Genomic DNA, 57,671 nt, shown 5'->3' on the forward strand with positions numbered 1-57,671 from the left:
AGCGGAATCGCGGCGTGGCCGATCCAGCCGATTTCGATGCGTTCGTCAACGTCGAGCGGGATGGCGACGATCTCCGGGTCGAGCTGCCCGCTGATGATGCCCGTCGAGATCGTGTAGCCGTGGAGCCCGATCATGAGGTTGAAGATCGTGGCACGGTCAGAGACCCGGATCTCCTGCTTACTGGACAAGGTGGAGAGAATCTCCTCGGCGAAGTAGAAAGAGTTGTTCGCACCTTGATCGAAGGTTAGCCGCGGCAAGCCTGCGAGATCATCCAGAGTCGCACGCTCTTTTGAAGCGAGCGGGTTTTTCCGCGAAATGAAGATGTGCGGATCGGCGAGGAAAAGCGGAGTGAACGCGAGCCCGGATTCCCGGAGCAGCTTGTCGATGACCTTCCGGTTGAAATCGTTCCGGTAGAGGATGCCTATCTCGCTGCGGAGCGTCCGGACATCCTCGATGATGTCCCAGGTACGGGACTCACGCAGCGAGAACTCGTATTCGGCCACATCAGTGGCCTTGACCATCCGGACGAAGGCGTCCACCGCGAACGAGTAGTGCTGCGTTGAGACCCCGAGCAGACGTCGCCGCGGTGGCCTACCAAGGTAGCGCTGCTCGAGGAGAGCGAACTGCTCGACGACCTGCCTTGCGTAGCCAAGGAACTCTACCCCGTCGGCGGTGAGGGTGACTCCGCGGGCGGAGCGAAGCAGGAGCTCCCGGCCAACCCGGGCCTCAAGATCCTTCATCGCGGCGGACATTGTCGGCTGCGCTACGTAGAGAAGATCGGCAGCCGCGGAGATCGACCCCTCAGCTGCAACTTCTATGAAGTAGCGCAGCTGCTGCAGGGTCAATCCGCTCGAAATCTGAGGCATAGGAAAATTCTATATGAACGCATAGTAAGCACTAGTTACTTGATACCCCACGGAAGGCTGCACCATGGATACATCACCTTCGGAAAGGCCGTCTCCGGCCCATCAACGGATTGGCAGCACATGGCAGACGACTTCACCTTCAGCATCACGACCACCCCCTTCGACGAGGACTACTCCCCATCGGAAGGCTCCCGGATCACGACCAATTTCGCCAACCTGGCACGGGGCGAGCACCGCCAGGAGAACCTCCGCAACGCCCTGACCATGATCCGGCGCCGCTTCAACGATCTCGCAAGCTGGGACAACCCGGACCGGGACCGTTATACGCTCGAGCTTGAGATCGTCTCCGTGCAGATAGAGTTCACTGCGGAAGGTACGGATCAGCAGTTCCCGCTGTTCGAGGTTCTCGACATCCAGATCGTCGACCAGCTGAACGGGGTCCGCCACCAAGGGATCGTGGGGAACAACTTCTCCTCCTACGTCCGTGACTTCGACTTCAGCGTCGTACTGCCAGCGGCAGCAGCGGAGTCAGGCAAGCCCACCGTACCCGAGGACTTCGGCGACCTTCACGGCAAACTGTTCCAGCAATTCCTCGATTCTCCGGCATGCCAGGAACGCTTCCCGCAGCCGCCAGTGGTGTGCATCAGCGTCTCCACGAGCAAGACGTACCGGCGAACGGAGAACCGTCACCCGGTCCTGGGCGTCGAGTACCAGCAGGACGAATTCTCGCTGACGGACGCGTACTTCGCAAAGATGGGGCTGCAGGTTCGTTACTTCATGCCACGCGGCAGCGTTGCGCCGCTCGCCTTCTATTTCCGCGGCGACCTGCTCAACGACTACTCCAACCTGCAGCTCATCGGCACGATCAGCACCATGGAGACGTTCCAGAAGATCTACCGCCCGGAGATCTACAACGCGAACTCCGCCGCCGCCCACGTCTACCAGCCGAGTCTGGGAGAGCAGGATTACTCGCGGACCCAGATCGCGTACGACCGCGTCGAGCGCAGTCAGCTCGCGATCACGCAGGCGAAGTACACGGAGGAGCACTTCATCACGCCCCACAAGGACCTGTTGGACCAGTGGACCGCCAAATACCCCGCTCTCGTCAACTGACCCACGGAGAATCGTCAATCATGAACACACTTTTGCCCACCACCGTTGTCGGAAGCCTGCCGAAACCATCGTGGCTCGCACAGCCGGAGACTCTTTGGTCCCCGTGGAAACTGGAGGGAGATGCGCTGCTCGAGGGTAAGCAGGATGCTCTGCGCATCGCCATCCACGAACAGAGCCGACGCGGCATCGACATCGTCAGCGACGGCGAGCAAACCCGCCAGCACTTCGTAACCACCTTCATCGAGCATCTCAGCGGGGTCGACTTTGAACAGCGCAAGACCGTGCGCATCCGCGATCGCTACGACGCCAGCGTGCCGACCGTCGTCGGAGCGGTGCGCCGTGAGCGGCCAGTCTTCGTCGAAGACGCAAAGTTCCTCCGCGCAACCACCGACCGGCCGATCAAATGGACTCTTCCCGGCCCCATGACCATGGTGGACACGCTCTACGATGACCACTACAAGAGCCGCGAGAAGCTGGCCTGGGAGTTCGCCACGATCCTGAACCAGGAAGCGAAAGAACTGGAAGCGGCCGGCGTGGACATCATCCAGTTCGACGAGCCCGCGTTCAACGTCTTCCTTGACGAGGTCAAGGACTGGGGCGTGGCTGCCCTGGAGAGAGCGGCAGAAGGCCTGCGCGCGGAGACCGCCGTGCATATCTGCTACGGCTACGGGATCAAAGCGAATACTGATTGGAAGGCGACCCTCGGCTCACAGTGGCGGCAGTACGAGGAAACCTTCCCGCTGCTTCAGAGTTCCAGCATCGACATCATCTCGCTGGAATCCCAGAACTCCCACGTGCCCATGGACCTCATCGAGCTCCTCCGCGGCAAGAAAGTCATGCTCGGTGCAATCGACGTCGCAAGCGAGACCATCGAGACCCCGGAGGAGGTCGCCGACACCCTCCGCAAGGCCCTGCAGTTCGTCGATGCGGACAAGCTCATCGCCAGCTCCAACTGCGGCATGGCACCATTCCCCCGGGACGTCGCACTGGCCAAGCTGAGTGCTCTCAGCGCAGGGACGAACATCGTTCGCGAGGAACTCGCCCGCTCCGCCCCCAGGGTGTCGTAACGATGTTTCATGCCTATCCCACAGACACGTGGCTCGGGGCTCCGAAGAAAACCTTCCCGCGTTCCCTCTCGGCCGACGAATTCAAAGCCCTGTTCCGTGGCCACCCAGGAGGTGTCGCCGTCATCACGGCTGATGCCGGCGAAGGACCAGTGGCACTGACGGTATCGTCGGTCGTGTCAGTGAGTGCGGAACCTCCGTTGCTGATTTTCTCGGTCTCGGCACTGTCCTCTGCGTCCAGGGTGCTTTCGCGCGCCGAAACCGTCGTCGTGCACCTGCTGGACGCGCACGACGTCGACTTGGCGAAGTTTGGAGCGACCCCCGGCGCCGACCGCTTTGACCAGACGCATCGCTGGTCGGCCCTTGCAACCGGCGAAGCGGTGTATGAAGATGTCCGCGCCTGGGTGCGGTGCGCCGTCATCAATCGCATGGAGGTGGGGACCTCCACAATCATCGCCGTTCACGCCCTGGAGTCGCGCGTGATGCGTGACGTCCAAGCGGGCGAACCCGGCGACGCTCTGGTCTACCACAACCGTTCATGGCACCGCCTGGGCGAGCATTCCAAGCTCGAAGGCTGAACGCCGCGCCAACAATGCGAGGTGGCAAGCCGAACGGCTCACGACGGCGGGAGGACAACTCCCGCCGTCGTCCTCGTTAACATCGGAGCGTCCATCGACTTCCTGAATGGCTCGGATGCAACCCTCGTCTGCACGCATGCGACGCTTCGGTTCGCCCCCGAGAAGCTCCCACCGAAAGCGTTCACCGCCCGATGCGCAGGGGAGGGTTCGCCAGCCATAGCGTAGCGCCCCAGAGACATTGATATGCCGGGGGTTCCCGTAGCTGACCCGATCCGAGACGGCCCCGTCATGTCGTTGTGAATGACGCGCTCCAATGCAGCTGTGTGAGCAAGAAATCCGGAACGGGCCCATCCCACCAAAAAGCAGAGTGGAGTGTGCACAGTGTCCACACCCTCTTGACCGGACAAATACGATGCGCCGGACGAGCAAGGAGCAACACTGAACCGGTTATGAAGAATCTTCAGGATAGTTTCGTTGAAAATCATGTCATCGGCACATCCAACAACCATGAAGAAGTGAGCGGCCACCAACAGCCGACGAAACACCAGGAAAGAACGCCCGGATGACCCAACGACCCTGCAAGCGGAGGGCCCACCAGCCACGACCCTGAACCCGCTCCCCCACAACCAAACAGGCGACCCGCGGCGCCAGGCACACCCGCGGCCAATGTCAGAGGGGCCTGACCAACCAGAATGTACACACGTTAAAGCAAAAACCCCCTCTGACGAGGGGGTATGCCGTGCCCGAGGTGGGACTCGAACGGGATTCCGGGTCATGGAAATACTGGGGAGTGGCGGAAACATGCGGAATCCGCCCGATCCGACCCCGGTACGAACCAGTCCGAAGCCCAAAGCGTGGACATTGTCCACACGCCAATTTCGCCGATTCAAGCTCTCCAACCGCCGACCGCACCCCATATGGAAGGGGCGCGGTTTCTTCATTGTGCTGGCAAACAATCCGAGGCTCCACCCGGCCTGAACCCACGGCCGAGGGCACGCCCGCAGGCAGTAGCTCCTGCGTCCAAAACCTTATTCGCATCCAATCTCTCCACGGCGGCTGCACCTCCCTTCGGCAATCTCATGATCCGCTCGGCCGAAACTCACCTGACCGATCAATAGCGTCCACTATGCTTGGCATCCCCATACGAGCCAGCTGACCGCCGGACGCCCGCCCTCAAATGCATATGTCACCATTCGGTGACATAATGGACGGTAGAAGGGATGCCATGACACTGGAAAGCACCATCGATACCCCCGCATCAGCGGGCGCCATCATCCGCGCCCGCCGCACAGCCCGCGGGCTGTCCCAGCAAACCCTTGCCGACATGGCCGGTGTGTCACGGAAGTTCCTCATCGATCTGGAAGCCGGCCATGACCGCGCCGAACTCGGCAAAACCCTAGCCGTCATGGCCGCCGTCGGCCTGACCTTGGCCGCCACAGATCCCATCCCCCGCGGCAGCGACTTCGACCCTTCGCGGCGAGACTACGCGGCAACCTTCACCCGACTCATCTCCGAACGGGACTTTGAGTTCGCCATCAAAATGCTCGCCGACTACGCCACCGCTTCCCTCACCGCCGGCAGACCGCTGCTCCAGCGCAGCCCCCGCCTCAAAGACCCCCACTGGTCAGCGGCCCTCGCCGGAATCACCAACTACACCGCACACCGCCTCGGCCAACCCACGCCATCCTGGACACGACGGATCAAACCCCTCGACAAGGCATGGATGCCGGCAGAGTCCTACCGCACCATCCGCACACCCATGAAGGAACTCACCCGCACCGAAACCCCGCCGGAACTCGCTGCTTTGAACGTCTTCATCCGCGAACGTAGCCTGGTCACGGCATGACCGGCGGAGAACTCACCGCCGCACAAATCCGGGCTCTCCTCCATGAACTCGGCACGCGCCTGCAGGCCGCCGGTGCTCACGGCGACGTCAAGTTAGTGGGCGGTGCCGCCCTCATCCTTCAGGGCATCGGCAACCGGCCCACCGCAGACATCGACGCCAGCTACGCCGACCCACACACCATCCACACCGTCGTCACGGAAATGGCAGCAGACTACGACCTCGCCCCCGACTGGCTCAACACCAACGCCTCAGCCTTCGTCCCCGAGAACGCCACCTGGGTCGACATCGAACAGCTCGACGGACTCACCATCCAGGCCGCAGACACAGAAACGCTCCTGGCCATGAAAATCGCGGCCGAACGCGACAAAGACACCCTCGACATCGCCCGGCTCCTGCGCCGACTCAACATCACCAACGCCGCCGACGCCGTCGACCTCGCATACGACAAATACGGCGAACACTCCATCCCACTCGCCGCCGGACGCGACAACTACCTCATCGTGGTCGACGACGCCCTCGACGCCGCCACCGCCCTCGAATCCCGGACCGGACCCGAATCAGGCACATACCCCACATAACCGTTGCCAAAGGCACAAATTAGCTTCTCCGGACGCCAGTCTGAATGGTATGGGACCCCACGGCGGGACCGGAGCTCACCAGACATACCGCTCACAAGGAGCGCCTGTCTTCGGAACTCGTTCCGGCCTCCGGGATGCCTGACTCATCGCCCAATCTCGCAGGTTGCATGGTCGCCCTGGATAGCGGCCGGTATGTCGTGTTGGCGCCGGAGGGGGCTGGCCAGCACCGCATCGGCATGCTCCTGGAAGAAGTCAGCAAGCGCTACGGCCGCGGCGCTATTGGACTGGGCCACGCCGGCATCAAGGGCGGCCCGGACTGGACCATGAACGCGACATGCTCTCCCCCACGTACACCACGCACTGGGATGAGCTCCCCGTCGTAAAGGCCGCCTGACCGGCGCCAAGTAAGAAAGGAAACCCGAGATGACTCTTGCACCTGAATCACCCACGACCGGCCATGACGTCGATGTCCGCTTCAGCCCCGACGGAACGCCCCTGGCCATCAGGTACGATGGCCGGATCTGGATGCTCGACCCGGACATCCACACAGCACACTGGTTCGCCAGGGATCCTGGTGGGAAACACGGCAGCGCGTAGCCGTCGGCACCGGGGACGTCGTCAGCGTCGAGTACTGGCAGGTCCAAGCCCGACCATCTGGAGCCAATGCACAGCTGCATACGTTGACACTGCGGCGGGAGCCTTTGGCTGAACACTGGCAACTCGAGTTCATCAGCTGGTGCGGTGTGACATTTACCGCCAGCCCCTCCCAGACCAGCTCTGGGAACGAATCCGGAATGAGTTCAAGCTACCCAGCCTTGAGCAGGTCCGCGAAAGACTCTCCATGGTGCACGAGGATCCTGAGCCAGCGATGCTGCAACTCGACGAAGGGACAAACTGCCCCAGGTTCCTGTTCGGGCGGACCTAACGCTGAACCCGGTCGACAGTGGACTCTTCGAACGCGCCATTAAGCTGCAGATCCCGCACAACTACTTCAAACATCCGCCCAGGAGTCTCCGACCGCTTTGGCGACCGCGGCGGTCTCATCCAGACGATGCCCGGCCTGACGGTTTTCACCGGCCGCCGACTCCACAGCCCACTGACGTCTGTGTTCTGCGTGCACCGGCATCCTGTTACCGGCTGTTTGCTGAGACGCACACCACTATGAGGTGGAGCATCAGCTTACGGGCGGTCACTTAGCTACCAACAAAGCGGTCGTCCGCGGGCTAGTCGTTTGGTGCTAGTTTCATGCCCACCAGCAACCGGACCAGTTGAATAGTGCTTCATTACCCCCGCCGCCAGCAATGGTTCCACGAATTGGTCACTAGCTCGACACAAACAGATAATTGATTTGACAGGATTGTCATACTAGCTAGAGTGTTCACAGGTTCAGGCGCAGGGGGAGTCGCTTGGAATCTTGATTAGGTCACGCCCAGTGCCAGCTCCCAAAGAAAAGAGTAGGGGAGTTTTTTGAAACATCTGCGCGTCTCTTTAACGGTCCTGATTGCCGCCGCCTTCGTTCTTCTCGGCATGTCAGCCCCTGCCCAGGCTTCTTCGCCAACAACCCAGTCGTCCTCCGATCAGCAGGACATCCTCGACTTCTTCCGTCAGTACGACGTTCCGCAGCACCAGTGGGGACCTCTGATGAAGGATTTGAACGAGGGAAGGCCGTGGGATTCCCTTACGGGAGTCGCGCCAACAAGTGTCGAGGATAGGGATACGCCCACATCAAGCGTCCGGATCAGCCGATTCCCTGATGGGTCGGTGATGGTAAGCACGCTCGAACGTCCCACTCAAGTCCTCAGCAGTAACGCTCCGGAATTGGCTGGAGATAACGCGATTACGCCAATGGCGAACCTCTCTGGATGTACGGTCTACACCGGAAGTGGATATGCCGTTTACCGCGGCTGCGGCGTATCGAATCAGTGGGGAAACGTGTACGTTGGATTCAACGCCAACTTCTCGATTATCAATGGAACCTACGACACTATCGACAGTGTCTACAACCAGACCGCAACATGTTGGGGCATCGGTTGGAGCTGCACCGCCGCAAATTTTGATCCGATCAAAACAAGCGAAGACGGCTGGGGCGCCGCTAAAGCTAGGGCACACTCGTGGGTATCTGCGCAGTGGGGATCATGGGATGTATGGGTGGAACTGAACGTTGGAGGGAACTCAGGATGGGCCACGAACTCATAGTTACTTTGCAAATCCAAGAAGCCAGCACACAGCCGAACTATTGGCTTTTGGCGCTAACCGCAATACCGACCATTATTCTGGCCATCGTTATGATCGTCACCTTGGTACTTGCCCTAACGGACCCCGGGCTGACCATCATGCCGCGTTTGGCATGGGGGATTCTAATAGTCGCCGTACCTTTGCTCGGTGCCGTCATCTATCTCGCCATGCGCGGCCGACAACGCACGCCCTGGCCCAAGAATGGGGCAGCCAACAAAGGTTGACATAGCCGCCATTCGGGGAGCACCCGTCAACTGAGGGGCCAGCTTATGCTGGTCCCTCACGCGTTGCTCTGCAAGCCCGCGGTCGCTTTCGAATTGTTTCGACCACGAAGAATAAGTCCAAGCCCAACTGGATCTTATCTGATCCACCCCAAGTGGATCCCAATTGATCGTCGTCCTGCTTGAGGCCTTACTCCCCCTGAGATTGTTGCCCGTATGAACGGCCGAGCCCCGGCTCCTGCAGTTGTAGGACCATCCAAGGACTGAACGCCCACGGGGCTGCCTCTACGGCAGCCATGAGCCCCTCGAGCTTGACCCACCGGAAATCTATGGCCTCGCTGGGACGCAGATCCGGGACGTCGCCGCTATGGGCAAAGTAGACGGGGCAAATCTCATTTTCTACGATGCCGGAGGCATCCAACGCCCGATACCGGAACTCCGGTACGACAAGGCGAGGAGCTCGGATTGTCATCCCGAGTTCCCACAGTGAGCGTCGCCGCAGCGCATCCTCCATCGCTTCGCCCGGAAGTGGATGACCGCAAAATGAATTGGTCCAAACACCGGGCCAGGCAACCTTTCCCAAAGATCGGCGCGTGACGAGGACTTCGTCATTTTCGTTGAAGACGTAGCACGAGAACGCAAGATGAAGCGGGGTTTCTGTCGTGTGAACGTCAGCCTTGGCGCACACACCTACGGACTGCCCCCGGTCATCCACCAGCACAACCTGCTCGATAAAACTCACGCAATCCCCGCCCCTCAACTTTTCATCGGTGCAGACTGGAATTCACTCCTAAATGACTTGATGCCTGTACAAAGTGCTAGTGTCCGGGAATTTTGTCAGCGTGCTGAAACTTTCAAGCAAAAACGCTTCTGGACCCTATCCGCCCATTTGTCACTTCGCAATCCTACCTATTCAGCATTCGCATTGGAAACTTTCGCCCGCCAACGGAATCCACACACTCTGCTCTGAACTGTGACTAACAACAACCATTACGACATATCAACGATCGTGTCAAGTCAAAAGACGGTAAACGGCGGTGTGTTAGTGTCGTTCCGGTTGAGAAGAAGGGCGGGAAGTCCCAAGCGGATCACCACGACTTTCCTGTGGGGGACAGTGAATTATGAAAACATTGCAAGCTGATCCGATTATGGACGTGGGACACGTTCAACAACATGTTGATTCTATACTTCGCACTTTTCTAGACCGTCAAGATGAGTCCGCTTGTGGTCCAGAGATCTCAGTATTCACAGATCTGCTTCGCAAGATGCTCGCAGCTGGTGGAAAACGAATTAGACCGTTTCTGTGTATTGCTGGCTGGTCCAGTATCAGCGATCAAGTCCCACCACAGCTGGTCTACCGGATCGCAGCATCCCTGGAACTCTTCCATGCATTTGCGCTCATCCATGACGACATCATGGATAAATCAGCTACGCGTCGCGGGTTGCCGACAGCTCAGCATGCTTTGGCCTCGCATCTCCAATACCTGCCAAATGCAGACATCCTGGGAACCAACGCGGCCATCTTGTTAGGTGATCTGGCCTTGGGCTGGTCTTATGACCTCATTCAGCCCGAACTCCCCCAGGAGGATCATCTGGCCGTGCCGTACACAGTTTTGAGTTTGATGCGAACTGAAACGGCTGTAGGACAATACATGGACCTCCTGGCCAGCGCTCCAACCACACCCAGCCTGGCCTCCGCGTGGAAAGTCATCCTATACAAGACAGCGAAATACACCTTTGAACGACCGATTCAGATAGGCGCCCTGCTGGCCGGAGCCAGCGAGAAGCAAACTCGTTCCCTTTCTGAGTTCGCGCTTCCACTAGGTGAGGCCTTTCAGCTTCGGGACGATCTCCTAGGGATCTTTGGTGACCCCAAGACAACTGGTAAGCCTGCGCTCGACGACCTCCGGGAAGGAAAACACACCGTTCTGGTCTGTTCCGCATATGAGCGGGCGACGAAATCACAGGCGCGGATACTCCGAAAAAACCTTGGCAACGCTCAGCTTACCGACGATGACGCACAGGAAACCCGCGAGATTCTGTTGACCACGGGAGCCAAAGAGGTGGTTGAGGAATTGATCACCCGCCGATATCGTACGGCCGTCGAAAATCTAGATGCCGCCCCTATAAGACCCGAAGCGACAACCGCTCTTCGCCATCTCGCATCGAACACGATCGCTCGAACCGTCTAGAACGGCGGCTGCGCCAGACTGACCAACGGCTTCCCATCCCAAGGATTCTCTATGACTACTTCTGCACTCAACGCCCTGGATATACGGCCTGTACCGGGGAGATTGCCGTTTTTCGGACACGCGCTCAGCTTCGCGCTTCGTCCCCAAAAGTTCCTGGAAACGCAGCGCAGTCTGGGAGCTGTGACTTCCATCAAGTTGGGCAGCAAGAACGGCCAAATTGTCAACGACCCGACTCTCGTCCGTGAACTGCTGGTTGCCCGCACTAGAGATTTCATCAAGTCGGGCCCCCTCTATGAGACGAGCAGTCGCTTTGTAGGGAACGGTCTCGCTGTTAGCGAGGGTCCATATCACCGAAGGCAGCGCCGCTTGATGCAGCCAGCCTTCCGGAAGGCCCGCATACCGGAATATCACTCTGCCATGCGTGAAGCAACTGACCTGATGATCGGGGCATGGCAGACAGGTCAAACGATAGACATGTGGGATGACCTGTCGAAACTAACAGTGACCGTAATAGGTAAAAGTCTCTATCAGGGCGGCTTCACAGACGAAATGACCGAGCAGATCATGCACTCGGTCGCTACAGCCTCCCGGGGCATCGGCTGGCGAAGTCTCATGCCCAAATGGATGCATCACGTGCCAACACCTGAATCAAGAGAGTTTTCACGGGCGCAACAAACTCTTCATGCCGTTGCAGACCACGTAATAGCTGACCATAGAGCACACAACGACGACTCACAGCACTTCCTCACTGAATTGTTGTCTGCCCGCGATGAGCAAGGAAACCCTTTGACTCATCAACAACTACGGGATGAGGTCGTAACACTCTTCTCAGCCGGAAGCGCTACCGTAGCCACCACGCTGGCCTGGGCGCTCCATTTGGTTAGCGAACATCCGGAGGTCGGGCAGCGTATTCACGACGAAACCGTCGCAGTACTTGCCGAGCGTCCAGTGACAGCCGATGACATCTCCCGCCTTCCTTACACTGCGAGAGTTGTGAGCGAAGTACTACGGATCTATCCACCGGCATGGCTTCTCCCCCGCGTAACGATCGAAGACACAGCTCTCGGGGACCACTTCATCCCGAAGGACACAATTGTGTTCTTCAGCCCTTACGCAATCCACCACGATCCCCGCTGGTACCCGAACCCCAAGCACTTCGATCCGGATCGGTGGCTTCCCGATGAGATCGCCAAACGCCCACGTGGCTCATATGTTCCATTCGGTGCCGGAGTCCACCAATGCATAGGCAACGACTTTGCGCTGTTTGAAATAATCACGGCGCTGGCGACCATATCGAGGGGGTGGATTCTGACCAAGCCGGTCGGAGCCGTGGTGCAACCTCGAGGCGGCCGAGCGGTTCTGGAACCCAAGGAGCTACAACTGAAAGTCCACAAGCGGACATTAGGTCGACCGCAGCATGTGAGTGCTGCACCAAATGAAAGCCAACCCGGCTGCCCCTACGGCCGGGACTCCGCCTAGCCGCCACAGCCGCGCGATCAAGTCCTCGTCCCCCCTGCCCCAAGGAGTCCATCATGCTCAAAACCCTGCCAGACTGCCCAGGTTTGGAACCAAACACACTCGTGCAGTTTCCTCGGATTGCACAGCGTTTCAGCTGCGGCCTGCATCCGGACTACTACCAAATTCTTAGGAGCCACGAAGAGTGGGTGCGACGGCAACTGCTGCCAAACGACGAGAACTTGGCAAACAAGGTACTCAAAGACAATTTGAGTGCGCTGTTCGTATGTATGTCGTACTACGATCTCGACGCGGAAAAAGTTCTGGACATCTGCGACCTCACCGACTGGCTCTTCATACACGACAACGACGTTGCCGTACTCAGGACCGACCCCAACAGTTCCGATGGCACACGCCAAGCGTCAGTCAAAAAGTACCTTCAGGATCTTCAAACGATGCTCGCCGGCGGAGTACCCCCCGAAATGCCTTGGGCCATGGAGAGTATCTACGACCTGATTTCGCGGTTCCGCGCGAAATCGACCCCTGCGATGTTCAAACGGTTGGTTGAAGCATTCCGTTACTACAGCACCGTCACCATCGGCACCGAGGCCTCGGAGCTACTGGAACAAAAGGTGACGGATCTGGAAAGCTACATGGAGTTGCGGTCCGTGGGAGGCAGCTCGGCAACACTCTTCTTCCACGTCGTCACTGAGTACGTTCTGGGCGTTGATCTGCCGCCAGAAGTCCTCAGCAACGAACTGGTAGATCGATACTGGCGAAGTGTCATGGACCATTGGTACCTGCCAAACGACCTTCTCTCCTTCCGGGCTGAATGCGCTCGTGGGGACCACAACAATGCCATCTGTGTGTTGCGTCGAGCCGAAGGCCTCTCTCTGCAAGAAGCATTGGACAAGGTCGCAGAAATGATCGACCTATGTCAGGACGATGCCGTTCGTCTCTTCGCCGAGATTCAGAATTCTGCGCTGGCGGAAGTACCGGGCCTCCTCAGGACTCTTGAGACCTTCCAGCACATAGGCGCAGCAAACCAGCGTTGGTCGTACATGGCCCCTCGTTATCATGGTGATGGATTTGTTTGGAACGGCGTACTAACTGGCGACGTGCGCCTGACACCTTCGCATACCTTCTTCCCGGATGTCCCGTTGTCAGCCGAATCGGTCACGAGCACCAGGTCGCTGCAAGCATGAGTATGGCTGCCAAAGTTCTCGGCAATCCCGATCTGAGGTCTCGTGGGAAGAAACGGACAGCGGTGATTGGGGCCGGAATATCCGGTCTGACGGCTGCTTACGTTCTGTCGAGGGAGCACGATGTCACAGTCTTCGAAGCGAGGTCCCGTCTAGGTGGCAACGCAGACACGCGAACCGAAGTCAGCCCGTTTCACATTGATCTTGGATTCGTCGGATTCAATCAAGTGACGTATCCGAATCTTATAAGACTCTTTGATGAGCTTGGGATCCAAAGTCGGCCCGCTGTGCAAGCCACTGATGCCGTCTGTGGCGACTGCCAATTCAGACACATGGACGGGGACACTTTGGGTGCTGGCGGGCTTCCGCCAAAACCGCTGGACATTGCCGATGATGATTGGCGCAATTTTGCCGCGGACATGGCCCGCTTCGGTCCTCAGCTGAGCGAACTGGTCGATGGCAGGGATGTCGCTCAAACCACCGGACAATTCCTGAAGGAACACGGGTACTCCCGATACTTCACACATCATTTCCTTTATCCACGGATTGGCCCGTGGTTTCTTCTCAGCTCGCGAGACCTTGACCGAATGCCCATACAGTTCTTGAGGGAATCCATGGCACCGCTGTCGAGTCCCGAGGTTCAGAACTCGTGGAGAACCGTCGAGGGCGGGAGTCAAAACTATGTGAGCCGAATAGCCCAAACACTGACCGATGTTCGATTGGCCACTCCGGTACGCTCTATCTGTCGAAAGACGGATGGCGTCGAAGTCCTTGATGCAACTGGACTGAAGCATGTCTTCGACCAAGCCGTAGTCGCGGTGCATCCGCTCCAGGCCCTTCGAATGCTGGAAAATCCAAGCCAGGTTGAACGAGAGGTTCTTGGTGCCTTTGAGTTCGCAAAGGTCGCAGTTGTACTGCATACCGACGAAAGCGTGCTTCCTGCTGACGACTGTCAGGGAGGACTGATGATGCGCCTGACGTGCGCCACAGATACCTCGCCCTTTGGCAATTGTCATGTGGACGTCACTAAGGCACTCCACCTGGAGACAGGGGTCCGCTATCTGAAGACGTACAACCCCATCGACGCAATAGATCCCACGAAGGTGCTTGTTCGCGAACTTTACGAAGTCCCGCTGTTCACGAGCGCCAGCGTGGAAGCACAACATAAGCTCCGCAATATGTCAGACGATGTTCTGGCCTGGGCTGGCGCCTATCACGGCAACGGCTTCCATGAAGCTGGATGTGCTTCCGGCGTCAAAGCAGCGGAACAGCTCGGCGTCAGCTGGGTTTAGGAAACAGCTCTTAATGACGGTATCCGTCTCCATACGGTGCCCTCTTCAGCAAACAACCCATAGGAGAACCTCGTGACTGTGTATGTACCCGAAAAAAAGGCCGTTGCTGATTTCTACGACAACGCCATTCCTATGTTCAGCCGCATCGACACCAACGTCCATGTCGGGTATTGGGACTCCCCTGCGGACGAGAGCACTCTGCAGGAAGCTACCGTTCGCATGACTGACGTTGTGGCGGAGCTCCTGAAAGCACAGCCAGGCGACCGAATTCTTGATGTGGGTTGCGGCCTCGGTGCACCAGCAATTCGCATCGCTCAATCTGTCGATGTAGAGATTGTCGGAATTGCAACCAGTCCAAAACTGATCGCGGAAGCGAACAAAGCCGCCGTTGTCGCTGGCGTCTCTGATCGTGTGATGTTCGAGACCGTCGATGCCGAAGATATGCCCTACCCGGCCTCGTCTTTCGACTCAGTGATCGCCATAGAGTCCTTGGTTCATATGTCTGACCGACCCCGAGTGTTCAAGAACATAAGCCACGTTTTGCGCCCAGGTGGGAAACTGGTCCTGACCGACCGGATCGAGATAGCCGAACCAACGTCGCACGAGCGAACAGTCGTCGATAACTACAGGAAGCTTGCATTCCAGAGCCCCTTCATGCGGCTCGATGACTATGTGGCGGCATTGATCAATGCAGGACTCCTGCCATTGGAGTTCCGCGACATCACAGCCGAAACGAGTCGACACCAGATTCACACGATCGAGTCACTCAACCGCCAGGCTGAAGAACTCAATGAAGTCTATGACGCTGCCGTAATGGAACAGTGCAAATTGGTCTTCCAGGCCTGCTTCAACGCCGGTCTGCCAACAAACATGCTTATGGTGGCTCGTCACGGAAAGCACACTCGCTGAGTCTAAACCAAGACATCGTTGCCAGAGTGGCGCTTTCAGAAGACCAGCAAGATTACCTATAGTAAACTGAGCCGCTATAATTTCACCGGGCAATCTCGCTTGGCGCTGAACTTGGTCTGCCAGAATAATGACAAGAAACATGGAGTTTAATTTTGACCGCTGCTAGTCCCAAAATCACCGTTGTCGTACCCACGTACAATGAGCGACTGAATCTACCGGTGCTTGTCGATCATTTAAGTCAGCTCAGTCTGCCGAATTTCCACGTTCTTGTTGTCGACGATAATTCCCCAGACGGAACGGGGGAAATAGCCGACAAGTTGGCTGAGAAATCCAACAGTACGGTCTCTGTACTGCATAGGACGGTTAAGGATGGCCTCGGACGGGCGTACATCGCTGGGATGACTCGCGCATTGACCGAAAACGCGGAAATCATCATCCAGATGGACGCCGATTTGTCGCATCCTGTTTCTGTGATCCCAGCAATGGTCGAACGCCTCCAAACAACAGACGCAGGATTGGTCATCGGCTCACGCTACGTACCGGGCGGTTCCACCGCTTCTGAATGGCCTTGGCATCGAAAGGCACTTTCAGCATGGGCCAATTTCTATGTTCGCTCCATCCTCAGACTCAAGGTCAAGGATTCAACAGCCGGGTTCAAAGCTTGGAAGGCATCAACCCTCCAAAAAATTGACGTATCAACTATTGAGAGTAACGGTTATTCATTCCAAGTTGAGATGAATTACCGGACTGCCCTTCAGGGCCTTGATATTGCAGAAGTACCCATCCGATTTGAGGAGCGAACGGAAGGAGCGTCAAAGATGAATCTTCGTGAGCAACTCGAGTCCGCCGCTACCCCTTGGCGACTACGGGCACAGCGCCGCTCATTCGAACAGCGCGACCGAATCCAAGGCGGCGACCAGATGCCGATCAAAGAACACGACACCCTGATCTAATTGTTTGGGCCAGTACGGACAAGATTCAACGCGAGACAGCCTCTGAGCTGCCTAATAAAGTCCATTCAGTCATACGCGGCCACTTTGGTGCACAGCGTCCAGCCATCACTGCGATACTGCCCCACGTGCAGACAGCGACGAAAACTTGGTCGTCGACCGTGGGAGTGCCGGGGCCGATGTGGCCGTTCCTGGCGCCGAAGGTAAATCTCGATGTTGGTGTTGGCGGCCATGAAAACTGCCCGGATGCAGTCTCAGAGTTCGAAGACGACCACATCCGGCAAGAACGAACACAGGAAGAGATGGCAGCGGCGAAGGCTTAGGGCCGACTCTGGGGATGCAATCAAGACTCTGCAAGGCCCAGAAGCCCACATCGGCAGCCTGCATCAGCATAGGCCCACACACCAAATGCTTCCTCCATCGCGTTGGTTGCCAGGAGGCTGGTGCTCTGCTTCGTGTCATGCAGAAGGACGCGCACTGTGGTGGCGAGTCGTTTTGCCTCCGACCGTGACCCTGAATCGTAGGCCGCACAGGACGAATCCAGGAATTCCAACTGCTCGACCAGGCGGTTGATGTCGTCGCGCTCAAGCTTGCGACCACCTTCCATGGCCTCAGCTTGTTCCTTGCGGACCTCGGCGTGGAGCAATCTCTTCATGGACGGATCGTAAACGAAGGACCATTCAGATAGCGACAGGCAGGCAAGGGGTTGGCCGCCAGACAGCGCATAGCGGGACGACGAGAAGAGGCCACAACATAACAGTCATTATGTTGTGGCCGGGCGAAATTTAAGCTCCAACCAGGCCCGGCAACGGATCGTTCGGGCGAGGAGTTGCTACCCTCCCGGAACTTCATTACTGAAGCCATGTGGGAGGAAACAGGCCGAACGCACTTAGGCTTGACATTCCACGGTTGCAATTGCGCATAATTTGGGGTTGGTATCACCGAAACCTCCTGGGACCCTCTCAACTTTGACGTCCACGCAGTGTCTGAACTGAGCGCAACACAACACCTTCCCAGCGATTGCCTCAACAAGAACGACGCGCGTCCCAATCGTTCCTGCAGTGTCGGAACGGAGAGTGGGGACATACCGAGGAATTGGCCAGCGACACTACAACATTCGTTCTGTTGCTGGATCATCGCATCGTCAGCTAATGCGCCTCGACACTGGCATCTACTTTTCAAGTAGATTTCTAGTGTCATGGGAACACAAAAATGAAGACAAAGCCCGTCGAAACAACCCTTCGACCAACGCTCGATCCACCCCCATCGTCTGCCAGTACCTCGCCTGCAGTCACCTTCCTCCTACGGCTGATCTCATTTCTCCCCGTCGGGATACTCGCCACCGTTGCAAGTATTACATTGACAATCAAGGAGAGTTGGCAGCGAATTTGGACCATCACGATGCTCATTGGCATTGTTTCGCTCTACACAGTGGTCTTCGCCGCATTGATCATAGTAATTCGCCGAAATCGGGACGAGAGATAGCTCTTGAGGATCCAGGCTTACAATTCCCTTGGACCGAATTATGCGCCACCAGCGCGAATGGCGTAAGTGAGAAGGCGCCCATAAAACTGATAGTGCTGGCGAGAACGCGGTACACCCCGCAACGACTCACGATCTTCAGACGTGAATCCGGATCGGGATGTTCGCCCTTGGGTTGTGCACCCAGTCCGCCACGTTGGGAGATGTATAGAGCGGTCTCACAATTGAGAAACCAGCTCTCGGACTCTTCCGAGAAACTTCGTCCTCAAATCCTCGTTTGGGGCGACTGAGCTGAAGACCACGGCCAGCATTGCTGCCGTGTCCAGCCTCAGGATTGGCCACGCCGGCGAGTCAGTAGTGACACCTCCGCCCTGTTGACCATATCCGGCGTGGAATTCCTCGTAGTTCAGCCCGTTCTCAGGTATTGCCGCATATTCCTGGACACGGGCGAGCTCAACTTCCGGAGCTGCGACCAGCGCATTGCTCCAGTCAAAAATGGAATGTGGCTGGCCGTTCCGGACGCGCACATTCTGGCGGCGTAGGTCCAGATGTGTTAGAAGAGGCTGCCCCAAATTGTTCTCCAGGCTACCGATGAGCTCCGGATTCGGTGGAAGCAAGGGCAGCTCGGTGTACTTCCCCAAAACGTCGTAGCGCTGGACCAGGCGCTCCACAATCCTCGAATAAATTGGACTCCCATTTTGCGCAACGAGGTCCAATGATGGTACTGGCTTTTCGTGCATTCGCGAAATGATCGCGCCCAACGCTGACGAGTCGAGTACCGATCCGTCGTCTTCAACGACTTCCAGGACGAGGACGGGGTACCCGTGCAGGTCGAAAAGGTCCAGAGGCTCCGCACTGGGTATCCCGTTGCTCGTGGCCCAATCTGCCAATCCCATCTCTTGAACCTGCAAGTCACGAGCCACCACACCAGGGTTATTCGCGGTGTTGAACTCGGGAGTCTTTGGGATCCGGTATCCCTCCTGTCGGCCGTCTTTGGTGGCGATGAAGAACAGGAACTCAGTTCCGGAACCGGCGAGAACGACTTGATGCGCGCCCCTACGGGCGGCGGCTGCCTTTGCGATATCTAATGGTCGCCAGCACTGCTCCTTGCTCATTGAAGGACCACAGCTGCCGAAGAGATCCAAGTGTTGTGCAGCCACCGCTCGTATGCGTCGCCACCGGGCCTGGGGACGGTCAGGTAGAAGGGGTGAAGCACCCGGGAGCTTCCGCCTTCCCTTCCAGCGTGCATTGAGCCGATGTTATTCGTGACGAGCAAGTCGAACTGTTCACTGACCAAACAGGTTTCGTACTCAGCTTTGAAGTCAGCAGCCGACAGCTCCAGCCCCTGATAAACAACGTGACAGAAAAGCCTTAGCGTCTCCCCCATGCACTGCCCGCATGGGCACCGGGCAATCAGTGGTTCAAGATCCGGAAACAGCAACCGATGTTCCAGAGCAACGGGGGCTTCCTCACGAATCAAGGGTGTCCCCCTTAGACTCGTCGTCCCGACGCCGAGCATGCCGGCAAGAGTGGGGTAATTGCTTCCGTGAACGGGACGTTCATCGACGGCAGAGCGCAAATTCGCCGCGTACCATCGACTTGCGCTTTCAACCCCGATGTACCCCTGTCTGGCCGCCGCGTCCAGAACGACACGGACCAAGTCCACGTGAGGAGTGACACTGAGCCCTTGACCAGGATCGGAGATGAAGATGCCTTGATAAAGCTTATGCGTGTGGGTTGTCGTGAACCCGGTCGCAGAGAACACCCTTTCATCTTCGTGCCAGTCTTCGACTAGTTCCCTGCTAGGAGTCAGGTATGAGGAATGCTGCCCGTCATGATGCATGAGCATGTTCCGGGTCGGAGCCTCGTTGGGCATGATTGTTGTCTGAGGCAGGTCGACTTCTACGTAGAGATCACCGGGCGCCCCACTTTGAATCATCGACGCAGCAAGGGCACGCATGATTTGTTCGGCGACGTCACGGCTTTCGTCGTGGCCCAACCGAAGGCGGCCGATACGGAAAACGGCGTATCCGTTCTTGGAGAGGGACTTTACTCCCTGTTCGGCCGCATCGTAAATTGACAGCTCGTTGACGGGAGACCCGTGGCCGGGCTTTATGACTGCATCGGAGTTGGCAAATTTCATCATATTCCTCTCGAGATAATGACTAAACCTTCAGGGCTGGAATTTGCGCAGGTCGCCACCGGTAGCGCCTAACAGCGGGAGACAGCAGTAGCAGCACCATGGTTATGACAGTTCCCACGACTGATACAACAAACACAGCCGTGACACCCACAGCAGAGGCCACTATCGGCGCGATGATGAAGGAGGCGGGAAGGAGGCTGAACGAGATGAAAGCGTTCAAGGAAGCTACCCGAGCCAGGGAGCCAGGGGCGACGGCCCTCTGCATAGCTGTAGTAACGGTCACCTGATAGAACCCCAAGGCAACACCCGTGCCCGCTTCGGCAAAGACGAACCACGCGGGATGCCACTGCAGGATCAAGCAAATTGGTGGGAGCGCCAAGGCGACAACACCGTAGGAAGCCCACTTCAGCACCGGAGCCTCATGCCGAACGCGTCCACCCAGCACCGCACCAAAAATCTGCCCGATCCCAAAGACAGCCAAGGCAATGGGCCACAAGGATGGAAAACCAAGCGCTGCGGCCGCCGCTGGCCCCAAGACCAGGAACGGCCCCGTAACCATGAACAGCAAAATGGCTGACGCGCACATTTCGGACACCAGCCATGGCACGGCCATCAGCTCCTTGGCTCCAGACCTGACAGCGGTCCAAGTTGACGTCGCTTTGGAGATGGCCCCCTGCGATGCCGGAAGCCCCATGAGCAGGACCGACGCCACTATGAAGGAGAAGCCATCGGCGACGAGCGCCCATGGCGCTATCTCCAGCATCACGAAGACCGCACCGATCAATGGTCCGACCGTCGATGCAACACTGGAAGCTGTGGTCAGTGCGGAGTTCGCCGAGGCAAGCTCATCAGCCGTTGCAACGCTGGGAAGATAAGCCGTGCTCGCTGGCCTGGAAACTGCAACGGCGGAACCGAAAATGATCTGAGCCAGTATCAACAGCAGAGTCGGACCCTGGAACAGGAGAATCGCACCCGAAAAAATCTGGGCCAACCCTGCAATAACGTAAGCCAGGATGAGAAGTGTCCGCCGCTCATAGCGATCACCAGCAATGCCTCCCCACAGCACCACGGCGCATTTGGGAACGGCCGAGGCAGCCAGAATCCAGCCAGTCTCCACTATTGAGTAGCCGGCGATGCTGCTGGCCAATGCCATTACGGCCAGCGTGGCGCCATCTCCGATGATGGAGATGGCGCTGCTTGTGAGGAATCGACGCCGGTATGTTCCTCTGGCGCCTTTGTCAGATGCTTCGTACGGCTTCATTGCATCGTCTCCAATACACCGGGGACTTGCTCAAGATTGTTAATCACCGTCGTATCGGGGTAGCTAATAGTGCCCGTTCGATCTATGAGAATGAGCCGAATCCCGGCAGCACGAGCGGCCCCACCATCCACGACCATCGAGTCCCCGACCAGCACCGTATTCTCGAGCTCGCTGTCCAACGCCGAAGCAGCATCGAAAACCGCTTGCGGATCAGGTTTTGCATAGCCTGTTTCACCACTGATCGAAATATGGTCGAAGTAGTGTGTAAGGCCAAGGAGATCCAGGATGTCCCTCAACCAGGGATCGAAATTGGATAAGAGCCCAATCGCCCTTACACGGTGGTTGTCCCTGAGGTTCTCCAGGCACGGAAGTACATCCGGATATTCTGTGTAATTCGCAGGGTCCAAGATGGATCGGGCCGCGTTCAGGCAGCTGGCGCCATCCGCCACTCCACCGGAACGACCAATCGCTGTTTCCAGGAAGGTGTACCAGCCTTTCAACCGAAGTACAGGATCCGGTTCATCCTCCGGCCAAAGTGAGTCAGTACCCATGCTTGCCAAGGCAAGCTGTATAGACTCCTCCGGATTCCCGATATCCCAGGTACCACCGCTCAGCAGTAATTCATGGAATGACCGACGAGGTGTCACGAGCGTACCGCTGGCATCAAAGAGCACAGTGATTGAAGACATTAGAAAACCGCCAGCTCTGTGAGTTCGGCTCGAACTTTGGCGTCGCGTTCGGTCCAATATTCGTGGATCAACCGGTTCTCCGTCGATATATAGTTCACCAAAGGCTCTACCCGGCAGCCGCGCAGCTGTTTGGCCAAGAGGGCTTCGGGACCATAGTTGATGCTGCGCACGTTGGTACCGCAAAGATGCCTGATCAGTGAATAAAACGCCAGGTTGAAGTAGAGGCGGGCGTTACGGGTCGTTGTGTTCTGGACGAATCCAAGGTGGCGGGGCTGCGCAGATGAAGTGCCTTGGATGAAGCTCAAGAAGCCAATGGGTGAGCCATCTGCTGCGGTGGCAAGGAGCATTCGATACGAATCACCCAAATCGTCGATCGCCTTCTTATGACTTCTCATGACATGCTCGACTGAACCGCCGGTGAATCCGTGTCTGGCATACGTGTCCAACTGAAGTTGAGCAAGATCCTCACTAAACTCCGACACGTTGGCAGCGCGGATCTTGCATCCAGCGGCCTCGAATATGCGAAGCTCCTTGCTCACGCGTCTGCGTTGGTGAGGCGTGAGGCCTTCGAAGTACCGTTCTGCTCCGTTTGGAAGATCGAGGACGCCTTGCGCCCCACAGAGATACTCGATGAAATCATTTTTCAGCAGGGCTGCCCTCACAATCGAGGCCTTGCTCATTTCAACATTGAGCATTCCGCGGGTTTGGAAGTTCCTGCGGCCGAAGCCTGTCCAGGACTCCAACGCTTCCTCTGGGTTTTTGCCTACAAAACCAGCCATGTAAGCGTTGGGCACAGCACACCCAATGGCAGGATAATCGGAGTCTTTTCCACTTGGACCGACAGGGTCGAAGGCCTTGTATGCTGAGGGCTTTGCGAGATTGTAGCTAACCAGTGCGCCTTCTCCTCCGACAACGATGGATTCCCGGTTCGCTATCCGACCGGACATGCAGCTGAGCCAAGGAAGTGTTCGTGTGACGTATTCGTCCACACTGAGCCGTTCCCACAGCTTTTTGGCCTGGGGATCGTCGAGAGAGAGAAACTCCGCCGGAAGGTCCAACGCGTGGGGTGTTCTAAGACTTGATTGCAAGGTATCCCTCAAATTGGAGCGACTTGTGAATCATGTCGACCGTTCCGAACCCGGCTGACTGTCAATGGCCATTAGTTTCTGCCCATAGGCGGCCAGTTAATGTGCCGCTGGTGGCCAGTAGAACTGCCCGGTGATGGCCAATAGATCTGCCCACTGATTGGTTCGGCGGGATTGGCCATCGTCGGGTTTTTAGTTCAGTTGGGTGACTCCTTTGCCGGCGAGGGCTTGGGTGAGGCGGATGGAATCGCCGCTGGTTTGGCAGACATGGGCGTGGTGCAAGAGCCGGTCCACGGTGGCTGTGGCGAGGGTTTTGGGCATGAGTTCATCGAAGCCTGCCGGGTGCAGGTTCGAGGAGACCGCGACGGAGCGTTTTTCGTAGGCTGCGTCCACGACCCGGTAGAGTCCTTCGGCGGCGTCGGTCGCCACTGGTAGGAGCCCGATGTCGTCAATGACGACGAGGTCGGCTCGCAGGATTCTGGTCACGGCCCGGGTAACGCTGTCATCGGTGCGGTGGGCGCGGATCAGGGCTCCGAGGTCCTCGAGCCTGAACCAGGCCACGCGGAGCCCGGCTTCGACGGCTTGCTGGCCGAGGGCTTCGAGGAAGAACGTTTTCCCGGTCCCGGAGGGTCCGCAGACGACGAGGTTCTCCCGCCGGCTGATCCATTCCAGAGTGCGCAGGGCCTGTTGGGTTGGGCCCGGGATGGAGGAGACGGCGGGGTCCCAGGCCTCGAAGGTTTTTCCGGTCGGGAAGCCTGCTGCTTTGCGCCGGGTGGCGAGCATGGATCTGGCCCGGCCTGCGGTTTCTTCGATGAAGAGCGCTTTGATGATCTCGGCTGGTTCCCAGCGCTGGGATCGGGCGGTCGCTATCAGTTCCGGTGCGAGGGCGCGGGCGTGGGGCATTTTCAATTGCCGCATCAGCGCTTCGAGCTCGGCAGGCAGTGCCGGGGCTGCGGTGTTGGGCGTGGTGACCGGGCTCATCGGTTCTGCTCCTTTACGGGTGCGGGTTCAGTGCCGAGGCCGGCCCAGGTGCTGGTGCCTTGGGTCAGGGAGCGGGTTTCGTCCGCGGAGTGGGTGGTGGTGCGGGACTTTCCGGCGTTCAGGATCGAGGCCAGGTCCCCGTGCGCGAACCGGCCGTGGAAGGCTGCGTTGCCGAGGGCTTTATCGACTTCCGCGGTGCCGGCGATTTTGGCCAGGGTCACCGCTTCGGCCATCTTCACGTTCATCCGGGCCGTGCCGGCCGCGGCGGCTTCGACGATCCAGGTTCTGGCGCCCTCGCCGATAGCGAGGAACTCTGCTTCGTCCGCGGTGCGGGCCTTCACCGCATAATCACCCGGGATCCGGGTCCTGGTCCCGGGAAAGTGCTCATCGTTGATGGCGGGGCTGCCGGGCCTGGCCCGGTGATGACGGGCGACCTCGACCGGGCCAGCGGGGCCGTGGTGAACGATGATGACCTGCTCGTCGGTTCCGGCGCCGTGGGAGCGGACGAACACCCTGGCCCCGAGCAGCCGCGAAGGGACGGAATACTGGGCGTTCTCGAACGTCACCATCGGGGTGTTCTCCGCGACGGTGCGGGAGAGCCCGAACGCTACCGTGTGCGCGGTCTCGGGTATCCGGTGCAAACGCGGGGCCTCCTCGGCCAGGACCGCTGCTGGTTTACGACGGGTCACCCGGTGCTCGCGGTTGTTCACCTCGTCCATGAACGCCGCGCAGGCCGCCTCAAGCTCGGCGAAGGAGACATACTCGTCCCGGAGGTTTGTGTCCTTCGGGACGAGGTCGGCTTTGGCCAGCTTCACGGACGCTTCGACGCCGCCCTTCGTTGCGGGATCGGCGGGCTGGCACGTCAGCACCGTGACCCCGTAATGGCGGGCGAAGTCCAAGGTCTGCTGGTTCCGCACCGGGACCCCTGCGACGTGGGTGGTCGTGACCGTTTTCTCGTTGTCCGTGAGCACATACGTTGGTGCCCCACCGGCGATGCGGAAGCACCGGTCCAAAGCGGCGAACACGCTCGGCGCGGTCCGGTCCCGCAGCGGGATCACGATCCGGAACCTCGAGAACGCCAGCCAGGCAACGAACAAGATGGTCTTCACCCCGTCGATGCGCGGGCCCTCGCCGAAGTCGTACTGTAACCACATCCCGGGCTCCGTGATCCACGGCCGATGCACACGAACATGGCCCAGCCGCCATGCGGCCTTGACCTGCGCGACCGCGCGACGGGTGGACCGCTCAGACCCCGAATAGCCCAAGGCGAGGAGCTTCTCGTGTGCTTTGTCAGCACGGATCCGGCCTTTGGAGGCCTCAACCCATTCCTCGATCTTGGGCAGAAACGCGTCAGTAACACGATCCCGTGCAGCAGGTTCGGCGATGGGCCGACCCGCGTCCCGGGCCGCGACATGCCTGGCAACAGTGTGATGCGAACACCCAGTCAGCTCCGCGGTCGCCCGTAACGACCCGGTCAGATCGTAGGCAGCAAGTATTTCCATGATTTCTCCGTCAGACTTCATACAGGGCCTCTTCCTGCGAGATTCAATGCGACTAGACACCGTCATCAAATCCCGGGAAGAGGCCCCCGCCGCTCAAGACGCGGCGGATTCAAGTAAGGAAGCGGGCAGATCTCATAGCCACCGCTGGGCAGTTCTACTGGCCATCAGAGGGCACTTTCGTGGCCGCCAACGGGCAGTTTTTCATGGCCGCTAACAGTTGGACGGCCCGGCCTCATCAAGCAACTACGATCTCAAACCGAGAGACGTCATCTCACGACGCAATCACTTGCTTGTCGTGGTCGCCTTCCACCGTAGCTGCAACCTTGTTCTATGCCGGAAGCAACACTGTCGGCCAAACTGCCGTCTCATTGTTGGGCCCTTTCGGCATTGCGTAGCCGAGGTGGGCCATCGTTTGGCGACATAGATGATCATCGCCCATGGCCTTGACCTTGTCTCTCCACCATCGGTAGAACCACCTGCCATGCCTAAGGCGAGCTCGCATGTTGCTGACCAGCATCCTGCGCCAAAGTTCGCCTACGTCGCCGACGGTGACACCCTACTCGTTCAGCTCAGCCAGAGATGCGAGGATCAAGCGCAGCCTCACACCTCTGGCCCGACACTTTTTCACACTGACCTTCCGCGCAGCAGGAAGAACACGAGTACCGGCTGCTGGCTGTCAGCCACAACCCTCGCCAACCTCTACCTGGAAAACTCCCCCGATAGACCGTCATCATCTTCCCGACCGCTTGGTCGTAGTCACGTCGCTAAAGCAACTCACGCACATGAGGAGATGCAAGCAGCCGCGATAAAGATGACTTAAGTGTGGACGATGTCCACACCCCATTTAACCTGACAAGCAGCGGCCGGCGGCGCCTCCTGACGCCAGGAACGAGCCGAATCCAGACGGTCTCGACGCAAGTCCTCGAAGTCATGTTGCGCTCGGTCCCTGTATCCATGAAGAGGTGTAGGCCAACCACGACCTACCGAGCGAACCAAGAAAGGAAGGCATAGCCCCAGTTCAGAGCAAGCGGAGGGGCCAACCAGCTACGACCCTGAACCCGCTCCCCCACAACCAAACAGGCGACCCGCGGCGCCAGGCACACCCCGCGGTCAGTGTCAGAGGGACCTGACCACCCAGAATGTACACACGTTAAAGCAAAAACCCCCTCTGACGAGGGGTTTGCTGTGCCCGAGGTGGGACTCGAACGAGATTCCATGCCTTGCGAAGACTGGGAAGTGGCGGAAATATGCGGAATCCGGGCCAGACCGGTAGGTGTACGAGGCAGTCCGAGGTGGAAAGTGTGGACATTGTCCACACTTTCTTTGTGCCCCTGTCGGTTGTTACCGGGACGCCGTCCAAGTCCCAGAAAACGAGCCGCACAACGGTGGGGACGCCAAGTACACCGCGGCTATCGGAACTACCGATGAGTGTTGACCAAGAAGCTTCCATCAGATTTCCTCCTTTCACACGTTCATATCGATTCGACCGACGAGCGACATGGCGTTGCAGAACCCGACGGCACAAGTGTCAGGAAGTCGTTCTCCCATGACCGACATGACGAGTGCAATCAGCGCGACAGGGCCGCCAACGGTGGGTGAGCAAAAGAGATTGGCGGAGCTGCCAACGTCGCGAAACGAAAGTCCGACAGCAGGTGCTGCGTATTCAATCGCTCGAACTTCCCATGATCCTAATCGATCCACAAGGTCAGCCCATTGAGAGACCAAGCACTGTTGGATCATCAGTCCGCGAAGGCGCAGCCCCTCGCGACCACGCACCTGATTCAGCTGAGACACGCAAGGATCGGCTTGATCGGCGGACCCGACGAACTGCGCAGCAGCAGCGCCAGGCGTGATGACGACATTAATGCACCACAGTAAGCCGGTGTCGAGATCGACTTCGCAATCATGATTCCCGGTGACTACTCCATCAGCTCGGGAGTCCACGGCACAAAGTCCATGCTGGAGCTGAAGCCGGACTTCGCATCCCGGAAGACCTGCCAGTCATTGACTTTGATGACGCCGCGGCTGCGGATTGGATCCAACCAGGCCTCACAACTGTGACCCAGATGGCAGCAACAGCCATGAGGGCCCTCCCGGCGCATTTGGACGGTTACGAGTTGCTGCCCCGGCGCATCGATCTCAGGACCCAATTGGTTGTTCGGGGCTCGACGACAGTTGTATGGCGTCAGACTTCGACCAATGACATGCCAATGAACGACTAGGTTCTTTGCTCTGACCCTGGTCACAGATTTGGCACTGCCACCGAGCAATCGGAGAATGCCGCCGCAAGGGCCGCAAGTCGCACTGGACCGACGCCTTAGCCGATGAGGAGACACTTCAGTCTGTAACGAGCCTGGCCAAGGAACGCACCGCATAGGTGAACTGGTCGAACTTGAGCCGGATGTGGCCGTTTTGCAGGCCTCCGGTACTACGGACAAGCTCGTGAGCCTTCAGCTCCAACAGTTCGTCCGGAACGAAGCGTGGCTTGGTGCGGCTGACCCACGGCCACCGATCGGCTTCCTCGCCTCTCTCGTCGCGGTAATCGTCCGGAATGTGCAGCGGCTCCGAAGTCACCTCGACCACGGCGTAGCAGTCCCTTGTCTGAGCCGAGATCACCACGAGGTCACCCTCTTTGATGCTGGGTCGCCCCTTGGCCGGACTGCCAAAGAACCAGTCCTTGCGCCATTGATCCAGTGCCGGCTCACCGTACTCGGACTTCAGCCAAAGGGTCCGGTCACTGTCTCGTGCATCCACCAAGAGCTGCTCAACCAAAGCAAGGGCCAACTCACTGTCCAGACCTTCCGCAACCGGCTTGTCTACTACCGTCAGTTGCCGGGCCTGCAGCGCCAGACTGTCAAGGTCGGCAGGCGTCACCGTGCGACTCGTCCACGCATCCATCATTTGCCGTACTGACGAAACCTGGGCAGCTCCCAGCTCGACGCCAAGCTCAACGTTGGCCGCAGCTGAGCTGCCCAAACCGGCGCCAGTGAGGTTCGCGGATCCAAGGAATCCCCGGGAACCAAGAAGAAAAGCCTTGGCATGCAACCTGTCCACGTGCCTGACCGAGAAGCCCGACTCGATGAGCTGCAAAAGACCGTCGACACTCAAGTAACCGTTGGCTACGGCACTCGGATCGAGACAGGTAAAGAGCGTACGCGCTGCACCTGGTCCACCGGTTTGCGCCAGACGCTTACAGACGTCGTATGACAGGAACGGACTGGCCAGCAGCACGTCGCCCACGGCGTCCTGGCCGGTCTGAAACAACCAATCAGCGGCCTTCGAATGGACCGCGCCTTCATTCATCACGAGGTAGACATTACAGCGGCGACTGTGCCCGGTTCCGTATCGTTCCCGTCTCCGTCCCAGATGTCGGCATTCCTTTATTCGCCCAGCCGGCGACGGACACACCAGGCACCCATGTCGCCTTGGCCTGATCCTTGGGATCGTCTACGGGTTAATGGCACTGCTTTCCCTCGTCACGGGAAGGTGAGCGCGTGAAAGGTGCGGATTGTCCGTGCGTGCGCATGCCTGCGGCCGAGGTTGTTGGGCTCCCCTACTCGCCGGACGTCGCCGTTTCCAGAACAGCGTGGAACTCAGGGCTGACATGTATGGAAAGGCTGCCGTCCTCTTCGGACAGCCGGGTCAGCTGCTCATAACCTGTGCCATTCCACCAGTAGACATGCGGACTCACCGGTCCGGGTGCATCGCTGTAACCCATGGCGGTGAAGCGCACCATGCCGTCGAGCGCACCCAAGACGCTCTCGTTTTCGATGACGTGCCACACGAGTTGATGCCTGTTGGGAATGCTCATCAACCAGCCGAGGTCCTGGCGCGGCTGCTTGCCTGTGAGCTCGGTGGCAATACCAGGCAGCAACAGCGCCTTGCTGGCTGTGTACACAGACTCGCCCAGCAGCGCAGTGAACGAGCTACCGCCCTGTCCGGGAACGGTTTCGACCTGCTCGTGCTCCAGAGCGCGGAGATTCGTCAGGCCCTGGCTCCGGAGTGCATGCCAACCGCCGAAGGTATCGGCCTGTTTGCGGGCATAAACAGCCACCGTGTCCGGCAGATCGAGCGCCAACATCTCCACAATGCCCGGAGCGAACTGGCTGTGAGGGTATGCGTCCAGGTTCGGCAGGCCTGATTCTTCGTAAAGACGCGCGTACGTCTGGCTGGACGCTTGCTCCGCCGTGAGTTCATCGAAAGGATCAGCTCCGTCGAAGCTCGCAAACACGCGTTGAAGATGCTGGCGGATGATCTCCCGCCATTCGGAGGCCGCCGCGTTGTGGCAGTTCGCCGCGACATTCCAGAACCCGAATCCGCGGCCGTCAGCGTCAAGTGCATGATCAGCATTGATCTGCACCTCATAGCCCAGCTCAGCGAAGACTACCCGCACCATGGACCGGAACTCCTGCGCTTCGGACACAGAGAAGAACGTCAGCTCCTCGTCGGTTGGTTCCTGTTCATGCTGCTTCTTCTTGAAAAGGCCCATGGGTTTCGCTTCCGTCGTCATTGGCATTGAAGGATTTACAGTGGCGATTCTGCCTGAGTCCGGAGGAATCCGCTCAGGACGCGCCCAACCCAGCACCATCAGCCCCAGCAATATCTGGGAGCAGCCCGTGTAGTCAGCAAACATCATTCGCCAGCAGATACGCTATCGGTACGCCGGAGGACAACCCCTCCTTTCAGACCCAGGAGCCGCATTGGAAGAGAACGTCGAGCTGATTGCCACTGAGGACTCTCTTGCCGTCATCGGTAGCAAAGACGCAGTCAGGCGTTTCATCGACGCGACTGGGCTCTCGTCACTGGCCAGCGACCTGGAACTGCCTAGGCTTGAGACACTCCTTTCCTCGAGCGCCGTCGTGGCTGAGTCGGCTTCGCAAATCGCAGCCAATTCAGGCATGTACTTGAAACTGACAGCAAAGTCCGCAGACAAGGTCAAGAAACTGGGCTTGATGCCTACGAAGACTCCCGGTGTGAGTTACGCGATGCTAGGACAGCCAGGTGAGATCAGTGGCTGGGTTGAAGTCGCCTCCGGCGCCGGAGCGCTCATGACGAATCCCGCGGTCCTCTCCGGAATCTCCGGAATCATGGCCCAGCTTTCAACACAACAAGGCATGGCCGAGATCTCTGCCAAATTGGCGACCATACAGGAGAGCATCGACGAGACACTCCGAAAAGTCGATGATTCGGAAACGGCAAAGTTGGTAGGAATCGGTCAAACCATCGACCGGGCCATGATCATCCGCGCGAGGACAAGGCAGGTAGATCAAACACTTTGGTCAACTGTTGACCAATCCCATCAGATAATTGCCACCGCCCTTAACTTTGCCCTGACTCAACTTGGGAATGCCGCAAACAGGTTGGACCGCGCCAGCGTCGGCTCTCTGGCGAGAGCAGCGAATCTGGCAGAAGCGGACGTTCCCAAATGGCTTGGTGTCATCGCGCGCTGCTTCCAACTGCAGGATGCGATCGACATCCTCGAACTCGATCGAAGAATGATGGATAATCCCGAAGGCGCCGCCGAGTACGCGCTGGGCATGAAGGACTTCAGAGAAGGCCGCGAAAAAGAAGTCTCCAAGAAGACGAAGACGTTGCTCCAACGTCTTGACGCTGCTGCAGACAAGGCCAACGCCAGGATCATTTGGAGCCGAACGAAGGCTCTGGAACTCATCGAGTCGGCCAACCAGCTGGGTGCCGAGATTCAGGATTGCCACGGGCTCCTCGCCATAAAGTCCGAGCCCCGGTCTTGGGACGTCCGGGAGCTCAGCCCCGTCACGAACCTGGGCTCCAAAGCCGTACAGAAAACGAAGGACGTCGCTCCACTTGTGGGCACCGTAGCAGCGCTGTACCTAGCAGGGGCAGCGGCCGCGCGAGCGGCCGACAGTGAAGGTACTGCGGAGGAAGATGAAGTCAACGAAGCCTGAAGGCACCATCGGCACACCTCGCCAAGCTCACAGAGATTGGCTTGGAACTGATCCTGGTGACTCACGCACAGGATGCCCTGCGAAGGCTCGTCTTCGTCCACCTAAAGGAACTGCCTAGAGAACTCAACATAATCCTTCGATCTGGCGACAAACAGGGAAGGTAATGATGATTGATTCGCAAGATGGCCGGCCGATGAAAGTCGACGAGTTAAGTAAGCAGTACGCGGTCCATTTCGGTGTCAGCGGCTCTGTGCTGCTTCAGATAAACGCCGACGCCCGCGCTCGAGGGATGAGGGTTTTCGAAATCGACCTCTCGGGGCTCAGCGATGTCCCGGCCCTATGCGCGTACCTCGAGGCAGAGTTCATGTACCTCTACAGGACCGACAGGAAGTGGGGCGTGGCTGTTGACCATTGACCTCCCGCCCCTCAAGTGATTCCGACAGGTGAATTGGGTTCAGTCTGAGGCTGTGGCTTTTCAAAGGCTCGCCTGTCAAGGCGGCGCGTTCACGGAGAAGCTTGTTGGCGGCCATTTGTGCACGCCGAGTTCGGAGCGATGGAAGCTTCCTGTGCTTCCACTCAGAGACGAAGAGGTCGTTCTTTTCGTCGTTGCATTTCCTGCAGGCAGCCACGATGTTCCCTGGCGCGTGCCGGCCTCCTCGGGAGAGCGGTACGACATGCTCCATGACCAGACGCTCTGCGAAGTTGCCGCAGTAGAAGCAGCGTCCGGCGGCTCGTTTCAGAATTCGCAGCCATTCTTTTCCCGATACACCGACCGATCCCGGGTTGTTGTACTTGCGCGCCCGACGATTGGCACCCATGGCCACTCTTAGGGGCCGATTCGCCTCACGCCATGCTTTCGAAGTTTCCAGCCTCCTTGGCTGTGTCCGGTAGTAATACGCTCTCGCAGCGGCGACTCGTTGCAGTCGCTCCTTTTCATACCGCGCTGTGTCTTTGGCTTTGCCTCTTCCATCGATGTACGCCCGCTTGCTTGCTGCGTTGCTCTTGCATTCCCGGGAGCAGTATTCTGCATTGCTCTTCTTTCCCGAGATGTCCCGCCCGCATTCGGAGCAGCTTCGGGGAAGATACGGATTAATGTCCTTATGCTGCGGACTGAGCGAGGCAGCGTCACCATGCTTGGTCAACCGGAGATAGTGCCGCTGGCAGTAACCCTTGGCCTTCGGCTTGCCTTCGCAACCTGGGTAGATGCATATTGGTGGGTTTGGTGAACGCCGCTGCAGCCCAGGTGGATTCACTGCCCCGTACTTTTGCACCCGCTGGTAGTGCTTGGAGCACATTCCCTTGATCAGCTTTTTCGCCGGGCCACAGTCCTCTACGCTGCAAACCTTTTCCATATCGGCCACACTCTCCTCCACATGTTCGGCGCCTGCTCGGTACCCAACCTAAAAATGCCAAGCAGTCTGTTTCACGTTCATTTCGTAACCAGTGTGATCATGACGTGAGCCCACTTATGGAGGGTGCCGAGCACGCCTCCAACCTGCGCGTGAACATTCCGAATCCTTGTTTCACTCGTTCTCAAAGAAACTTTCGTGGTGGGCGCTGCCTGGTCACGATCAAACGCCCCCCGTCGAGCCACGGAGGTCCGGGACCCATCTAGGGCAATCCGAAACCCTCCTCAGCGATGGAGGCATGAACATGGCGTAGAGGACACCCAGCATTATGACAAGACCGTCAGGCCGGCCAGGCGGTGGAACCTCCGATGCATGGCGTTCGGCTTAGGTCATGACCGTACGAGAATCCTGCATTTGGTTGCGGACCTGCCCGTCGTCTCAGTCGGCAGATTGCAGTCCCGAGTAAGCCTAGGGCCGGGCGGCAGAGGAATTCTCCCAAGCCTGCCGTGTCATCGTGAACACAGCGGCAGAACAAATTAGGATGGCTGAGGCATCTGAACATCGGGGGAAAATTGCGCATAGAGAACATTCGATCTATCAAGAATTACCGCATTTTTCAGAACTGGTCCCCCAGAGCAGACTTCGCCGGCTTCAGCGATATCAATCTCATCTATGCCAATAACGGCAGTGGTAAGTCAACACTGGCATCCCTGCTTTCCCCTGCTCAGTCGCCTGAGGCATGGAGAGCTGGTGTCTCAATCGAGGTGTCCGAGACTGGAATCGCAGAGCCACGAACCGTGGTGTCTGCCAACGACGCTGTCTGGGATCGGATGTCAGTTTTTAACAAAGACTACGTGGCTGACTGTTTCGACTTCTCCGTTGGTGAGGCCAAGGCGCTGTTAGCCATCGGCAAGGTGAACGCGGACCGCGAGAAAGAGCTTAGAGCCGCACGGACGCGTTTGGACGATTTGTCGCGCCTGACGGATTCTCTGGCGAAGGACTCCAAGCACAGACAGGCAGGTCCTAGCGCTGTGCTGAAAAGTATCGGCACGCTCGTAACGTCCACTCTCGGTGGCGTGGACGGTTATGGACGAGGCTACGATGCCCGCACTGTCGCGAAGCGTCTACCCTTCGCGATGCCGCTCCCGGAACGAAAGAAGTTCAAGGCAGAGGAAGAGATAGCCAAAGCCCAGAGCACGTTCTTAAAAGAAGTAGACGTGCCTCGAATTTCTGCCACGGAACCATTGTCATGTTCCGATATCAGTGCTGTCATGGAGCGAGTCCCAACAGCGCGAATCATCGCAGCATTGGCCGAACAACCTGAACGCGCTGCATGGGTACAAGACGGCTTGGAGCTCCACAAAGGTGAGCATGTATGTGTTTTCTGTTCCGGTGAGTTGTCCCAAGAACGACTAGACGCTCTAAACCGGCACTTCGATTCCAGCACGCGTGAGCTCCAAAATGAACTAAGGTCCCGGCTCAAGCATCTTGGGGCCCTTGTCAGCTCACTGGGCACGGCGCCGTCGGCTTTTCCTGAGTCGGGTTTGCTCTACCCGGAGTTTCGGGCAGAATACGACGTACTTCGTGACGCACTCAAGACGCAAATCCAGAACGACGTTACCGACTTGGAGATGTTACGCGAGTTCCTAGAACGAAAGCAGCAGGACCTCCATGTTGCGGCTCCGCTGCCAGAGCGTTGGCGGAATAGGACTTTTACTAGTCCGGATACAAGTGGACTCCGGAAGATCCTGGCTGATCACAATGACCGAAGTACGAGGTTTGAAGCTGTTCGGGCAGCGGCGTGCCAAAAGTTGGAAGCCTTCTGGATCGGTGAGCAGCAAGCGGCATATACGAATGCCTTACGAGAAGCCACCGATGCCACAAGGGCTCTTGAAGCAAACGACAAAGCGATCATAGAAACTCGCAGAGCCATCAGGAAGCTGGAAAATGCCGAGCTCGACCCGGCGCCCCCAGCTGAATGGCTGAACCAGCGTCTTCACACTCTTTTGGGCAGGTCGGATATCAGGGTGGAGCCCGTGGAAGACAATCGGTATGCGATATATCGGCACGGCGAACCGGCACTGCACCTGAGCGAGGGCGAATGCACAGCTCTGGCTTTGCTCTACTTCGTGCGCAGTCTCAACACCGGAGGCCGGAACCGCCGTGATCAGATCGTCGTTATCGATGATCCCGTTTCCAGCCTGGACGAAAATTTTACGGTCGGTGCATCTAGTCTGTTGTGGTCGGAATTGGTCCAGCCTTCAGTTTGCTCATGCGGGGCACCGCAGGGTTGTTCATGTGGCCAAAAGCCTACGCGTGACTGTGGCCAGATCTTCCTCATGACCCACAATTTCGAACTTTTCCGGATCTGGTCCAACCAGCTCGACCGCCTCCAAAGCGGCGTTATGAAACAAGGACGTCGCTTCAAAATTCTCGAACTACAGGCACAAGGAAAGAGAGTTGAGGTAGGGGTTGCCCGTCGCGTGCCCACCTGGCGCGATTGGGGATCCGACCAAAACAAGGAGCACAAGGCGCTTCGAACTCGACTTAGATCGGAATACCACTATCTCTTTTGGAGGGCTGCCTCGACCTTGATCTCGGTCCAAGGCGACCCCACAATTGAGCACGAGATGGACGCGGCTATCATCCTTCCCAATATTTGCCGTCGCATGCTGGAGGGTTTCCTCAGCTTCAAGTTCCCAGCATTGATGGGTGATTTCCGACTCCAGATGCAGGCAGCTATAGATCAGTTAGATGATGGCCTTACTCGCCAGCGACTCGTCACCTATCTGCATCAGTACTCGCATCAGGAGCGAGTGGAAACTACACGAGGAGTCAACCGCCCCGAGGCCGTACCTGTTCTTCATGCCGTCTTTGAACTCATACGAAGCCAAGATGCCAGCCATTTTGGAGACATGTGCTCTGCATTGGAGCTGGATCCCGTCCTTTTGGCAGATCGGGTGCCCAATCAACTAAGCGATCTCGAAGCGGCGATAGCATGAAGCCTTTCGATGACGCTCCAGCCGAAGAACCTCGTGCCCGAACCGGACAGCAGAATGCTTTCCGCGAGCCGTCATCGGATCCCCAGCGTTGCTTTCCCGTGAGGGACTCAGTACATGCGTTTTCTGCAGCCCGGCAGGCCCGGGGCGGTCCCTGATCCGTCACATGAGCTTCCCGGTCCGAAAGGCGGGTTACGGGGGCCGTGAGAGGATTGGCCTCGACAAACAAACCAACAATGGGGGCACTGTGCAGCTTGATTTTCCGATCCCATCAGACTCAACCGGTCTGGAGAATCTGGTAGTCATGCTGGCCGAGGAGCGGTACGGCGAGGAAAACGTTCAGCGTTACGGTCGCTCGGGGCAGAGCCAGGACGGCGTCGACGTGGTGGCCCGAGCGTACTCAACAGCACGGCAGAGCCACTTGATCGGGTACCAGTCCAAGCGCGTCAAGGATTTCACCCTTGCCGAGGCATTGGCTGAGTGTGACAAGGCGAAGAATTTCAACCCCAAGCTGGACAATTTCGTCATTGTCGCCAGCATCCCTCGGGACAAGGCCCTGCAGTCTGAGATCCTTTCAATTCCCGCCTCCACCTATCCGTTCGACGTCGATATTTGGTTCTGGGACGACGTCAACGAGAAGCTGAACCGCAGTGCCGAGAAGGCCCGGCAGTACTACTCCAGGATCATGGAGGAAGCACAGCCGGCCGCAGCGAAAAGCCACGCGGAGGCACTGCGCCGGGCTCTGGACCGGCCTGCCTTCCGGGACGATGTCGACATGGACCGCGACTTGGATGAGCTGATCGAAGCTATAGCCGGTACCCGCGCATTCCTCCAGACTGGAATGCGCTACGACAATCGTAGAAATCTCATCGAGTCTGTGCCGCCTCAGTGGAATATAGGGGAAACCTGGTACGTGACTCTGGCGGACGAACTCGTCGTAAGCCTGGACAGGCTCTACGATTTCGCGGTGAAGAACAAGCTGGCACTCCTGAGGCCGGGCACGAACCCGGGACGGAAGGCCTGCAACGACTTCATGACCAAGCGGAATGCGGTGGTCGAAAAGGCGAACAGGGCCTTCACTAAGCTCGACATCCCCGAGCTGACCCTCCCCGTCTTCGGCACAGTCCCCCAGGGGGCACCGAGCCCGCGGCCCTAGGTTGACATCTCAAGATGTCAGTCAGATGCTGATTGCTAGGTGGACGGCTCCGCCGCAGTAGGTGAGTGCAGGTTTGTGTAGCGCGTTGCCAGGGCCGCCATTATATGAAGATATTGAAGTTCGCTTCGGCGTTTCTCGGCGCGTGTAGTCCTCGTTGTTAATTCCGGAGGTTTGCCGCCGGGGATGCACTTCGCTCATTGCTCCCAATCGGTAGCTCAACGTCGCAGCTACCTTCGTGGCCATCTGGGCCGAATCGCTCACACTCGAACCTCCTTCTTTGACAGAGCGGGCCACGGCTCAGCCAGCGGTCACCAAGCAGTTCAGCTGCCGATAACGGCGCATATGTTCGAATGCTCCACTCTTTGATTCCGGTCTATTCAGAAGGTACCCGAGCGGAGGGCCAAAGCGTCCTCTGGGACCCCTCTGGACACATTCGTGCCAGCGTTCGTATCCAAACACCCCAAACGGCGCTGTATCTCAACTGATTCGTCGCGTCTGCATCGCTCACACGACTAATCGTTGCGCCGCGTTCGATCTTCGAAGTTGGCGGAATCCAGTCATGGCGCAGGGCATGCCAAACGGCCATGGATGGCTAAAGCCCCCGGCAGAACGGGCTCCGCCGTTAATAGCCATCAACGCAAGAGGAGACTGGACAATGAATACGCTTTCGATCAAGGACCCCGCCGACATGCTCAGCTTCATCGGCCATACCCTCGGCTTCTGGCCAGAGGAGAGCCTCGTCTGCATCACCCTCGCCAACGACAAAGTCGGAGCCACCCTCCGCATCGACCTCCCCAAACAACCAGGCCACGAGATCACCTTCGCCCGCGCCGTCGCCGCCTACCTAACCACCGATGAACGGGCGACGAGCATGGTCTTCGCCCTCTACACCACCCAGGACCCAGAGCCCGGTGAAGCAAGGCCGCACCGTGCCACGATCGCCGCCCTCACCGGAGTCCTCGCTCAGGAAGGCGTCACCATCCGCGACGGCATCTACGTCAACGACACCACCTACTCCCCCTATGACACCCAACCGGCCCAGTCAGTAGCGTTCCCTCTAAGCACCACCGAATACTCCCAAGTCAACGCCGAATTCATCTACCGCGGCAGCACCTTCGAACCCACCAACAGAATCACCCTGCCGCCGGCGACCCACCAGCATGAGCACGCCACCGCCGTCGAACACCACATGAAAGCCATCCTCAGCGGACCACCAGCCGTAGCCACCCAAGACGCCCACAGACTCTGGACAACTATGCTCGAGACCAAGGACTACCCCACCGACGATGACACCCTGGCCCTCATCGCCTACTACCAATTCCCCCCCACATCCGCGACCGGCTCATGGCCGACAGCCCCGGGATCGACGAACCACCCGAACACATCCTCTTCGCACAAACCCACGCCGCCCCGAACTGGTCACGCATTGAATGGGCCAAACAACTGCTCACCCACACCTACACACTCACAGCCCCAGAACACGCAGCACCCATCCTCACCACCATCGGCTACATCAACTGGTGGGAAGGCAGAGGCTCCAAAGCCCACCAATACCTCCAACTCGCCCTCGACACGGACCCGGGCTACCGCTTCGCACGGCTCAGCGACCAAATGCTCGGAGCTGGCATCATCGCTGGCTGGAACACCAACAGAGACACCGCCTACAAGAACCCCCTCGACATGCCCTAACTTAGATGATTACGAAAGCAGCAAATGCCGAGAAACGGATTTAGGGCGAAACTGATCCTCGGAACGGGGCGCCAAGGCCCCTCGCCGTCGACTGTCCCGTAACCGCCAACTCGCCCCGCATCAACACGTCCCATTGCCGGTTAAACCACGGGAGTGGGAAGTAACTGCGAGAACTCCCGTCCCGATACGAAGCGGGGCGTTTCTACAGGTCAAACCGCCTTTGCGGTAATAGGGATTCTTGAGTTAGTAAGCCGGAATTAGTCTCTAGCTCCTGGTCGGGCACTTCGCCGTTCCAATGCGTGACTCACCATGCACGATTGCGCTCATCCTTTCCCGCGCCGTCCCAGGGTCTGAATCACACAACCCGGACTCTGAGCCGGCTGAAGGCTGGTACCCACGCGACGACAAGCGTAGCGTCAGAAATACTGACGACGAGGCATCAGAAGGCACGGTGATGGTGAGCATCCGTGAACGACCATTCCGATGTCGATCCTCAAAGGAGCCGCAATGGCTGGGTGGAATGCTGACACGGCGGCCGGAGCATTGGGCGCGGCCGTCACGCTGGTGGAAGGATCCAACTTCTGCATCTCGCTACCCAATGGCGACATAGTTCCCGGCCTCCCGCATGGGCTTTTTTACGAAGACACACGCATCCTGTCCTGTTGGAAGCTCTCGGTGAACGGACAGCCCGTTGAGGCACTTGCCTCGGACGTCAAACAGCCTTACCGGGTTCTCATTGTGGGTCGAGTACCACGCCGGGACGGGAGGGCAGACAGCCCGCTGGTCGTGGAACGACTCCGGGAAGTGGGCACTGGCATCACCGAGCAGATCACCGTCCGGAATTATTCTGGACTGCCCGAGGAATGTGTCATCGCGCTGGAAGTTGAGTCAGATTTTGCGGACCTCTTCGAAGTGAAGGAGGCGCGCGTGCAGCGCACTTGGCAGGAAACCAGGCAAGTGGAGGCTCACTCGCTGATCATCCGGGCAACGTGGCAGGAAATTGCCAAGGGCATCAATATCGACGGCGGCCCCGCCGCAGTGGTGACACCAGAGGCCGTGACGTACAGGATGACCGTTCCTCCGCACGGACAATGGAACGCGCAGCTTAGGGTGGCTCCGTGGGGCGTGGAAGGCGCTCTGCCCCGTGTGCACTTCGACAAAGAGACTCTCTCGCCAAGCGACCGTCGCAGGCAGGAGTGGGTGGCCAAAATCCCCGTGGTGCACATGGGCAATCGGTCCATCGAACAAACGCTGCGGCGCAGCTACGAAGACTTGGGGGCATTGCGGATCGAGGACCCAAAGCATCCCGAGCGCGTGGTAGTTGCTGCAGGGGCGCCCTGGTTCATGGCACTCTTCGGGCGGGACTCTCTCTGGGCCTCCACAATGGCGCTTCCGGTTGACCCGTCCTTGGCACTGGGTACGTTGCAAACGCTGGCGGACCTGCAAGGCAGTGCCGTAGATCCCATGAGCGAGGAAGAACCCGGAAAGATCCTCCACGAGGTACGCCTGGACGTATCCAGTGGCCTTGCCCTTGGCGGAAAGTCGGCATACTACGGGAGCGTCGATGCTACGCCGCTATTCCTGATGGTATTGGGCGAAGTCAGCCGCTGGGGTTTCGCCAAAGAGACCATCGCTGCCCTGCAGCCCCACGCGGACCGCGCCATGGACTGGATCTGGAATTACGGCGACAGAGATGGCGACGGCTTCGTCGAATACGCCCGCCTCAACGATAGAGGCCTCATCAACCAAGGATGGAAAGACTCATGGGACGGCATTAACTTCGCCGACGGAACCTTGGCCGAAGCCCCAATAGCGCTGAGCGAGGTGCAGGGCTATGTTTACAGCGCATGTCTAGCGTCGGCTTGGATGGCGCATGAGGCCGGCGACGAGGCCAAAGCCGCCCGACTCCGCGCCCGCGCTCTACGCCTGAAGCAGCAGTTTAATGAACGGTTTTGGTTGCCGGACAAGGGCTACTTCGCAGTCGCCCTGGACCGCTACAAGCGTCCGGTCGATGCTTGCGCCCCCAACATGGGACACTGTCTGGCCACCGGCATTGTCGACGACGACAAGGCACCCAGCGTAGTAGAGCATCTAATGTCCGATCGAATGTTCAGCGGCTGGGGAGTGCGTACCTTGGCTGACGACATGGACGCCTATAACCCCGTCAGCTACCACAACGGATCTGTCTGGCCGCATGACAACGCCATTATCCAGGTAGGCCTTATGCGGTATGGCTTCGTGGAGGAAGCACAGCGCATCTCGACGGCGTTGCTGGAGGCTGCAGAGTTCTCCGATGGCCGGCTGCCGGAATTGTTCTGTGGCTTCAGTCGGGACGCGTTCTCAGCTCCCGTGCCCTACCCCACTGCCTGCTCGCCACAGGCGTGGGCTGCCACTGCACCCATAATGCTGGTGTCCACTCTCATGCGCTACGATCCCGATGTATCCCAGGGCGGCATCTGGATGGACCCTGTCCTTCCAGAAAGTTACGGCGATTTGCACATCGCCAACGCGCCGGTCGGTGAGGGCAGGATCAATATCAACATTTCCGGCTCATCGGTTTCCGTAGACGGGCTGCCTGAGGGAATGGTCTTCCACCGCGGATACCTGCCATGGGTAGGCGATCTCATGGAAGGCGACCCGGACCGGGGTCTATAGGGGAGTTCGAATCAGTCGATCCTTTGGCGACCCAAGCGCGCGTAGATGTCGGGCCGCTTTGTCCGCAGGAAGAAGGCGTAGACGATGCCGCCGAAGAAAAGCGCGAAGGTGAAAGTCATGAAGATGGCCGTCATAACCGTTGAGCCCCCAATAAGCTCCGGGTAGTTGGCAATAGCCAGATAGGTGATAGCGCCCAGGAACAGCACGCTGATGAAAGGTGCGATGACCGTCTTCCAGATTGATTCCGGAGCGAAGCCGCGGCGGCGGATGAAGTACACCAGGACAGCGAAGCTTGTGATGAACATCAGAAGCAGCACGGCGAAGGTTCCGCTACCGCTGGCGATCGGATAGAGCACTTCCGGAGCCACGCCGATGACTGTAAACAGCACGATTGCTCCCGCCCACACAATACCTACGGCCAGTGCCGAGGCGTACGGCGACTTGTGCTTGGGATGCACCCTGCCCAGGATCGAAGGCAGCGCGTTGTCGGCAGCCAGCGCGAAGCTGTACCTGGCGGCGATGTTCTGAATGGATAGCATGCAAGCCAAGACGGACGTGATGAGCAGAATGACGGCGACGTCGGCGAAGATCCGTCCCATAAGGCCCACGAGTGCGTCATTGAAGAGATTCACTGTGTTGTTCTCTGCCTCGGCCTGGATCTTGTCCGCACCGAAGAAGGCGATGAAGGCCCACGCTGCCACTGCATAGAAGATGCCGATGCCTGCCACGGCCAAATACGTGGCGCGAGAGATGGTCTTGTCCGGGTTCTTGACCTCGTCCCGGTAGATAACGGTAGCTTCGAACCCGAAGAAGTTACCGACGGCGAAAAGCAGCGCCAGCCCCAGGGTTGCGTCAGTGATGGAGGGCAGGGCAAATCCTGCGCTCTGGACTGCCTCGAGTCCGTTGGCCGAGAACGAAACGACATCGAACACGACGATGATTGCCACTTCAAGCAGCATGACGATAGTGAGCAGCTTGGCCGACAAGTCGATGCGGTTGTACGCCAGCACGGTGGTTACGGCCGTAATGGCGATCGCATACCAGTACCACGGGATGTCCGGCCCGCCGAGGGTATTAACCACAAACCCCTGAAGCGTCACGCCGAAGAATGATGGCGCGAAAAAGCCGATAAAGATGTAGCCAAACAGCGCGAGGAAGGCGCCACCAAGACCTGCCGGCTTGCCTAGGCCCGCCGTGACAAAGGAGTAGAAACCGCCAGGACCTTGGACACTCCGGCTCATCTTGACGAATCCCACGGAGAAGATCAGCAGCATGAGCGTTACCAGCAGATAGATGGCAGGCGCTGTCTGCCCGCTGAACATCAGCAGGACCGGAAGGGTGCCGGCCACCGTGGCCAAGGGTGACGAAAAGGCCAGCACGTTCATGACGAGTTCTCCGACTCCCATGTTGCCGCTGAGCCGGTTTTGACTTGTCTGACGCGCCACCTGTGGTGCGTCAAGGGTGGTGTTATTCATGTAATCCTCATCACCGAATATTGAGTTCTGAATCACAGTATCGACGGGGCACAGAAGGGTGGTGTGCCATGTTGGGACAGCGCCGGCTACGCGCCGGCGCGGGTCCCGGCGCCGACTTCAAGCAAGGAACGGGACAGGGCCACCCCGTGGTCCACCACGCTTTCAAGCTGCGCCTGGCTGCCATCCCATGCAGTCCAACGCGCGGAGCCGTCGAGCAGCGTAAAAATAGCCTGGATGGTTTGCCGCGTGACCGCGAGTCCCATTTCTTCGGCCGCAGCGGCGTACATCTCCTGGTGCAGGCTCTGCCAAAAGGCCAGCTCTTCACGGAGGTCATCACCCAGGAACCCCGCCACCCTGTCCGAGGCAACCAGTAGGTTCCAGAGATCCGCCTCGGGCCGGCACAATTGCTGGGTGACGTGGAAACGGACAAGGGCCGCCCAGTAGTCACCCGCGCACGGCGTTACCTGCACCGCTTTAAGAAGGTCGCGGGCGAATCCGTGGGTGAACCAGAGGAGCGATTCGGCCACGATCTGCTCCCTCCCCTGCGGAAAAGTCGAATAGAGACTTGGCGCCTTCAGCCCAAGTTCGCGGCCCAGCGTACGCATGCTCACTGAGTTGTAACCGTTGGTGGCGGCCAGCCGGAGGAAAGCCACGAGGATTCGCTTCCTGGCGGGCGTCTGTGCCGACCAGTCGCGTTTGGACAGGAATTCCCATACAGCAGCGTTCGCCTGCTCACGCGGAGATGGACTCATTTCATCCTCAAAAGGGTCGTAACGGGATGAGTCTAACTAACAGTCGTTAGGTTGAGAAGACCTTAGCCACACAGAGTCGCCTCTCCCTATAAGGCAGTCAGCAAAACACTCCCGGACCCGGCCCACCACGAGATCGTCCGTGTACGCATCGCAGCTGGTGAGAGTCACGCCAAGCGCCGATAGTGTTAGGGAACCTTGGGGCACGGCTTTGATCCGCCGCCCGGCGTAGGCCATTTGGTGCCAGTCCCTCCCCCAGGGAACCTCGATCACGGCAGAGGCCGCAGGGGCTGCGAAGGACCTGACGGTGTGTTTGGTCCGGCAAAGCCTCCTGATCAAAGTTCGCGCCGGCATATCGAGCAGCAGGCAGGCTGTCGCCAGGTCCGGACCTGCAGCACCGCCAAATGCCACGGGCAACTCGTAGCTGGCTGGGGAGTCCTCCCACGTCCCGTACCGGGTCTGGGACGAAGCCGCCATGCCCGCCAATCCAAGACTGGCCAACTCTGCCTCCTGGCGTAAAAGGAAGCGGGCCGTAGCGCTTGGACCAGTGCCAGGAACAAACGCTACGGACCGCGGCTTGGGGGCTAGGCGCCCGGTGTTGGCCACGGCGAGGCATCGCGGATGTCGCGGCCTTCCGCCATGTCCTGGAGGAGTCGGTGAACGAGTTTCCCCGAGCGCTTCAGCTGAAGGTCAGTCCGTTCGCCAAGATCGGTTTCGTTGAAGTGTGCCGATGCCCGCAGCCATTCGACGTGCCGTCCTTGTGCGAGCTTCCTGTTCATCATCGAGATCAACTCTCAAAAAGTAATGGGGCTATTGGGTCCCTTCAAGCATCCGTCCCGGGGGCTTGGGCCAACCGTGTCAGTTTGGGACAGGGCTTATCACTCCAGGTTGATGCCCACAGCGAAGATGAAAATGCCGCTTGCGGCCACCAGGAATGCGGCGGCTCCCAAAGGAACCGCATGCACCCCGCGGAAGCTGGCCGTTGAATGCGCTTTCTGTGAGGCGCCAAGATGCCTCCCCGCCAAGCGCAGTCCAGCCGCCACCAGGATGAGGAAAATACCGACGTATGCCACCCTAATCCTCCGTCCATCGCGGACTCAGTGGATCCAGGGCAATCGCCAGGTGCTTGCTGGAGCGTTCCGGATCGATCTGTGAGACCTGCATGGCGCAGCTGAACCCATCCGTGAGGACCAGCTGCGCCCCACCATCGAGCGCCGGGACAATGGAGTGTTCGGCGACCTTCATGGACATATCGAAGTGCTCGGCCTCGAAACCAAAGTTTCCAGCCACGCCACAGCAGGATGACGACTCCACGAGGTTCGGCACGCCCCAGGCTTCCAGGACCCGTTTCTGGGCACCTGAACCGAATACAGCGTGCTCGTGGCAATGGGTTTGCAGCACGGCCGTTTCCGGCGGCAGCGTCTTCGGTTTCCAGCCGCGTTTGATGGCTTCATCAACCGCAACGGAGAACGAGCGGACCCTGGCCGCAACCCGCGTAGCCGCGGCACCGCCCACCAATTTGGGACCTTCGTCACGGATAGTGGCCGCGCAGCTGGGTTCCAGGACCACGATGTCCCGATCCGTGCCGTCATCGAGTTTGTTGATCAGCCTCGCCAGCCGCCGTCGTGCTCCCTCGCGTTGACCGGTGGAGATCCACGTCAGCCCGCAACAGGCGTCCGGCGTGCAACCCACGGAACTGCCCGAGTCCCGCAGCACCCGAGCCGCTGCCGGGACCACTTCAGGCCGGAAGGCGCGGGTGAAGCTGTCGATGAACAGCAGGACGTCGGCTTTGTCGGTGAAGCCTGCCTCGCCCACCCGCCTCCGGATGCGGCCGGACGCCGCGAAGGCCGGGAGCCGTCGTCGTGCGCTGACGCCCAACTTTTCGCCCACCCAACGGAACGGACGGAAACCGGTCCCCGCGTTGGCGATGGGCGCAATACGCGTCAACAGTGGCAGCCACCGCGGCAGCCAACCGATCGAATAGTGCGTGAACGGCCGGACTTTGCCGCGGTAGTGCTCATCCACCAGCTGCGACTTGGCTTCAGCGATATCCACGCCCGTGGGACAGTCGGCGGAGCAGGCCTTGCAGGACAGGCACAGGTCAAGGGCTTCCCTGACTTCCGGACTGGACCAACCTCCGTGGCTGGTGCCCTTGGTCCGCGTCAGTTCCTGCAGGACGCGGGCACGGCCGCGGGTCGAGTCTTTCTCGTCTTTGGTGGCTCGGTAGCTGGGGCACATGAAGCCGCCCGCGGTTGCCCGGCAGCGCCCAACACCAATGCATGCATGCGTATTGCCGACGAAGGGGCTCACCACGGGCAGGAGGCTGCGGTCCTCGGAAGAGGGTACGACGGCGGCACCCGGCACCGCGGCCGGCTCACCGTGCGCGGGGCCCGGCCGGGGCACGCCCTCCAGAGCCAGCGAAGCAGCGAAGGGCTCCGGGTCCACGATGATCCCCGGGTTGAGGATTCCGGCTGGATCCCAGAGGTGTTTGAACGCTTTGAAGATGCCCACCATGGCCGGTGAGTACATCACTTCCAGCAGTTCGCTGCGTGCCCGGCCGTCGCCGTGTTCCCCGGAAAGCGAGCCGCCGTGGGCCACCACGAGTGCCGCTGCTTCGCGGGTGAAGTTCTCAAACGACTCCCGGCCAGTGTCGCTTCGGAGGTCATAGTCCAGGCGCATGTGCACGCAGCCCGCACCGAAATGCCCGTACATGAAGGCTGTGTAATCGTATTTCTCCACGAGGGGCAGAAGCTCCGCCAGGTAGTCGGCCAAACGCTCCGGGGCGACCGCCGAGTCTTCCCAGCCGGGCCAGGTCTGGACACCATCGATCCGCCGGGATGAGAGTCCCGCACCGTCTTCCCGCACCCGCCAGAGTTTGGCGCGCTCCTGGGGCTCCGTGACAAGGGCGTGGTCCACAACCCGGCCGTCGGCTTTGAGTTTCTCCAGCAGCTGTTCGCAATCGGAGGCCGCCTGTTCCATGGTGTCCCCGGGGAACTCAACCATCAGGAAGGCCTTGCCCTGCGGGAGTGAGTCGACGCTGGCGGCACCCCGTCGGTGGCGCATGATGTCCACGATCGATCCATCCAGCCCCTCGATGGCACTGGGCTTGGCAGCGAGGATGGTCATCACATCACGGGCCGAGTCGATGGTATTCGCGTATCCGAGACACAGGAGCGCCGTGGTGCGGGGCTTCGGGACCAGCCCCACCTTTGCCCGCACCACAATGGCGCACGTGCCTTCGCTGCCTGCCAAAACGCCCGCCACGTCCAGGCCGTTTTCGGGCAGGAGGTGCCCCAAGTGGTAGCCGGAAACCTGCCGGGGAATGTTTCCCAGTTCGACCCGCAGTGGGGCGAGGTTGGCCTGGGTCAACGCCTTCAATCCTTCGAGAATTTCCTCCGCCCGGGTGACGGAGTGCTGGTCAACTGCGTCAACGGCCCGCAGGAAGTCCCGTCCGGCATGCAGGTGGGCGCCGTCCGCCGTGACGAGCTCCAATTCCTGCACATGCTGGGTCATTCGTCCGTAGGCCACCGAATGGTTGCCGCAGGCGTCGTTGCCGATCGATCCGCCGATCGTGGCCCGCGTCATCGAAGATGGGTCCGGGGCGAAGGTCAGCTCACCGCCACTCGCTTTCTCGACGTAGGAGCGCAGCTCGCCAAGGACGACGCCGGCGTCCGCCCAGACCGCCGCCGTACCGCCGTCGGCGTCTCCTACGGAGGTCAAGCCTCGCGAAAGGTCGACCACCAAGGACTCACCGATCGCGTTGCCCGCCATGGACGTTCCTCCGCCGCGCGGGGTGATGGGAACGCCGAAAGCCGAACATCCGCGCACGATGGCCCTGACGTCGTCGACGCTTGCGGGAAAGACGACGGCGGCAGGCCGGACACGGTAGTTGGACGCATCGTAGGAGTACTCGGAGCGCCGTCGCGGAGAGTCATCCACCTCGATGCCCTGTCCGCGCAACGCGACAAGCAGTTGCTCTACTTTCGTGTCTCCGTCGTCACCATGGGGCATGTTCGCCTTCTCCAATTCGTAGTGGTCCGCTGGAATTCTAGGCAGGCTGGAACCCCGGCGGAGTGTGCCAAAACAGTACGGGCACAGCGGAGAGGTCCGCTGTGCCCGTACTTTTGTCCGGAAGTGGTTACTTCAGAAACTCAGACAAATTGTCCTTGGTGATGAGCGTGAACGGCAGTGTGTAGCGGTTGTCCACGTTTCCGCCGTTTAGGAAGTCGGTCACTACCTCAACGGCCTTGACGCCCTGGCCCGCGGAGTCCTGGCGGACCGTTGCGGACATGGTGCCGGCCTTGATGTCCTGGAGCGCGGGTTCGGTGCCGTCGACGCCCACTACGGCCTTGAACTCAGCCGTGCGGCCTGCGTCGGCGATTGCGGAAGCCGCGCCGATGGCCATCTCGTCGTTGTTGGCCACAACGGCGTCAATCTGGCCGGACGGGAAGCGCTGGAGGGTGTCCTCCATGTTGCGCTTGGCGTCATCCCGGCTGCCCTTGGCCTGGAATTCAGCCACGATCTTGAAGTTCTTGTTGATGGTCTTGTCGAAGCCGGACTTGCGGCGGTCGGTCCACGATGCGCCGTATATGCCTGCTGCGAACACGAGGTTGCCGCCGTTGGGCATCAGCTTGTTGAGGTACTCGGCCTGCATCTGGCCGGCCACGGTGTCGTCGACGCCGATGTAGCTCTTGTACCCAACGTCCGATCCCTCCGCGAATTCGGTGGACAGGATGAACAGCGGGATGTTGGCTGCGATGACCCTCTTGGCCGCGTTCTGGCTGGCATCGCCATCCAGAGGCTGCATGATGACTGCGTCCACTTGGCGGGTGAGGAGGTCCTCAACCTGGTTCAGTTCGCTGCCAACGTCCTTCTTGGAGTCGGTGATGTTGAGCTTCACGCCCTTCTCATCCGCCGTCTTCTTCATGGCGTCCGTCATGTGGGCCAGGTCCGGGTCCTGCAGGTCAAGGACCACAACGCCGATGTTGTAGGTCTTGGCCGCACCCCCGCTGCTGGTTGCGTTGCTGCTTCCTGCGCAGCCGGTGAGGGTGAGTGCCCCCGCTGCCATCATGGCGACCGCCGCGGCGATCTTACGTCGCATACCCATGGTTGTTCCTTTCAGTGGTTTGTCTGTGCGCTTGGAGATTGTTGTGATGCGTTGTTTGTTGCTGGGTCAGTCGGACTTCCAGCGGTTCAGCAGGACGGCGAGGACCAGGATCACGCCCTGAACGCCTTGTTGGAAGTAGGAGGAAACGCCCATCAGGTTCATGCCGTTCATCACCACGCCCAGCAGGAGCACGCCAACGACGGTTCCGCGGATGGTGCCAACGCCACCAAAGAGGCTCGTTCCGCCAATGACGACGGCGGCAATCACCTGGAGCTCGTAACCGGTACCGGCCACCGGCGCGGCGCCGTCCAGACGCGCGGTGAGGACGAGTCCGCCAAGGGCAGCAGTGACGCCGCCAATGAGGTAGACGGTGAACAGTACACGGCTGGTGGAGATGCCAACCTTCTTGGCCGATTCCTCGTTGCCACCTACGGCGTAGACGTGGGAGCCGAACTTGGTTCGGCTGAGCACAAATTCGCAGATGATGGCGGCCACCAGGAAGATGATCACGGGAACCGGAATGGGGCCGAGAAAACCTGATCCCAGCCACTCGGCCGGTCCGCTCAGGCCGGAGACAACCTGCCCGTCAGTGATCACCAGTGCCGCCGTACGGGCTATGGCCATGGTGGCCAACGTCGCAAGGAAGGGGAGGATGGCTCCCCAAACCACCATGGCTGCGCTCAGGAAACCGACCAACAGCCCGACGCCAAGCCCAGCGATCAGAGGGAGCCAAAAGGCGCCTCCACTGGCAGGGGCAAGCAGGGCGAAGGTCATGCCGGCCAGGCCAACAACGGAGCCCACGGACAGGTCGATACCTGCCGTGATCATAATGAAGGTCATTCCCAGCGCGATCAGTCCGATGATGGACGACTGCCTGACGACGTTCACGATGTTGTTGAGGGTCAGGAAGTTCGGTGCCGCCGCGGCAAGGAAGACGAGGATCACTACGAACAGGATGATGATTCCGTAATCGCCAATGAATCGCTTGACCTTGGTGGCGGTCAGGCCTTCCTTGAGGTCGGCTGGCCCCAGCTTGGTCTTGATGTTGTCCATGGTGATGCTCATGAGTCGCTCCCGGTGGTAGTACCGCGCGCGGCCAGTGCATCCACGGTTTCCATTGCTGATGTGCTTCCGATTTTGCGGCGCGCCTCCGGGATGCCGCTGCCGGTGTCGACGTAGTCGTCCAAGGTGCCGTGCGAAATCAGGTGGGCCACTTGGGCTTCGGAGACATCTCCCACGCGGAAACGTCCCACTACCTGCCCCTGGCGCATGACGGCGAAGCGGTCCGCGACGGCGAAGGCTTCGTCCAGGCGGTGCGTAATGATGATGACCGCGATGCCCAGGTCCTTGAGCCGCTGGGTTACTTCAATAAGCTTGTCCACCTTGGCCACCGAGAGGTTTGCGGTGGGCTCGTCCATGATGATCAAGCGGGCATCGAAGGCCAATGCCCGGCCGATTGCCACGGCCTGCCGCTGGCCGCCGGAGAGTCGCTTGACCTTGAGGCGCGGGTTGATGGGGATGTCCAGGCGTTCCAGCACGCGCTTGGTTTCCGCTTCCATCTTCTTCCTGTCGATGATCCTCAGCAGGGGACCCAGGATGTTCTTCTGGGGCTCGCGGCCCAGGAAGATGTTGGTCCGGACATCGAGATTGTCGGCCAGGGCGAAGTCCTGGTAGACCATCTCGACACCTTGGTCCCGGGATGCAGATGGCGTGGGAAACTCGGTTTTCTTTCCGTCCAGCTCGATCGCGCCACGGTCGGGCTGGTAGACGCCCGTCAGCACTTTCATGAGCGTGGATTTGCCGGCGGCGTTGTCTCCAAGAAGAGCGAAGGTTTCGCCGGGCATGACATCGATGCTGACTCCGCGCAATGCGGACACCGCCCCGAATGTCTTGTGTATGTCCTTAAGGGCGACCAGTGGAGCTGTCGCCGGTGGTGCGTCGGTCATCTCATCCTCGTTTGATAGGGCCATGCAAATGAACCGGTGAAACACCTTTAGCGATGGGCCATCAAACAAGGTTGTTTGACTTTGCAGAATCCGGGGCAATTCGAAGAAAGTCCCGTAGCTGCGTGACCTTCGCCACACTGTTTCACTTACTTGAACTTTGGCGGATTGGAGAATGCGTTAGATGTGCCACTTTGAAACACGGCCTGACGTGAATTGTTGCCGCGGGACACAATTCACTTCCCTTAAAGAAACAAAGCCCGGCCCGGCACGGATTGTTGCGAAATAATCCGTGCCCGGGCCGGGCAGTCAAAGGGCTACGCTGACAGTTCCACGGCTATCGCAGCACCTGTCCGGGCGGACTTTTCTGCCGCGTCAGCCAGGATCAGGGCAGCACGGCCGTCCTCGAAGCCAGGACTCCGCGAGGGAAGCCCGCGGACAGCGCGCAGGAACTCTGCGACCTCAAGCCGGTACGCCTCCGCGTAGCGTTCCAGGAAGAAGTTCTGGTACGGCCCCATCCCCTCCACCGTCCTGGCACCCCAGTGCCGGACCAGGCTGTCGTTCTTGTTGGCCACGTGAAGCAAGCCCGCGGATCCGAAGGCTTCTATTCGCTGGTCATAGCCATATGCGGAATGCCGCGAGTTGAAGATGGTCACAAGCTCATCTTTCGAACCCCGCAAGGTCACCACCGTCGAATCGAAGTCGCCCGCCTGCCGGATGCCGTCACTGAAGACGTTCGCGCCTGTGGCCGACACCTCCACGATGTCTGGAATGAAGTAGCGGGCCATGTCCAGATCGTGAATAGTCATGTCCCGGAAGATCCCGCCGGACTGGGGCAGATAGGCCGCTGGCGGCTCCCCGGGATCGCGGCTGGTGATGATCAGTTGCTCCAAGGCTCCGATCTCGCCAGCCCCCACACGCCGCCTGAGCTCCACGAAATGCCTGTCAAAGCGCTTGTTGAAGCCCAGGGCGATCGGGATATCCGTAGCGGCCGCCTTGGCCCGGAGTGCATCGACCCGCGCAATTTCCAGGTCGATGGGCTTCTCGCACAGAACCGGGATCCCGGCGTCGATCGACTGCTCAATGAGGTCCACGTGAGTGGCCGTGGGAGACGCCACGATAACGGCATCGACCTCCCCGGAGGCAAAAACCTCTTCCGGGTCGTCACTCACACGCCCACCGTATTCGGCGGCTGTTCGCTTGGCGCCCTCTATTAAGGGGTCGCACACCCAGGCCAACGTCGCTTCTTCAAGGGTTGCCAGGCTCATGGCATGCACTTGACCGATCCTGCCGGTCCCGAACAGGCCAACTCTGATCTGTTGCGTCATTGCAGGTCTCCAGATGTTGAAGTGATGTTTTAGTCGATCTTTTGCCGGCCCAATCTGGCATAAACATCCGGACGCTTTGAGCGCAGGAAGTAGGCATAAACGATCCCGCCGAAGAACAGCGCGAACGTGAAGGTCATGAAGATGGCAGTCATAACGGCCGATCCGCCGATCAGTTCCGGATAATTCGCGATGGCCAGGTAGGTAATCAAGCCAAGGAAGATCACGCTGACGATGGGCGCCACAATCGTCTTCCACACAGATTCAGGAGCGAAACTGCGGCGGCGGACAAAGTAAACCATGACGGCGAAGCTCGTGATGAACATCAGGAGCAGGACCGAGAAAGTGCCGCTTCCGCTCGCGATCGGGTAGAGGGCTTCAGGCGGAACCCCCACCACAGTGAACACCACCGTGGCTACGGCCCAGAGCAAGCCAACGCCTACTGCTGAAACGTAGGGGGACTTGTGCCGCGGGTGCACACGACCCAAAGCCTTGGGGAGTGCCCCATCAGCGGCCAGCGAGAAACTGTAACGGGCCGCGATGTTCTGGATCGAGAGCATTGAGGCCAGGATCGAAGTGATGAGCAGGACTACGCCGATGTCAGCGAAGATCTTGCCCACCAGCGTCGTGGCGCCGTCGTTGAACAAGTTCACGGTGTTGGCCTTGGCCGCTTCCTGGACGTTGTCCGCTCCCAGGAATGCGGTGTAAGCCCACGCAGCCACCGCGTAGAACAGGCCGATGCCCACCACGGCCAGGTAGGTTGCCCTGGGGATGGTCCTGTCCGGGTTCTTGACCTCGTCGCGGTAGATGACCGTTGCTTCGAAACCGAAGAAGTTCCCAACGGCAAACAGCAGCGCAAGGCCCAATCCGGCGTCGGTTATCCAAGGCATGGAGAAGCCGACGCCTTGTGAGACGTCACCTGAGGCGAACGCCGCGACATCGAAGATGATGACGACGGTCGACTCGAGCAGCATAACCACCGTCAGCACCTTCGCGGAAAGGTCGATCCGGTTGTAGGCCAGCAACGTGGTGACGACAATGATGCCCAGGCCGTACCAGTACCACGGGATATCCGGACCGCCCAGGGTATTGACCACGAAGCTCTGCAGCGTGAGGGCGAACAGTGACGGAGCAAAGAAGCCGATGAACACATACCCAACCAAGGCCAGGAGCGCCCCGCCCAAGCCGGCTGGCTTGCCCAGCCCTGCCGTGACGAAGGAGTAGAAGCCGCCGGGAGCTTCGACGCTCCGGCTCATCTTGACGAACCCCACCGAGAAAATCAGCAGCATCAGCGTCACCAGGAGGTAGATCCCCGGAGCGGTGTGGCCACTGAAAAGAAGCATCACGGGCAAGGTGCCCGCAACGGTGGTCAGGGGGGAAGAGAACGCGAGCACGTTCATCACGAGCTCGCCGACCCCCATGTTGCCGCTGAGCTTGTGTTCCTGGGTCTGGGTAGGCGTTATCGGCTTCCCTTTTGTTGAGCTAGACATGTAATCCTCGTCGCGAAATTTTAGAGTGCTGAATCACACTACCGACGCGGATTGTGGGAGTACTGTACCAGCCTGAGACACGGGTTTTGGGGCGGTTCCACCCAACTTCTTCAGGTCAACAATGTCGTTCAGTGGCTGGTCCGCTTTCCACTGCTGCAGGTTCCTCGCGAAGCAGTCCACAACCCGGCCACGCCATCCGATCAGGTCTCCGGATGCGTGGGGCGAGACCAGGATATTGTTGCGGCTCCACAGCGGATTTTCTGCCGCCAGCGGCTCGTTCTCGAAGACATCCAAGGCCGCTGCACCCAAGTGGCCCGCATCGATGGCATCAAGGAGGTCCTGCTCCACCACAACCGCTCCACGGCCAACATTGACCAAGCGGGCACCCGGACGCATTTTGTCGAAGCGGGCAGCGTTGAACAGACCGCGGGTCTCCTCGGTGAGTGGCACGGTCAGCACAACGTCCTGGGCTTCTCCGAGGAGTACGTCCAGTTCGTCAAAGGAGGCGATCGCGCCCAGTTGGGAATCCTCACGGGCAGACCTGCCGACGACGGTCACGTCCATGCCCGCTGCCCGCAACAGCAGCACAGTTTCGCGCCCCACCGGGCCCGGACCGACCACCAGTACCTTGCGGCCCAAAAGGGGTTCGGTCTCGCGGTGCTGCCAGGTCCGTGCCTGCTGCAACTCGATGGTGCGACGCAGGTCCTTGGTGAACATCAACAGCACGCCCAGGACCCACTCAGCGATAGGGCGTTCACACACTCCACGGGAGTTGCTGACCACGATGTCGCTGTTGATGATCTCCTCGGTCATGAGACTGTCCACGCCAATGCTGGAGGTGTGGATCCAGCGCAAGTCCCCGGGGCCCACTTCGCGCAGGAGCTTGGTCCGGAAATCGTTGAGGAACAGGATCTCCGTTCCCGGCAGCGCCGCCCGGAACTCATCCGCCGTCCGGACCACCAACACTTCGGCTTCGGTCTCCAGACGTTCCACGGGAGGAACCGGGCGGCCCTCCTGGACAATTGCAATTACCTTGGGTCGTGACACACCTTCTCCTTTCAAGGGGCCGCTCCCAGACGGGAACGGCCCCACCATCCGTGCTTAGTGCTCGCCGCGGCCTACCAGCCGCCCTGCCAACCGCTCATCAGGCCGTAGGGCAGCCGCTGGGGCTCCTCGTCCGGCAGGCCCTTGAGGAAGTCGAAGTCGCAACCTTCATGTGCCTGGTTGACGTGGTCGATAAAGAGCCGCCCGTAGCCACGGCGGTACTTCGGCTCGGGCAGCTTGAGCTCGGCGAGCCGGGCCTCGATCTCTTCCTCAGGAATATCGAGGTCAAGGCGCTGGTTTTCCACGTCCAGCACAATCGGATCGCCATCGCGGACAATCGCCAGAGGGCCGCCCACGGCAGCCTCCGGAGACACGTGCAGCACGGTTGTGCCAAACGCGGTGCCACTCATGCGGGCGTCGGAGATGCGCACAATGTCGCGGATTCCCCTGCGCAGCAGCTTCTCCGGAATGGGAAGCATGCCCCATTCCGGCATGCCGGGAGCTCCCACTGGACCGCTGTTGCGGAGTACCAGCACGGAATCCTCGGTGATGTCCAGGTCAGGATCATCGATCCTGCGGCCGAGGTCGTAGATGTCGTCAAAGACAACTGCCGATCCCTTATGCTGCAGCAGGTCCTTGGAGGCTGCGCTCCGCTTGATCACCGCACCGTTAGGGGCCAGGGAACCACGGACGACGGCGATGCCGCCTGAGGCGTCGAAGGGCGCCTCGAGCGTGCTCACGACGACGCCGTCCGGCTCGGGTGCCGAGCTGTAGCCCTTTTCGAGGGACTGGCCGGTGACCGTGACGGCATTCCTGTTCAGCAGCGGGTCCAACGCTTTTAGCACAGTGGGAATGCCACCGACCTGGAACAGTTGCTGCACCAAGTACTCGCCGGAAGGACGGACATTAACGATCCGCGGCGTCCGCTGCGAAATTTCGTGGAACCGGTCCAACTCCAGTTCGTAGCCAACCCTGCGGGCCAACGCCAAAAGGTGAACCACTGCGTTAGTCGAGCCACCCACGGCCATGAGCAACGTGATGGCGTTATCGAACGCTTCCTTGGTCAGGATCTCGCTGGGCTTCGGACCTGACAACGCCATTTCCACCGCCCGGCGTCCGGTGGCTTCCGCTGCCTGCCCGCGGCGTGAATCGACGGCGGGAATGGACGCAGTGCCGGGAAGGCACATGCCCAACGCCTCCACGAGGGACGTCATAGTGGAAGCCGTACCCATCTCGCTGCAGTGGCCGGCGGAGGGCTTGGCAGCGGACTCGAGTTCGTCGAAGTCCGCCTCCGTGATCTTGCCCGCCCGCAGTTCGTCTGCGTACTTCCACGTGTCCGTGCCGACGCCCAATTGCTTGCCCCGGAAGTGGGCCGGCTCCTGCGGGCCACCCGTAAGCATGATTGTCGGGATGTCGGCGCTGGCCGCGCCCATGAGCTGGGCCGGAACGGTCTTGTCACAGCCACCGAGCAACACGATCGCGTCCAGCGGGTAGGCCCGGATGGATTCCTCAACGTCCATAGCCATCAGGTTGCGGAACTGCATAGCAGAGGGCTTCATCAGGCTCTCACCCAAGGAGATGGTGGGAAACTCCAGCGGCAAACCGCCGGCCATCAGTACACCGCGCTTCACGGCCTCGGCAAGGAGCTTGAAATGGATGTTGCAGTTGACCAGTTCGGACCAGGAGTTGGCAATGCCGATGACCGGCCGGTCCTTAATGGCGAAGCGCGAGAAGCCTTCGGCCTGGATGGCTGTGCGGTGCACGAATCCCGTGAGGTCGTGTGGCGCGAACCATCGTGCGCTGCGGAGGTCGTTGTAATTCGACTCGGACATATCCTTCAAAGCTCCTTGGCTTGTTTGTCTTTATGAGGTCTTGGGTAAGGCAGCTACGCGGCGGATGTGCCGCCATCGAACGCCATGCTGGTGCCGGTGGCGAAGGTGCCGTCCACCGCCAGGAAGTAGATGGCCGCTGCCACTTCTTCCGGATCCGCGAGGCGGTTCAGCGGGATGGTGCTTTCCTTCTGCTGGAGGGCCAGGATGGGGTCCGGTTCGGACTCCAGGCCCGAGCGCAGCATTGGCGTATCAATCGGTCCAGGGCAGACGACGTTAACGCGGACAGAGGGAGCCAGTTCCAGGGCCAGTGCTTTGGTAAGCCCCACGACCCCGGCCTTGGCGGCGCAGTAATGGGCCAGTCCGGCTACGCCCATGGTTGCGAGGTCCGAGGCAACATTGACGATCGCTCCTCCCCCGGCTCTGCGCAGGTGGAGTCCCGCTTCCCGGGCGACGTAGAACGTACCGGAGAGGTTGGTGTCCAGCACTTCGCGCCAGCGGTGCTCGTCCAGGTCCTGGAGGGCCGCATAGCCAGCAACGCCCGCGGCGTTAACGGCCACGTCCAGCCCACCGAGGGAGTGGATCGCGCCCCGGACTCCATTCCTGACTGATTCGGCGTCGGCAACGTTGGTGACTACCTGGTACGCACCGCCGTCGATGTTGTCCGCAACGCGCTGCAACTCGCCGGCGCGGCGCCCCATGAGCGCCACCCGGGCACCCCGCGCTGCGAAGAGCTTTGCGGTCGCTTCTCCTACGCCGGACGTTGCACCCGTGACGAGCACCCGCAGCGGTTCGGTGCGAATTTGTTGATTGCGGTGCATCATCGTCGAAGGGCTCCTCTTTGTTGGCGTTGCTGGACTATTACGTTCCACTCAAACAGCCGGAAGCCTTCGCGGGATGTCTCAGATTGAGACACAGCGCACGCTCCTTGCCTTCATAGGCTGATCCGCAGATGCCGCATCTCTGAGCGGCACAACATAGCCGAAGAGCGGCAAAAACTAAGGAGTCCACTTTGGAAGACCAGAACCGAATTGGTGTTGGCCTGATATCGGTGGGGTGGATGGGGCGCCTGCATTCCCGCGCATACCTCGCCACCAAGCAGTTCTTCCCTGAACTGCCGCGCCACCCCGAGCTTGTGATCGCCGCAGATCCCGACGACGCCGGCCGTCACCACGCCGAGGACGCGCTCGGTTACAAGGAAACGGCCACCGACTACCGCAAAGTTCTCGAGAACCCGGACGTCGACGTCGTCTCGATCTGCTCCCCCAACTTCCTGCACCACGAAATCGCTCT

Annotated in this window: 53 protein-coding genes and 3 pseudogenes (2 of these 56 only partly in view); 27 read left to right on the forward strand and 29 right to left on the reverse strand. The window is 59.5% G+C overall.

All coding sequences use genetic code 11. The features are described from left to right. A protein-coding gene (locus tag ACIQC5_RS11385; RefSeq protein WP_400281875.1) for a LysR family transcriptional regulator crosses the window boundary here: on the reverse strand, positions 1-866 show its 5' portion. It extends 76 nt beyond the left edge of the window; 866 of the gene's 942 nt are visible here — the first part of the coding sequence; it begins with the start codon at positions 864-866; the stop codon falls past the left edge of the window. A 120-nt stretch (positions 867-986) separates the two neighbouring features. On the opposite strand from ACIQC5_RS11385, the gene ACIQC5_RS11390 reads away from it, so the two are divergent. The 9 genes and pseudogenes from ACIQC5_RS11390 to ACIQC5_RS11430 all read left to right on the forward strand — a co-directional run bounded on the left by ACIQC5_RS11390 (position 987) and on the right by ACIQC5_RS11430 (position 8,504). Beyond that, on the forward strand, positions 987-1,979 hold the full coding sequence (locus tag ACIQC5_RS11390; RefSeq protein WP_400281878.1) for a DUF1852 domain-containing protein: 993 nt from the start codon (positions 987-989) through the stop codon (positions 1,977-1,979). A 20-nt stretch (positions 1,980-1,999) separates the two neighbouring features. Further along, complete coding sequence (locus ACIQC5_RS11395) at positions 2,000-3,046, forward strand: methionine synthase (RefSeq protein ID WP_400281882.1); 1,047 nt, start codon at positions 2,000-2,002, stop codon at positions 3,044-3,046. 2 nt (positions 3,047-3,048) lie between these two features. Beyond that, positions 3,049-3,621 (forward strand): flavin reductase family protein, encoded by a 573-nt coding sequence (locus tag ACIQC5_RS11400; protein WP_400281885.1) that lies wholly within the window; start codon positions 3,049-3,051, stop codon positions 3,619-3,621. Positions 3,622-4,846: 1,225 nt separating this feature from the next. After that, complete coding sequence (locus ACIQC5_RS11405) at positions 4,847-5,467, forward strand: helix-turn-helix transcriptional regulator (RefSeq protein ID WP_400281888.1); 621 nt, start codon at positions 4,847-4,849, stop codon at positions 5,465-5,467. Next, a complete protein-coding gene (locus tag ACIQC5_RS11410) occupies positions 5,464-6,045 on the forward strand; it encodes a DUF6036 family nucleotidyltransferase (protein WP_400281890.1) in 582 nt (193 codons plus the stop codon). Before ACIQC5_RS11405 ends, ACIQC5_RS11410 begins: the two co-directional genes overlap by 4 nt. A 230-nt stretch (positions 6,046-6,275) precedes the next feature. Beyond that, positions 6,276-6,439: pseudogene (locus tag ACIQC5_RS11415) on the forward strand (DUF4113 domain-containing protein); the annotation flags it as partial. Positions 6,440-6,468: 29 nt separating this feature from the next. Then, positions 6,469-6,642, forward strand: a complete 174-nt coding sequence (locus tag ACIQC5_RS11420) for a hypothetical protein (RefSeq protein ID WP_400281893.1) — start codon at positions 6,469-6,471, stop codon at positions 6,640-6,642. An 870-nt stretch (positions 6,643-7,512) separates the two neighbouring features. Then, entirely contained in the window at positions 7,513-8,241 is a 729-nt protein-coding gene (locus ACIQC5_RS11425; RefSeq protein WP_400281895.1) for a hypothetical protein, read from the forward strand. Beyond that, complete coding sequence (locus ACIQC5_RS11430) at positions 8,223-8,504, forward strand: PLDc N-terminal domain-containing protein (protein ID WP_400281898.1); 282 nt, start codon at positions 8,223-8,225, stop codon at positions 8,502-8,504. The genes ACIQC5_RS11425 and ACIQC5_RS11430 overlap by 19 nt, the downstream gene beginning before the upstream one ends. A gap of 187 nt (positions 8,505-8,691) precedes the next feature. On the opposite strand, the gene idi is transcribed toward ACIQC5_RS11430, so the two are convergent. Continuing rightward, positions 8,692-9,243 (reverse strand): isopentenyl-diphosphate Delta-isomerase, encoded by a 552-nt coding sequence (gene idi, locus ACIQC5_RS11435; protein ID WP_400281900.1) that lies wholly within the window; start codon positions 9,241-9,243, stop codon positions 8,692-8,694. 379 nt (positions 9,244-9,622) lie between these two features. On the opposite strand from idi, the gene ACIQC5_RS11440 reads away from it, so the two are divergent. From ACIQC5_RS11440 to ACIQC5_RS11470, 7 genes and pseudogenes are all read left to right on the forward strand, one after another. Next, positions 9,623-10,693, forward strand: a complete 1,071-nt coding sequence (locus ACIQC5_RS11440; protein WP_400281903.1) for a polyprenyl synthetase family protein — start codon at positions 9,623-9,625, stop codon at positions 10,691-10,693. A gap of 51 nt (positions 10,694-10,744) precedes the next feature. Continuing rightward, entirely contained in the window at positions 10,745-12,172 is a 1,428-nt protein-coding gene (locus ACIQC5_RS11445) for a cytochrome P450 (protein WP_400281906.1), read from the forward strand. A 53-nt stretch (positions 12,173-12,225) separates the two neighbouring features. Continuing rightward, complete coding sequence (locus ACIQC5_RS11450) at positions 12,226-13,353, forward strand: terpene synthase family protein (RefSeq protein ID WP_400281909.1); 1,128 nt, start codon at positions 12,226-12,228, stop codon at positions 13,351-13,353. Positions 13,354-13,355: 2 nt separating this feature from the next. Further along, a pseudogene (locus tag ACIQC5_RS11455) lies at positions 13,356-14,225 on the forward strand (FAD-dependent oxidoreductase); the annotation flags it as partial. Positions 14,226-14,366: 141 nt separating this feature from the next. Further along, a complete protein-coding gene (locus ACIQC5_RS11460; RefSeq protein ID WP_400282438.1) occupies positions 14,367-14,642 on the forward strand; it encodes a hypothetical protein in 276 nt (91 codons plus the stop codon). 72 nt (positions 14,643-14,714) lie between these two features. Continuing rightward, entirely contained in the window at positions 14,715-15,551 is an 837-nt protein-coding gene (locus tag ACIQC5_RS11465; protein ID WP_400281911.1) for an SAM-dependent methyltransferase, read from the forward strand. 152 nt (positions 15,552-15,703) lie between these two features. Continuing rightward, on the forward strand, positions 15,704-16,504 hold the full coding sequence (locus ACIQC5_RS11470; protein ID WP_400281913.1) for a polyprenol monophosphomannose synthase: 801 nt from the start codon (positions 15,704-15,706) through the stop codon (positions 16,502-16,504). Between the two features lie 340 nt (positions 16,505-16,844). Here the strand turns inward: ACIQC5_RS11470 and ACIQC5_RS11475 are convergent, their stop codons facing one another. The 8 genes from ACIQC5_RS11475 to istA form a co-directional block, all read right to left on the reverse strand. Then, the gene (locus ACIQC5_RS11475; protein ID WP_400281916.1) at positions 16,845-17,156 is read right to left on the reverse strand and encodes a hypothetical protein; all 312 of its coding nucleotides are present in this window, start codon (positions 17,154-17,156) and stop codon (positions 16,845-16,847) included. 1,045 nt (positions 17,157-18,201) lie between these two features. Beyond that, positions 18,202-19,098: a phosphotransferase gene (locus ACIQC5_RS11480; RefSeq protein ID WP_400281919.1), complete on the reverse strand. Its 897-nt coding sequence runs from the start codon at positions 19,096-19,098 to the stop codon at positions 18,202-18,204. Beyond that, a complete protein-coding gene (locus tag ACIQC5_RS11485; RefSeq protein WP_400281922.1) occupies positions 19,095-20,129 on the reverse strand; it encodes a hypothetical protein in 1,035 nt (344 codons plus the stop codon). The genes ACIQC5_RS11480 and ACIQC5_RS11485 overlap by 4 nt, the downstream gene beginning before the upstream one ends. A gap of 19 nt (positions 20,130-20,148) precedes the next feature. Continuing rightward, positions 20,149-21,387 carry an MFS transporter gene (locus ACIQC5_RS11490; protein WP_400281924.1) on the reverse strand — a complete coding sequence of 413 codons (1,239 nt, stop codon included), beginning with the start codon at positions 21,385-21,387 and terminating at the stop codon, positions 20,149-20,151. After that, positions 21,384-22,076, reverse strand: a complete 693-nt coding sequence (locus ACIQC5_RS11495) for an HAD family hydrolase (RefSeq protein WP_400281927.1) — start codon at positions 22,074-22,076, stop codon at positions 21,384-21,386. Before ACIQC5_RS11495 ends, ACIQC5_RS11490 begins: the two co-directional genes overlap by 4 nt. Then, positions 22,076-23,134 carry a hypothetical protein gene (locus ACIQC5_RS11500; RefSeq protein ID WP_400281930.1) on the reverse strand — a complete coding sequence of 353 codons (1,059 nt, stop codon included), beginning with the start codon at positions 23,132-23,134 and terminating at the stop codon, positions 22,076-22,078. The genes ACIQC5_RS11495 and ACIQC5_RS11500 overlap by 1 nt, the downstream gene beginning before the upstream one ends. Before the next feature lie 219 nt (positions 23,135-23,353). After that, a complete protein-coding gene (gene istB / locus ACIQC5_RS11505; RefSeq protein ID WP_400281932.1) occupies positions 23,354-24,142 on the reverse strand; it encodes an IS21-like element helper ATPase IstB in 789 nt (262 codons plus the stop codon). Further along, positions 24,139-25,665 (reverse strand): IS21 family transposase, encoded by a 1,527-nt coding sequence (istA, locus tag ACIQC5_RS11510; protein WP_400281934.1) that lies wholly within the window; start codon positions 25,663-25,665, stop codon positions 24,139-24,141. Before istA ends, istB begins: the two co-directional genes overlap by 4 nt. Before the next feature lie 1,692 nt (positions 25,666-27,357). Between istA and ACIQC5_RS11515 the strand changes: the two genes are divergently transcribed. Further along, positions 27,358-27,522, forward strand: coding sequence for a hypothetical protein (locus ACIQC5_RS11515; protein ID WP_400281936.1), 165 nt, complete (start codon positions 27,358-27,360; stop codon positions 27,520-27,522). Positions 27,523-27,563: 41 nt separating this feature from the next. Here ACIQC5_RS11515 and ACIQC5_RS11520 read toward each other — a convergent pair whose 3' ends face one another. Next, the gene (locus ACIQC5_RS11520; protein WP_400281939.1) at positions 27,564-27,686 is read right to left on the reverse strand and encodes a hypothetical protein; all 123 of its coding nucleotides are present in this window, start codon (positions 27,684-27,686) and stop codon (positions 27,564-27,566) included. Between ACIQC5_RS11520 and ACIQC5_RS11525 the strand changes: the two genes are divergently transcribed. Beyond that, the gene (locus ACIQC5_RS11525) at positions 27,648-27,866 is read left to right on the forward strand and encodes a hypothetical protein (RefSeq protein WP_400282410.1); all 219 of its coding nucleotides are present in this window, start codon (positions 27,648-27,650) and stop codon (positions 27,864-27,866) included. The genes ACIQC5_RS11520 and ACIQC5_RS11525 overlap by 39 nt on opposite strands. 115 nt (positions 27,867-27,981) lie before the next feature. Here ACIQC5_RS11525 and ACIQC5_RS11530 read toward each other — a convergent pair whose 3' ends face one another. Both ACIQC5_RS11530 and ACIQC5_RS11535 read right to left on the reverse strand, forming a co-directional pair. Next, positions 27,982-28,950, reverse strand: a complete 969-nt coding sequence (locus ACIQC5_RS11530; RefSeq protein WP_400281941.1) for a hypothetical protein — start codon at positions 28,948-28,950, stop codon at positions 27,982-27,984. 247 nt (positions 28,951-29,197) lie between these two features. Continuing rightward, on the reverse strand, positions 29,198-30,133 hold the full coding sequence (locus ACIQC5_RS11535) for a hypothetical protein (protein WP_400281944.1): 936 nt from the start codon (positions 30,131-30,133) through the stop codon (positions 29,198-29,200). On the opposite strand from ACIQC5_RS11535, the gene ACIQC5_RS11540 reads away from it, so the two are divergent. From ACIQC5_RS11540 to ACIQC5_RS11550, 3 genes are all read left to right on the forward strand, one after another. Then, positions 30,132-30,266: a hypothetical protein gene (locus tag ACIQC5_RS11540; protein ID WP_400281947.1), complete on the forward strand. Its 135-nt coding sequence runs from the start codon at positions 30,132-30,134 to the stop codon at positions 30,264-30,266. The genes ACIQC5_RS11535 and ACIQC5_RS11540 overlap by 2 nt on opposite strands. Positions 30,267-30,344: 78 nt before the next feature. Further along, positions 30,345-31,568 (forward strand): hypothetical protein, encoded by a 1,224-nt coding sequence (locus tag ACIQC5_RS11545; RefSeq protein ID WP_400281950.1) that lies wholly within the window; start codon positions 30,345-30,347, stop codon positions 31,566-31,568. Positions 31,569-31,731: 163 nt separating this feature from the next. After that, positions 31,732-31,983, forward strand: coding sequence for a hypothetical protein (locus tag ACIQC5_RS11550; protein WP_400281953.1), 252 nt, complete (start codon positions 31,732-31,734; stop codon positions 31,981-31,983). Here the strand turns inward: ACIQC5_RS11550 and ACIQC5_RS11555 are convergent. Next, positions 31,931-32,920: an HNH endonuclease gene (locus ACIQC5_RS11555; protein ID WP_400282413.1), complete on the reverse strand. Its 990-nt coding sequence runs from the start codon at positions 32,918-32,920 to the stop codon at positions 31,931-31,933. The two genes, ACIQC5_RS11550 and ACIQC5_RS11555, sit on opposite strands and share 53 nt — an antisense overlap. A gap of 569 nt (positions 32,921-33,489) precedes the next feature. Here ACIQC5_RS11555 and ACIQC5_RS11560 point away from each other — a divergent pair. The 3 genes and pseudogenes from ACIQC5_RS11560 to ACIQC5_RS11570 all read left to right on the forward strand — a co-directional run. After that, the gene (locus ACIQC5_RS11560) at positions 33,490-35,919 is read left to right on the forward strand and encodes an AAA family ATPase (RefSeq protein WP_400281955.1); all 2,430 of its coding nucleotides are present in this window, start codon (positions 33,490-33,492) and stop codon (positions 35,917-35,919) included. 244 nt (positions 35,920-36,163) lie between these two features. After that, positions 36,164-37,072, forward strand: coding sequence for a hypothetical protein (locus ACIQC5_RS11565; protein ID WP_400281958.1), 909 nt, complete (start codon positions 36,164-36,166; stop codon positions 37,070-37,072). Positions 37,073-37,760: 688 nt separating this feature from the next. Next, positions 37,761-38,135: pseudogene (locus ACIQC5_RS11570) on the forward strand (DUF4192 family protein); the annotation flags it as partial. On the opposite strand, the gene ACIQC5_RS11575 reads toward ACIQC5_RS11570, so the two are convergent. Further along, entirely contained in the window at positions 38,130-38,390 is a 261-nt protein-coding gene (locus tag ACIQC5_RS11575; RefSeq protein WP_400281960.1) for a hypothetical protein, read from the reverse strand. The pseudogene ACIQC5_RS11570 and the gene ACIQC5_RS11575 overlap by 6 nt on opposite strands. A 26-nt stretch (positions 38,391-38,416) precedes the next feature. On the opposite strand from ACIQC5_RS11575, the gene ACIQC5_RS11580 reads away from it, so the two are divergent. Next, complete coding sequence (locus ACIQC5_RS11580; RefSeq protein WP_400281963.1) at positions 38,417-38,761, forward strand: DUF4192 family protein; 345 nt, start codon at positions 38,417-38,419, stop codon at positions 38,759-38,761. A 507-nt stretch (positions 38,762-39,268) separates the two neighbouring features. Then, positions 39,269-41,416, forward strand: a complete 2,148-nt coding sequence (locus ACIQC5_RS11585; RefSeq protein ID WP_400281966.1) for a glycogen debranching N-terminal domain-containing protein — start codon at positions 39,269-39,271, stop codon at positions 41,414-41,416. An 11-nt stretch (positions 41,417-41,427) separates the two neighbouring features. On the opposite strand, the gene ACIQC5_RS11590 is transcribed toward ACIQC5_RS11585, so the two are convergent. The 14 genes from ACIQC5_RS11590 to ACIQC5_RS11655 form a co-directional block, all read right to left on the reverse strand. Further along, the gene (locus tag ACIQC5_RS11590) at positions 41,428-42,891 is read right to left on the reverse strand and encodes an APC family permease (RefSeq protein WP_400281969.1); all 1,464 of its coding nucleotides are present in this window, start codon (positions 42,889-42,891) and stop codon (positions 41,428-41,430) included. A gap of 86 nt (positions 42,892-42,977) precedes the next feature. Further along, positions 42,978-43,643 (reverse strand): TetR/AcrR family transcriptional regulator, encoded by a 666-nt coding sequence (locus tag ACIQC5_RS11595; RefSeq protein ID WP_400281973.1) that lies wholly within the window; start codon positions 43,641-43,643, stop codon positions 42,978-42,980. Positions 43,644-43,679: 36 nt separating this feature from the next. Then, positions 43,680-44,117 carry a carboxyltransferase domain-containing protein gene (locus ACIQC5_RS11600; protein WP_400282416.1) on the reverse strand — a complete coding sequence of 146 codons (438 nt, stop codon included), beginning with the start codon at positions 44,115-44,117 and terminating at the stop codon, positions 43,680-43,682. 107 nt (positions 44,118-44,224) lie between these two features. Beyond that, positions 44,225-44,422, reverse strand: coding sequence for a hypothetical protein (locus ACIQC5_RS11605; protein ID WP_224166382.1), 198 nt, complete (start codon positions 44,420-44,422; stop codon positions 44,225-44,227). Between the two features lie 96 nt (positions 44,423-44,518). After that, a complete protein-coding gene (locus ACIQC5_RS11610; protein ID WP_400281976.1) occupies positions 44,519-44,713 on the reverse strand; it encodes a hypothetical protein in 195 nt (64 codons plus the stop codon). Between the two features lies 1 nt (position 44,714). After that, the gene (locus ACIQC5_RS11615; protein WP_400281979.1) at positions 44,715-47,651 is read right to left on the reverse strand and encodes an FAD-binding and (Fe-S)-binding domain-containing protein; all 2,937 of its coding nucleotides are present in this window, start codon (positions 47,649-47,651) and stop codon (positions 44,715-44,717) included. Positions 47,652-47,778: 127 nt separating this feature from the next. Beyond that, a complete protein-coding gene (locus ACIQC5_RS11620) occupies positions 47,779-48,747 on the reverse strand; it encodes a sugar ABC transporter substrate-binding protein (RefSeq protein WP_400281982.1) in 969 nt (322 codons plus the stop codon). A 66-nt stretch (positions 48,748-48,813) separates the two neighbouring features. Beyond that, positions 48,814-49,812: an ABC transporter permease gene (locus ACIQC5_RS11625; protein ID WP_400281984.1), complete on the reverse strand. Its 999-nt coding sequence runs from the start codon at positions 49,810-49,812 to the stop codon at positions 48,814-48,816. After that, complete coding sequence (locus tag ACIQC5_RS11630) at positions 49,809-50,693, reverse strand: ATP-binding cassette domain-containing protein (RefSeq protein ID WP_400281987.1); 885 nt, start codon at positions 50,691-50,693, stop codon at positions 49,809-49,811. The genes ACIQC5_RS11625 and ACIQC5_RS11630 overlap by 4 nt, the downstream gene beginning before the upstream one ends. Before the next feature lie 314 nt (positions 50,694-51,007). Then, a complete protein-coding gene (gene iolG, locus ACIQC5_RS11635) occupies positions 51,008-52,018 on the reverse strand; it encodes an inositol 2-dehydrogenase (RefSeq protein WP_400281990.1) in 1,011 nt (336 codons plus the stop codon). A gap of 29 nt (positions 52,019-52,047) precedes the next feature. After that, on the reverse strand, positions 52,048-53,505 hold the full coding sequence (locus ACIQC5_RS11640; RefSeq protein ID WP_400281993.1) for an APC family permease: 1,458 nt from the start codon (positions 53,503-53,505) through the stop codon (positions 52,048-52,050). Between the two features lie 33 nt (positions 53,506-53,538). After that, positions 53,539-54,552, reverse strand: a complete 1,014-nt coding sequence (locus tag ACIQC5_RS11645) for a D-2-hydroxyacid dehydrogenase (RefSeq protein ID WP_400281995.1) — start codon at positions 54,550-54,552, stop codon at positions 53,539-53,541. 71 nt (positions 54,553-54,623) lie between these two features. After that, positions 54,624-56,381, reverse strand: coding sequence for an IlvD/Edd family dehydratase (locus ACIQC5_RS11650; protein WP_400281998.1), 1,758 nt, complete (start codon positions 56,379-56,381; stop codon positions 54,624-54,626). Between the two features lie 53 nt (positions 56,382-56,434). Continuing rightward, positions 56,435-57,202 (reverse strand): SDR family NAD(P)-dependent oxidoreductase, encoded by a 768-nt coding sequence (locus ACIQC5_RS11655; RefSeq protein ID WP_400282001.1) that lies wholly within the window; start codon positions 57,200-57,202, stop codon positions 56,435-56,437. A gap of 188 nt (positions 57,203-57,390) precedes the next feature. On the opposite strand from ACIQC5_RS11655, the gene ACIQC5_RS11660 reads away from it, so the two are divergent. Continuing rightward, a protein-coding gene (locus tag ACIQC5_RS11660; protein WP_400282003.1) for a Gfo/Idh/MocA family protein crosses the window boundary here: on the forward strand, positions 57,391-57,671 show its start. It continues 904 nt past the right edge of the window; only the first 281 of its 1,185 coding nucleotides appear in the window; it begins with the start codon at positions 57,391-57,393; the stop codon falls past the right edge of the window.

Origin of the sequence: Paenarthrobacter sp. NPDC092416, assembly GCF_044755025.1 — a bacterium.
Lineage (GTDB): Bacteria > Actinomycetota > Actinomycetes > Actinomycetales > Micrococcaceae > Arthrobacter.

Bases quoted from the DNA above. Each gene is read 5' to 3' on its own strand.
- ACIQC5_RS11495 (WP_400281927.1), bottom strand. From the start codon at position 22,076: ATGTCTTCAATCACTGTGCTCTTTGATGCCAGCGGTACGCTCGTGACA.
- ACIQC5_RS11595 (WP_400281973.1), bottom strand. From the start codon at position 43,643: ATGAGTCCATCTCCGCGTGAGCAGGCGAACGCTGCTGTATGGGAATTC.
- ACIQC5_RS11390 (WP_400281878.1), top strand. From the start codon at position 987: ATGGCAGACGACTTCACCTTCAGCATCACGACCACCCCCTTCGACGAG.
- ACIQC5_RS11440 (WP_400281903.1), top strand. From the start codon at position 9,623: ATGAAAACATTGCAAGCTGATCCGATTATGGACGTGGGACACGTTCAA.
- ACIQC5_RS11485 (WP_400281922.1), bottom strand. From the start codon at position 20,129: ATGATGAAATTTGCCAACTCCGATGCAGTCATAAAGCCCGGCCACGGG.
- ACIQC5_RS11430 (WP_400281898.1), top strand. From the start codon at position 8,223: ATGGGCCACGAACTCATAGTTACTTTGCAAATCCAAGAAGCCAGCACA.
- ACIQC5_RS11395 (WP_400281882.1), top strand. From the start codon at position 2,000: ATGAACACACTTTTGCCCACCACCGTTGTCGGAAGCCTGCCGAAACCA.
- ACIQC5_RS11600 (WP_400282416.1), bottom strand. From the start codon at position 44,117: ATGGCGGCTTCGTCCCAGACCCGGTACGGGACGTGGGAGGACTCCCCA.
- ACIQC5_RS11420 (WP_400281893.1), top strand. From the start codon at position 6,469: ATGACTCTTGCACCTGAATCACCCACGACCGGCCATGACGTCGATGTC.
- istB (WP_400281932.1), bottom strand. From the start codon at position 24,142: ATGAGCCCGGTCACCACGCCCAACACCGCAGCCCCGGCACTGCCTGCC.
- ACIQC5_RS11550 (WP_400281953.1), top strand. From the start codon at position 31,732: ATGATGATTGATTCGCAAGATGGCCGGCCGATGAAAGTCGACGAGTTA.
- ACIQC5_RS11480 (WP_400281919.1), bottom strand. From the start codon at position 19,098: ATGAGCAAGGAGCAGTGCTGGCGACCATTAGATATCGCAAAGGCAGCC.
- ACIQC5_RS11475 (WP_400281916.1), bottom strand. From the start codon at position 17,156: ATGAAGAGATTGCTCCACGCCGAGGTCCGCAAGGAACAAGCTGAGGCC.
- istA (WP_400281934.1), bottom strand. From the start codon at position 25,665: ATGAAGTCTGACGGAGAAATCATGGAAATACTTGCTGCCTACGATCTG.
- ACIQC5_RS11615 (WP_400281979.1), bottom strand. From the start codon at position 47,651: ATGCCCCATGGTGACGACGGAGACACGAAAGTAGAGCAACTGCTTGTC.
- ACIQC5_RS11630 (WP_400281987.1), bottom strand. From the start codon at position 50,693: ATGACCGACGCACCACCGGCGACAGCTCCACTGGTCGCCCTTAAGGAC.
- ACIQC5_RS11585 (WP_400281966.1), top strand. From the start codon at position 39,269: ATGGCTGGGTGGAATGCTGACACGGCGGCCGGAGCATTGGGCGCGGCC.
- ACIQC5_RS11640 (WP_400281993.1), bottom strand. From the start codon at position 53,505: ATGTCTAGCTCAACAAAAGGGAAGCCGATAACGCCTACCCAGACCCAG.
- ACIQC5_RS11535 (WP_400281944.1), bottom strand. From the start codon at position 30,133: ATGGGCCTTTTCAAGAAGAAGCAGCATGAACAGGAACCAACCGACGAG.
- ACIQC5_RS11540 (WP_400281947.1), top strand. From the start codon at position 30,132: ATGGGTTTCGCTTCCGTCGTCATTGGCATTGAAGGATTTACAGTGGCG.
- ACIQC5_RS11620 (WP_400281982.1), bottom strand. From the start codon at position 48,747: ATGGGTATGCGACGTAAGATCGCCGCGGCGGTCGCCATGATGGCAGCG.
- ACIQC5_RS11445 (WP_400281906.1), top strand. From the start codon at position 10,745: ATGACTACTTCTGCACTCAACGCCCTGGATATACGGCCTGTACCGGGG.
- iolG (WP_400281990.1), bottom strand. From the start codon at position 52,018: ATGACGCAACAGATCAGAGTTGGCCTGTTCGGGACCGGCAGGATCGGT.
- ACIQC5_RS11605 (WP_224166382.1), bottom strand. From the start codon at position 44,422: ATGATGAACAGGAAGCTCGCACAAGGACGGCACGTCGAATGGCTGCGG.
- ACIQC5_RS11555 (WP_400282413.1), bottom strand. From the start codon at position 32,920: ATGGAAAAGGTTTGCAGCGTAGAGGACTGTGGCCCGGCGAAAAAGCTG.
- ACIQC5_RS11410 (WP_400281890.1), top strand. From the start codon at position 5,464: ATGACCGGCGGAGAACTCACCGCCGCACAAATCCGGGCTCTCCTCCAT.
- ACIQC5_RS11405 (WP_400281888.1), top strand. From the start codon at position 4,847: ATGACACTGGAAAGCACCATCGATACCCCCGCATCAGCGGGCGCCATC.
- ACIQC5_RS11490 (WP_400281924.1), bottom strand. From the start codon at position 21,387: ATGAAGCCGTACGAAGCATCTGACAAAGGCGCCAGAGGAACATACCGG.
- ACIQC5_RS11625 (WP_400281984.1), bottom strand. From the start codon at position 49,812: ATGAGCATCACCATGGACAACATCAAGACCAAGCTGGGGCCAGCCGAC.
- ACIQC5_RS11400 (WP_400281885.1), top strand. From the start codon at position 3,049: ATGTTTCATGCCTATCCCACAGACACGTGGCTCGGGGCTCCGAAGAAA.
- ACIQC5_RS11590 (WP_400281969.1), bottom strand. From the start codon at position 42,891: ATGAATAACACCACCCTTGACGCACCACAGGTGGCGCGTCAGACAAGT.
- ACIQC5_RS11450 (WP_400281909.1), top strand. From the start codon at position 12,226: ATGCTCAAAACCCTGCCAGACTGCCCAGGTTTGGAACCAAACACACTC.
- ACIQC5_RS11580 (WP_400281963.1), top strand. From the start codon at position 38,417: ATGGCCGACAGCCCCGGGATCGACGAACCACCCGAACACATCCTCTTC.
- ACIQC5_RS11650 (WP_400281998.1), bottom strand. From the start codon at position 56,381: ATGTCCGAGTCGAATTACAACGACCTCCGCAGCGCACGATGGTTCGCG.
- ACIQC5_RS11655 (WP_400282001.1), bottom strand. From the start codon at position 57,202: ATGATGCACCGCAATCAACAAATTCGCACCGAACCGCTGCGGGTGCTC.